Annotated in this window: 23 protein-coding genes and 1 pseudogene; 9 read left to right on the top strand and 15 right to left on the bottom strand. The window is 38.7% G+C overall.

The features are described from left to right. Positions 1-82: 82 nt before the first annotated feature. From yidC to rpmH, 4 genes are read right to left on the bottom strand one after another with little or no spacing between them, the layout of a single operon-like run. A complete protein-coding gene (gene yidC / locus C3B55_RS04525) occupies positions 83-1,765 on the bottom strand; it encodes a membrane protein insertase YidC (protein ID WP_129211843.1) in 1,683 nt (560 codons plus the stop codon). Then, the gene (gene yidD, locus C3B55_RS04520; RefSeq protein WP_129211841.1) at positions 1,765-2,013 is read right to left on the bottom strand and encodes a membrane protein insertion efficiency factor YidD; all 249 of its coding nucleotides are present in this window, start codon (positions 2,011-2,013) and stop codon (positions 1,765-1,767) included. The genes yidC and yidD overlap by 1 nt, the downstream gene beginning before the upstream one ends. Positions 2,014-2,058: 45 nt before the next feature. Next, a complete protein-coding gene (rnpA, locus tag C3B55_RS04515) occupies positions 2,059-2,412 on the bottom strand; it encodes a ribonuclease P protein component (protein WP_457912681.1) in 354 nt (117 codons plus the stop codon). Positions 2,413-2,429: 17 nt separating this feature from the next. After that, a complete protein-coding gene (gene rpmH / locus C3B55_RS04510) occupies positions 2,430-2,564 on the bottom strand; it encodes a 50S ribosomal protein L34 (RefSeq protein ID WP_129211839.1) in 135 nt (44 codons plus the stop codon). Between the two features lie 561 nt (positions 2,565-3,125). Here rpmH and dnaA point away from each other — a divergent pair. The 3 genes from dnaA (at position 3,126) to gyrB (ending at position 9,159) form a co-directional block, all read left to right on the top strand. Then, positions 3,126-4,643 (top strand): chromosomal replication initiator protein DnaA, encoded by a 1,518-nt coding sequence (gene dnaA / locus C3B55_RS04505; protein WP_129211837.1) that lies wholly within the window; start codon positions 3,126-3,128, stop codon positions 4,641-4,643. Between the two features lie 40 nt (positions 4,644-4,683). Next, on the top strand, positions 4,684-5,787 hold the full coding sequence (gene dnaN, locus C3B55_RS04500; RefSeq protein ID WP_129211835.1) for a DNA polymerase III subunit beta: 1,104 nt from the start codon (positions 4,684-4,686) through the stop codon (positions 5,785-5,787). A 954-nt stretch (positions 5,788-6,741) separates the two neighbouring features. Next, entirely contained in the window at positions 6,742-9,159 is a 2,418-nt protein-coding gene (gyrB, locus tag C3B55_RS04495; RefSeq protein WP_129211833.1) for a DNA topoisomerase (ATP-hydrolyzing) subunit B, read from the top strand. Between the two features lie 3,230 nt (positions 9,160-12,389). Here the strand turns inward: gyrB and gmhB are convergent. Genes gmhB through glyQ form a run of 3 tightly spaced genes read right to left on the bottom strand, consistent with a single transcriptional unit; the run spans position 12,390 to position 15,933 of the window. Next, positions 12,390-12,923: a D-glycero-beta-D-manno-heptose 1,7-bisphosphate 7-phosphatase gene (gene gmhB / locus C3B55_RS04490; protein WP_129211831.1), complete on the bottom strand. Its 534-nt coding sequence runs from the start codon at positions 12,921-12,923 to the stop codon at positions 12,390-12,392. 5 nt (positions 12,924-12,928) lie between these two features. Further along, the gene (glyS, locus tag C3B55_RS04485; protein ID WP_129211829.1) at positions 12,929-14,983 is read right to left on the bottom strand and encodes a glycine--tRNA ligase subunit beta; all 2,055 of its coding nucleotides are present in this window, start codon (positions 14,981-14,983) and stop codon (positions 12,929-12,931) included. After that, the gene (gene glyQ, locus C3B55_RS04480) at positions 14,980-15,933 is read right to left on the bottom strand and encodes a glycine--tRNA ligase subunit alpha (RefSeq protein WP_129211827.1); all 954 of its coding nucleotides are present in this window, start codon (positions 15,931-15,933) and stop codon (positions 14,980-14,982) included. The genes glyS and glyQ overlap by 4 nt, the downstream gene beginning before the upstream one ends. Positions 15,934-16,490: 557 nt before the next feature. Between glyQ and C3B55_RS04475 the strand changes: the two genes are divergently transcribed. Further along, positions 16,491-17,378 carry a lysophospholipid acyltransferase gene (locus C3B55_RS04475; RefSeq protein WP_129211825.1) on the top strand — a complete coding sequence of 296 codons (888 nt, stop codon included), beginning with the start codon at positions 16,491-16,493 and terminating at the stop codon, positions 17,376-17,378. Between the two features lie 1,221 nt (positions 17,379-18,599). Here the strand turns inward: C3B55_RS04475 and rsmB are convergent. The 3 genes from rsmB to def are packed head-to-tail and all read right to left on the bottom strand — an operon-like array spanning position 18,600 to position 21,442. Then, the gene (gene rsmB, locus C3B55_RS04470; protein ID WP_129211823.1) at positions 18,600-19,916 is read right to left on the bottom strand and encodes a 16S rRNA (cytosine(967)-C(5))-methyltransferase RsmB; all 1,317 of its coding nucleotides are present in this window, start codon (positions 19,914-19,916) and stop codon (positions 18,600-18,602) included. After that, on the bottom strand, positions 19,916-20,866 hold the full coding sequence (gene fmt / locus C3B55_RS04465; protein ID WP_129211821.1) for a methionyl-tRNA formyltransferase: 951 nt from the start codon (positions 20,864-20,866) through the stop codon (positions 19,916-19,918). Before fmt ends, rsmB begins: the two co-directional genes overlap by 1 nt. Positions 20,867-20,923: 57 nt before the next feature. Continuing rightward, positions 20,924-21,442 carry a peptide deformylase gene (gene def, locus C3B55_RS04460; protein WP_129211819.1) on the bottom strand — a complete coding sequence of 173 codons (519 nt, stop codon included), beginning with the start codon at positions 21,440-21,442 and terminating at the stop codon, positions 20,924-20,926. 1,638 nt (positions 21,443-23,080) lie between these two features. Between def and C3B55_RS04455 the strand changes: the two genes are divergently transcribed. From C3B55_RS04455 to aroE, 3 genes are all read left to right on the top strand, one after another. Continuing rightward, the gene (locus tag C3B55_RS04455; RefSeq protein WP_129211817.1) at positions 23,081-23,638 is read left to right on the top strand and encodes an L-threonylcarbamoyladenylate synthase; all 558 of its coding nucleotides are present in this window, start codon (positions 23,081-23,083) and stop codon (positions 23,636-23,638) included. Between the two features lie 1,056 nt (positions 23,639-24,694). Then, positions 24,695-25,627: an oxygen-dependent coproporphyrinogen oxidase gene (hemF, locus tag C3B55_RS04450; RefSeq protein ID WP_129211815.1), complete on the top strand. Its 933-nt coding sequence runs from the start codon at positions 24,695-24,697 to the stop codon at positions 25,625-25,627. Then, entirely contained in the window at positions 25,627-26,433 is an 807-nt protein-coding gene (aroE, locus tag C3B55_RS04445) for a shikimate dehydrogenase (RefSeq protein ID WP_129211813.1), read from the top strand. Before hemF ends, aroE begins: the two co-directional genes overlap by 1 nt. 4,160 nt (positions 26,434-30,593) lie before the next feature. Here aroE and trpA read toward each other — a convergent pair. Together trpA and trpB are read right to left on the bottom strand one after the other, a co-directional pair. Continuing rightward, positions 30,594-31,403 (bottom strand): tryptophan synthase subunit alpha, encoded by an 810-nt coding sequence (trpA, locus tag C3B55_RS04440; protein ID WP_129211811.1) that lies wholly within the window; start codon positions 31,401-31,403, stop codon positions 30,594-30,596. Next, a complete protein-coding gene (gene trpB, locus C3B55_RS04435) occupies positions 31,400-32,629 on the bottom strand; it encodes a tryptophan synthase subunit beta (RefSeq protein WP_129211809.1) in 1,230 nt (409 codons plus the stop codon). The genes trpA and trpB overlap by 4 nt, the downstream gene beginning before the upstream one ends. A gap of 2,155 nt (positions 32,630-34,784) precedes the next feature. On the opposite strand from trpB, the gene C3B55_RS04430 reads away from it, so the two are divergent. Next, positions 34,785-36,836, top strand: a complete 2,052-nt coding sequence (locus C3B55_RS04430) for a M3 family metallopeptidase (protein WP_129211807.1) — start codon at positions 34,785-34,787, stop codon at positions 36,834-36,836. A 2,836-nt stretch (positions 36,837-39,672) separates the two neighbouring features. After that, positions 39,673-40,403: pseudogene (locus C3B55_RS04425) on the top strand (carbonic anhydrase). 3,124 nt (positions 40,404-43,527) lie between these two features. On the opposite strand, the gene znuB reads toward C3B55_RS04425, so the two are convergent. From znuB to C3B55_RS04410, 3 genes are all read right to left on the bottom strand, one after another. Beyond that, positions 43,528-44,316, bottom strand: a complete 789-nt coding sequence (znuB, locus tag C3B55_RS04420) for a zinc ABC transporter permease subunit ZnuB (protein WP_129211805.1) — start codon at positions 44,314-44,316, stop codon at positions 43,528-43,530. Positions 44,317-44,346: 30 nt separating this feature from the next. Next, the gene (gene znuC, locus C3B55_RS04415; RefSeq protein WP_129211803.1) at positions 44,347-45,096 is read right to left on the bottom strand and encodes a zinc ABC transporter ATP-binding protein ZnuC; all 750 of its coding nucleotides are present in this window, start codon (positions 45,094-45,096) and stop codon (positions 44,347-44,349) included. A gap of 1,418 nt (positions 45,097-46,514) precedes the next feature. Further along, positions 46,515-47,468: a homoserine kinase gene (locus C3B55_RS04410; protein WP_129211800.1), complete on the bottom strand. Its 954-nt coding sequence runs from the start codon at positions 47,466-47,468 to the stop codon at positions 46,515-46,517. Between the last annotated feature and the right edge of the window lie 317 nt (positions 47,469-47,785).

The raw sequence follows: 47,785 nt of genomic DNA, 5'->3' as shown, positions 1-47,785 counted from the left end.
CAGTAGGTTCCAGAGCGAAAGTAATAGCAAGCTAACTAACCTGTTATAGGGGGGTGGTTAGCTTGCTATTATATAAATTAAATTAATCTGTAGCTTTTTTGGTAAACGCTTCGATTTTATGCGTGATGTACCACTGTTGAGAGATTGATAGAACGTTGTTGACTACCCAATACAATACTAAACCAGCCGGGAACCACAAGAAGAAAAAAGTAAAAATAATTGGCACAATTTTCATTACTTTAGCCTGAATTGGATCCGGTGGAGTAGGGTTTAAGCGCTGCTGAATAAACATTGTTGCCCCCATGATAATGGGCAGGATAAAAAATGGATCTTTGATTGACAGATCTGTTATCCATAGTATGAACGGTGCCTGGCGCATTTCTACGCTTTCTAAAAGTACCCAGTACAGTGACAGAAAAACTGGCATTTGTACTAAAATCGGCAAACATCCACCCAGCGGGTTAATTTTCTCTTTTTTGTACAGCTTTATCATAGCCTGCGACATTTTTTGCCGATCGTTACCATATTGTTCTTTAAGGGCAGCAAGTTTTGGTGCCGCGGCGCTCATTCGTGCCATTGACTTATAGCTGGCTGCTGACAGAGGAAAAAAAATCCCCTTAATTAGCATGGTTAGGAAAATGATTGAAAATCCCCAATTATTAACAATGCTATAGATATGTTGTAGTAACCAAAAAATAGGCTGGGCAAGAAACCATAGAATACCGTAATCCACTGTTAAGTCTAAACCTGGTGATAACTCTTTAAGAGTTGCTTGATTTTTTGGGCCAGCATAAAGAGTGGCGCTGGTTTCAATCTTGGCTCCTGGAGCGACAGTTAACGCTGGACCAGTAAAACCTATAATATAGTTACCTTGGCTGTCTTTACGGGCTTGAATTAGATTTATTTCACCTTGATTAGGGATCCATGTAGTGACAAAATAGTGTTGCAGCCATGCAACCCAGCCGCCTTGAACGGTTTCTTTTAGCGTACTTTTATCTATGTCTTTCATAGAAACTTTTTTGTATGGATCGCTACTTGTCCACATGGCAGCACCTAGATAAGTTGTAGCGCCAGTAGTAGTGTTCGAAGAAACATCAGCGCTATTGTCACGCTTAAGTTGAGCAAACAGATTGCCTATCCAAAGTTTATCGCTTTCGTTGTCAATCAGGTGTATGACCTTGAAGTAGTAGAGGCTGCGAGTAAATATAAAACGCTTGATATAGTTAATATTGTCTTGACTGAATTTCAGGTCGATGCTTAGTTGGTTCTGGCCATTAGCCAGTTGATACGTCTGTTGCGTAGCTGAATACACTGGACGTCCAGTAATATAAGCATCTGGACCGTTTGCGCCAGTCAAGCCGCTTTGTGCTAGATAAGTACGCTCAATACCATTGTCGAATAGTTGGAAAGGAATATTTGGATCATCTTGGCGACGTGGATACATCAGTAATTTTAGCTGCGTGATATCACCACCTTTTAGGTCAATGGTCAGGTCTAAAACATCTGTTTTCACGTGAATAAAGTCTGTATTGGTTACTACAGATGCTTCTAGAGGGATATTTATTTTGCTATGCACTGTCGGAACATCAGCATGCATAGGCACACCACTATCTAATAGTGTGTCATGAATAACTGGCGCGGTCTGCTTGGTAGCAATATTATGAGTCGGCATGGCTGGCTGGCCATACTCCTGGTTCCACTTAAAAACCATGACATAGGACACGATTGCTAAGGAGACGATCAGAATCGTGCGTTTAATATCCATTAATACGTGGTTATCAAAAAAGAACAAGAAATCAATATAGGTGGAACCGGGTCAAAACCACCTGGATTGTATGGATGACAACGACTTAAACGACAAAAGGTCAGCCAGCAACCACGTAAGAAGCCATGATTGTTTATGGCCTCTAAAGCATAGAAAGAGCAAGTTGGATAAAAGCGACAGTGGTTGACCATTATAGGACTAATTACATAACAGTAAAATTGGATTAGGATAAGGGCTAATTTATACATTTGTAACATCTATCTCTACGGTTTTTTTTGTATTGACTGCTAGTCTTATCTTTTGGTACGCGATAAACGCTTCCATAGTTGACCGAAGTGTTGGATTAATTTATAGTTTCCTATATCTCCCAAGCCTTTGCGCGCAACTATAACAATATCCCAACCAATCAATTTGTCTTGGTGGAGACGAAATGTCTCGCGTATCAGACGCTTGAGACGATTGCGCTTAACAGAAAGTTTGACGTTTTTCTTGCTAATGACTAATCCAAGACGTGGGTAATTTAGGTCGTTCTTACGTGCAAGGAGAAGTGTACTATTCCCTGGAATAGTATTAGTCGGAGAAGCAAAAACTGCCGTAAAATTCTGTGCGGTTAGCAGACGCTTTTCCCTACCAAAATTTTTAGTCACCAAATAGTACCGGATTCTTAAACTGCTAGACGTATACGACCTTTAGCTCGACGACGCGACAGTATAGCGCGACCGTTTTTAGTAGCCATGCGAGCACGAAAACCGTGGGTGCGAGCACGTTTGATATTGCTTGGTTGAAAAGTACGCTTCATAGTATGACTACCTAGTTTATCTGTAATGAATAAGCTTATAGCGATTATAATTTTAAAAGATTGGTAATCTTAGAGACAGCAACCATGGTAGGTCAATTTCTAAATAATATTTCTTTAAATTATATAATCCGTTTTTGCCAGGTTGTTTCTTTCATCAACAATGCTGTGGATATAAAAATCACGAAAAAAGTTATTTAACGATTTTTTGTAAAATGTATTAAATCTAAAATGCTTTATCTGGTTGATAATTATTTTAAACTACATTGCGCATGATGTACAGATAATAGCCAAATTTAGAGAAATGGTGTTTTATCTGTACTGTAATGCTGGGCATTCTATGTCCAATGGGTTGTTATTAACAGCCAAGTTAGTGCTGGACTTTAGATTTAACTTATTATAATAAATTTAGATGTATTGATACATAGACTAGTTGGTGAGTTTATTATCCTTCATACATTGATTTTGGCGATATAGTGAATAAACCTACATGTGGATAAGTTGACAGCTGACCGCTATAATGGTGGCTATTTTATCTTATAGGCTTGCAACTCAGGGGATATCGTGTCAGTGAAACTTTGGCAGCAGTGTGTAAAGCTTTTACGCGAAGAACTGCCTGCCCAGCAATTTAATACCTGGATCCGTCCGCTACAGGTCGAAATCGAAGGTGATGAGTTGCGTATATACGCACCAAATCGTTTTGTTCTCGATTGGGTCAATGAAAAATACCTGAGTCGCGTTCTTGAGTTACTCAATGAATGTGGCAATGGCATCGTGCCTGTGCTATCTTTACTGATAGGTAGTAAAAGTAGTGCTGTACCTCATGCTACGCCAAGTAGCACATTGGTTATTACTGCTTCACAAACCCAAGCAGTTCCTGTGAATAACTCGCTAGTGCTGGTTGCCCAAACAATAACAAAATCTTCGTTGCAGGAAAACGCCTTTATAGATCATGAAGAGCCATCCCGCGATGGTTTTGATCCAATGGCCGGAGCCAGTTCCCAGCAGGCACCGATTCTTACTGAACATCGTGCTGTGCAAGTTGGAGGCGCGCTCAAACATACCAGCTACCTAAATAGCACCTTTACTTTTGAAAATTTCGTCGAAGGTAAATCTAATCAGTTAGCCCGTGCAGCCGCCTGGCAAGTAGCTGATAACCCTCAGCATGGTTATAATCCCCTTTTTCTTTATGGCGGTGTTGGCTTAGGTAAAACTCATTTAATGCATGCTGTAGGTAACCATCTTTTAAATAAAAACCAAAACGCTAAGGTTGTTTACCTACATTCAGAGCGTTTTGTTGCTGATATGGTTAAGGCCTTGCAGCTAAATGCAATTAACGAGTTCAAACGCTTTTACCGTTCGTTGGGTGCTTTATTGATTGATGATATTCAATTTTTTGCTCGCAAGGAACGCTCCCAAGAAGAATTTTTCCATACTTTTAACGCTCTACTCGAAGGTGGTCAGCAAGTCATCTTGACCAGTGACAGATATCCTAAAGAAATCGAGGGTTTAGAAGAACGCTTAAAATCACGCTTTGGCTGGGGTTTGACTGTTGCAGTAGAGCCGCCAGAATTAGAAACGCGTGTTGCGATTTTGATGAAAAAAGCCGACCAAGCTAAAGTCTACGTGCCGCACGATGCGGCCTTCTTTATTGCTCAACGCATCCGCTCTAACGTGCGTGAGCTAGAAGGTGCGCTCAAGCGAGTTATTGCACACTCCCATTTCATGGGCTGTAATATTACTATCGAGTTGATTCGCGAATCCCTGAAGGATTTATTGGCATTGCAAGATAAGCTGGTGAGTGTGGATAACATCCAGCGCACTGTGGCTGAGTATTACAAGATTAAAATTTCCGATTTGTTGTCAAAGCGTCGGTCACGTTCCGTAGCTCGTCCACGCCAGGTGGCTATGGCTCTCTCGAAAGAGTTAACTAACCATAGTTTACCAGAAATTGGCGATGTATTTGGTGGTCGTGACCATACCACAGTTTTGCACGCGTGTCGCAAAATCAATGAACTTAAGGAATCAAATGCGGATATTCGCGAAGACTACAAGAACCTACTACGCACACTAACTACGTGATGATATTACGTGCAGTTTATTTAAGGTGATTGATTATCTAATGCATTTCACTATTCAACGTGAAGTTCTGCTAAAACCACTGCAGTTAGTTGCAGGCATCGTAGAGCGCCGACAGGCATTGCAAGTAATTTCTAATGTATTGCTGGTAATTAAAGACCAGCAATTGTACTTGACTGGTACTGATTTAGAGGTTGAGCTAGTTGGCCGAGTGCAACTGACAAGTCCAGCTGAGTCTGGTGAGATTACTGTGCCTGCGCGCAAGCTGATGGATATCTGCAAAAGTTTACATAATGATACATTAATCAACATTAAGCTTGATCAGCAGAAACTATTAGTTAGAGCCGGTCGCAGCCGCTTCACTTTGTCAACTTTGCCAGCTAATAACTTCCCGACTGTGGAAGATAGCCCAGGGTCACTGTATTGCAGTATAATGCAAAGTAAATTTCGTTGCTTGATAGAGCGCACCAGCTTTGCCATGGCTCAGCAGGATGTGCGTTACTATCTTAATGGTATGCTGTTAGAAGTATCAGATGGCATTATCCGTGCCGTGGCAACTGATGGTCATCGTCTCGCTATGTGCTCGATGAAGGTTGATGTAGGTCAGCCGGACTGTTATCAAGCTATCGTACCGCGTAAAGGCATCCTAGAACTATTGCGTTTGCTCACTGATCCGGATAGTAATATTAATATTGCTTTGAATCAACACCATATCCGTGCTATCGCCGGCGAGTTTACCTTTACATCTAAGCTGATTAATGGTAAGTTTCCAGATTATAAGTGTGTGCTTCCTAAAAATGGTGATAAACTAGTGATCGGTAATCGCCAGGCCTTGCGCGAAGCATTTAGCCGTACTGCGATTCTTTCGAACGAAAAGCATCGCGGCATACTTCTGCAGATCTCTAATAGTCAATTGAAAATTGAAGCAAAAAATCCAGAGCAAGAAGAGGCTGAAGAAGAAGTTGGCGTTGAGTACAATGGTGATTCACTGGAGATCGGCTTTAATGTAAGTTACCTGCTAGACGTGCTTAGTGTTATTACTACCAAGCAAGTCTGTATGGTGTTTTCAGATTCTAACAGCAGTGCTTTGATACAAGAACCAAATAATAATGACTCGTCTTACGTTGTTATGCCAATGAGGCTATAATAGTTCTCAGCAAAAAAAACTCGCAAAAATTAAAAATTTTTAGTTTTATCGCGATTGCTGTAGTACGCAGTTAACATACATTGACCTTCCCAACTATTACTTCTGGTATTCATATTATATATGATACTAACTGCCGCAGCAAAACTAACATATTAGAAGGCTGTTTGCTCACTGGGGCATCATAATGACTTTCAGAGTACTTGTTTGCTACCTGCAATTCAATACTTGTAATTGACTTGTATGGTGCGTAGCTAAATTAGCTAACGACTGGTATGTTAGCGTTATAATTAAATGTGATTACGATAAAAAGTGTTTAGTTCACATACATGATTATGGTAGCTTAAGTGCTGCGTAGAAAACAGAAGCCAAACCACTACGGCCTAAATAATTCAGATATTTTATCTATTAAGAGTAGATACTAAGGAACCACTGGTTATTCTTGAATTGCGGAGCATTTTATATAGAGCTGTAACGTACAGCGGCAGTGCTGTATTTGTGAGGCAGCACTGCGCAATGAAAACCTTAGATCACAAGCTATGTTTAATTGGTAATAAAATTAATGAATTGGCTATACTAACATCAAAGACTCACAATTAAGTTTTGAGTATACTGTGAGTGAGTTGTTAGATCCTAATCAGTTTGCGCCAAGCTATCGCTATAGTGTGTACAAAGATCATAAGTTGAGTACTGTATTTGCTGCGTCTTTATAGATCAATTAATAGATTAACCATATATATAGTATATTAATCTAGTAGATCATTTACCGTGTAAACTCTATAAATTAAACTGCCATGCTTTATGCTAATGATTATAAGATTTATGTTGCCAGGTGTTGATCACCAGATCAAACCATGACTTTTCAAGAAAAAACTAGAATACAAAAGTATTTGTAATCTTATTCGTAGGTAAAACAATGCGGTACTACCTAGATATATGAACGTTAGGAGTGGAAGCATGAGTGAAGAAGACACATACGACTCGACTAATATTAAAGTGCTGAAAGGTTTAGATGCCGTACGTAAGCGTCCTGGTATGTATATTGGTGACACCAATGATGGTAGCGGCTTACATCTTATGGTGTTTGAGGTAGTAGATAACTCTATTGACGAAGCTTTGGCTGGTTACTGTGACGACATTAAAATCAGTATCCATCCAGATGAGTCTATCACCGTGTGCGATAACGGCCGTGGTATTCCGGTAGATATGCATAAAGAAGAAGGTGTATCGGCAGCAGAGGTTATTATGACCGTTCTACATGCAGGCGGTAAGTTTGATGATAACTCTTATAAAATATCTGGTGGTTTGCATGGTGTTGGTGTATCGGTAGTAAATGCTTTATCTAAAAAGCTAATTTTAACAGTTCACCGTAGTGGCAAGATTTGGGAGCAGATTTATGTGCATGGTGTTCCACAAGAACCGATAAAAATCATTGGCGACAGTGAATGCACTGGTACGCAGATTTACTTTCAGCCTTCAGCTACAACCTTTAATAATATTTATTATAGCTGGGATATCTTAGCAAAGCGGATTCGTGAGCTATCTTTTCTTAACTCGGGTGTCAGTATTACCCTCAGGGATGAGCGTAATGGTCAGGAAGAATTATTTACGTACAAAGGTGGTTTACGCGCATTTATTGCATACCTGAACCTTAACAAAACTATAGTCAATCAGATATTTCACTTTAATATTCAGCGTAAAGACAGAATTGGTGTAGAAATTGCACTACAGTGGAACGATGGTTTTAATGAGAATCTGTTGTGTTTTACCAATAATATTCCACAGCGCGATGGTGGTACTCACGTAATGGGTTTCCGTTCTGCATTGACACGTAACCTTAATGCTTATATTGAAGTGGAAGGTTTAGCGAAAAAGCATAAAGTTGCTACTATCGGTGATGATGCTCGTGAAGGCTTAACTGCAATTATCTCAGTAAAAGTACCGGATCCAAAATTTAGCTCACAGACCAAAGATAAATTAGTATCTTCGGAAGTAAAGACTGCAGTAGAACAGGAAATGGGTAAATATTTCTCCAATTTTTTGTTAGAAAACCCAAATGAAGCTAAATTAATCGTCAATAAGACCATCGATGCTGCACGTGCTCGTGAAGCAGCTCGCAAAGCACGAGAGATGACTCGTCGTAAAAGTTCGTTAGATATTGCTGGCTTACCAGGAAAGCTAGCTGACTGTCAGGAAAAGGACCCTGCTCTCTCCGAGTTATACTTAGTTGAGGGTGATTCTGCTGGTGGTTCTGCTAAACAAGGTCGTAACCGTCGTACCCAGGCTATTTTGCCGTTGAAAGGCAAGATCCTCAACGTAGAGAAGGCACGCTTTGATAAGATGATTTCTTCTCAAGAAGTCGGTACTTTGATAACTGCTTTAGGCTGTGGTATTGGTCACGAAGATTACAATATAAAAAAGTTGCGTTATCACCACATTATCATTATGACTGATGCTGACGTTGATGGTTCACATATACGCACACTGTTACTAACCTTCTTTTTCCGTCAGTTACCAGATCTCATTGAACGTGGCTATATTTATATAGCTCAACCACCTTTATACAAGGTTAAAAAAGGTCAGCAAGAGCAGTATATTAAAGATGATGATGCTATGGAAGAATATATGATACAGTCGGCTTTGGAAGGTGCTAGCTTGTATTTGAATAATGAAGCCCAAGGTATTTCTGGCAAGTCACTAGAGCGTCTAGTAAGCGATTTCCGTATGGTGATGAAGACGCTTAAGCGTCTATCGCGTCTATACCCTCAGGAACTTACTGAACACTTTATTTATCTGCCGGCAATTAGTTTAGAGCAATTGGGTGATTATGCGGCGATGCATGATTGGATAATGCAGTATAAAGTACGTCTACATATGGCTGAGAAGTCTGGCTTGGTGTATAAAGCTGATTTATATGAAGATCTTAAACATAACTTATGGCTACCAGAGGTAAAACTGATCCTTCATGGCCTAAAGAAAAATATTATTTTTAACTACGACTTCTTCAGTAGTAATGACTATAAAGCAATTGCTATTCTTGGTACCCAATTAAGCGCTTTATTGAAAGATGGCGCCAGTATTCAGCGTGGCGAACGTAAAAAAGCGGTTAATGAGTTCAAAGAAGTTGTAGACTGGTTAATAGCTGAAAGCACTAAACGTCATACTATTCAGCGATATAAGGGTCTAGGCGAAATGAATCCAGATCAATTATGGCAAACTACTATGAACCCTGATCAACGTCGCATGCTGCATGTGACTATAGAAGACGCAATTTGCGCGGATCAGATATTTAATATCTTGATGGGTGATGCAGTTGAACCTCGTCGTGACTTTATTGAAAAAAATGTTTTAGCGGTATCTAATTTAGACTTTTAGTTAAATTAACTGGTTATAGCAAAAAATATAAACATATATTATGCGCATTTTGCTGCATACCGTATTAAGTATTTGACAATGTTTATTGTAACAGTTATTCTTTATAACTTGAGTTACTAGATTACAATACACTCCAAGTAGTAATTATACTCATAGATAATTAACAGATTATTAATCTTGATCGGTAGTTAATCTCTACTTTTAAGTAATTAATAAATATTGGGTATGTAATATAGCTATTTTTTTGCGCGCCATAATGTAAAGCAGCCTTTATCATGACTTTAGATTTGTTGTAATTAAACAGTTTGTTTATAAACAAAAGATTGTTTATTTTTTATACAAAGTATAACTCTCTAAATTTTGGCAAGTCAGCATCATTATAGCGAGCGGCAGTTCATATGCTCATGTATCCAGCATATTAAAAAATAACAACTATATGTGAAATTTATTAGTTAAGTGTTTAGATTCCAAAGATTATCTAAGCTACATGGCGTAATAATATATGCTACGTTAAAACAAATCTAGATACAGTAAGCTGTTTTGTAGTGTCGAGTATTATTCGCAGTGTCTATTTAAACAAGACATAATTAAATAGATTTTTATTTATATTGCAATATGTGTAGCATAGATTTTCTGACACTACCATAGTAATAAGCAAAAAAATTTTTTATTAATGAAATTTCTTTCATCTCATTATTATTTTGATCTAATTATGCCGCACAAGCTTTTACGATCTATTGTTCGTTACCTATATCTATGACCCATCAATGTGTCATGTCTCATCTTTGCAGATTGGCATGGAGTATCTGATAGAGAAACTTGAAAAGTTTTATATAAATGACACCATGTTGTCATTTATATAAAGATATTAACATTGATGAACGAAAGTGTCAGGATATAAATTGGCGTTTATTGGTTTATTGTTGCAAGGTAGTCTTAAAATTATATTAATTTTTAATCTGCAATTGCATGTAGTTTATGCATTAGTTAATTTGTTTAAATTTTTAAAAAAATTAGGTCAGGATTATAACACGTGATAGGAATATTAGGTATATGCGTTACACGCTTTCTTGTGCGCTGTAGTGATGACGAATAATCGATATGAGAAATGCTAACCTATATCAGGTAGATGTCAACTATTAAACTAGCTCTATTAAAAATAAAATAAAGATTAATGTTAGCTCGAACCAGTGAAGCTTTTATCAACTCATCTAGGGGGGTAATTAGTGAAGATAGTTAAAAGGCTAAGCGTTAAGCTATAGTGTATATCCGCAACTATTATGTGTATAACGTTGTCGTACCTAGATAGGGATTTGTTCGATTTAAATAAATACTAAATAGGAGAAAACTTTGTTGGTAAGTCTCAATGAGTATAACTAGGCTTTCAGTATTGTTTTATTTAGTGCGTTTATAGGCTTATGGATGCGCCAAGTTTAGCAAGAAAACTAAAAGATTATAAAATCTTTTATTGATCGTTAATGACTTAAGGTATGGGTCTATAATAGCTAAATATTAATGCTTTGTTATAAGGTTTGCAAAATGTTTGCTAAGATATGTCTAGCGCTTATTCTACATTTTAGTGCATGAGTGTTTTTTATAACACAAAGTTTTTAGTTATTACTTATTACCGCTTACGTGTAGTTTATTTATAGTTTTATACTAAACAGCTATCCTTATAGCTGCCAGATAAATTTTGGCAGATTTTAGTCGAATCACGTATTTTTAGTTACCATAAAAAATTAAAGACTGAAAGTTTCAGTGCTGACTTTTTTAGTCTTGTAAATTTGTACGCTGACTAGATAAATCATACAAGCACCATGTAATTTACTGTTATTATCCTTGAATAAGTCATGTGTACCTGGTAAGAGGTCGACACCTTGCAGCCTTGATATCTAATGCTAGCGTATTACGCAGTGCAGTCGATCAGGAGTTTTTTTGCATAGTCACTTTATTATTTGAGTGATGAGCTGTTACTGCATCATGTATAGGTGATAGTTTTATTATGACGTTCTTTTCTATCGCTTACACTGCAGTAAGCGTAAGATCTATGTAAAGTTTTTTAGTGATCTGTGCCACAAGAAGTCAGTACTGACAGTCTGTCAGATATATTGTAGATATTGAGAGCAACAACAATATTAGTTGTGCTTTTATTTTGTCAGTTTACCGCTATACTTTTCATACTACGCGTTATAGATTAGACCGTAGGTTTTTAGATGAATTATTTGTAGTTATTGTATAATCTAAATTACTGTAATAGCTGCCTATAGTACAGTTTAATTGTTTCCAATTTCTGCTAAAATCATATCGTTGCTAGGTAATAAATTTAAAGTTCTATTTAAGTTGTGGCGTGTGCCACCAAGCAAGAACGATATTTTGCATGTCACAATAAGGTATGGTTTAATCACGTATATTATGATGCTCAGTGGCTCATGGTTCTACACACTAAAGTGCTTGACCGGTAGCGACTTAATTATTAACCTAACAATAGCGTCTTACTGGTTAATGATAACTGAATTCAATAAGTTAATTATTTGTGTTGTCTATCGCTATGTAATTACGCGCGCCTTATCTTTATGGCTTCAATATTTTTTCTAAATTATAAAAGATTTAACTAGTTTTGTAAAGTACAGCTAACATAGCTAATGCATGAAAGCTATATTGTTGCTATTAGCCAATAGATAACGTAGCTGTTAAGCTTGATTTTCCATAAAAAGGCATACCAGCTCAGTAGTGTATCGCGCAATTTATTGTATTTTATTGTTTGCTAGTCTAGCTATTATGATTTAATTCTATGTTTCATTGCAGTAATTTAGCAAAGTAATGACTTAATACCTTCTATCTTCTGTGTGTATTGGTTTGCCGATTACTACGGTTATAGTTCCTGTACTTTTAGCGCAGTAATTTTATTGTGAAACACTTTCCAGTGTGGACTTTAATATATTGAAAAATATTCATTTAATTAAATAGAGTTCCATTTTAAAAAAATGGCGTTGCTCTGTAAGCATTTACCTACGTCTTTATATTCGTACAGAAATACATTAAATAGCGAAAGCGCACAGCCGCACTGTTAAAGATGTTGATATAGTATAATAAATACTTTTAGTTTTTTTACAAAAAAAATTAAGGCTCTTGTAATGCACTAAATGAACATAGCAATATTTATTGTTTGACACAACTATCCTATTATACAGTGCATTTTAAATAGTATTTAGACAGGAAGTCGATAGTGACTATTTATTGACAAGTTGTTCGGCAACGGCTGCTAAATCCTCAAAAATTAAAGTGCCTACTGGTATATTTTTTGCTTGAGTCTTTTTGCCTTTCCCAGTTGTCACTAAAACTGGCTGACAATCTACGGCTTGGGCAGCCTCGAGATCATCAAGGCTGTCTCCGACAAACCATAATCCAGCTAATGGTAGCTTGTAATATTCTGTAATTGTTTTCAACATTCCAGGCTTTGGTTTACGACAATTGCACCCTTGGTTTGGTTTGTGAGGGCAGTATACAATTAGTCCAATTTCACTTCCTAGTTTTGCTACTAATGCGCGTAAGTATGCATGAATAGCGTTCATGGTGGCAATGTTGTAATAGCCGCGAGCAATGCCGGACTGGTTCGTGGCTATCGCGACAGTCCAGCCGGCATTGTTTAACTGTGCAATAGCCTCAATTGAGCCTGGCAATGGTATCCATTCCTCCACTGATTTGATGTATAACTTTGAGTCATAATTAATCACTCCATCACGATCAATGATCAGCAGTTTCAATATGATTAGTTCAGTATGGAAATATCAGCAACATTGAGAAACAAGTCACGTAGACGTGCTAGCATAGCATAGCGGTTTTTCTGTACATGCACATCTTTAGTATTTATTATCACGGCTTCAAAGAAAGCATCCACCGGCTCACGTAAAGTAGCAAGATGCATAAGTGCTTTAGTATAGTTGCGTTCAGCAAGTAATGACTTCAGTGCGTTTTCTGCTTTAGCAATAGCTGAGTTCAGAGAAAACTCTTTGGCATCTGCAAACAGGCCTGGGTTAACCTCTGTAATGCAGAGGTTAATGTTTTTACGTAGCAGGTTAGATACGCGCTTATTTGCGGTGCTTAGAGCATCTGCTTCTGGCAGCTTACGGAATGCCTGTACGGCTTGCACACGTTGATCAAAGTCTAACATCGAACTCGGTTGTATGGCGCGCACTGAAAGGTAAACAGAAATGTCCACGCCATCTTCTTCATAGCTTGCTCTTAGGCGGTTTAATACAAATTCTAGCACTAGATTGACTAAATTAGTTTTATTAACTTTGCCACCGAACTGGTTAATAGCGAACACTATGGTCTGAGTTAGATCTAAGTCTAGCTTCTTATCGATCAGTACACGCAGTATGCATACAGCAGCGCGACGTAATGCATATGGGTCTTTGCTGCCAGTAGGTAGCATGCCAATACCAAAGATAGCTATTAGAGTATCCAGATTGTCTGCAATAGCTACGGCAGCACCAGTTAGGGTGCTAGGTAGCGTTGCACTTGGATTACGCGGCATATATTGTTCGTGTAGCGCAATAGCCACATCATACGGCTCTCCATCGTTGATTGCGTAATAGTAACCAGCAATGCCCTGCATTTCCGGAAATTCACCAACTATGTCAGTAGCTAGGTCACATTTGGACAGTAAACCAGCGCGAGCAGCCAAATTAGCATCACCGCCAATGCGTTGCGCAATGTAGGCGGCTAGTTTAGAAATACGTAGGGCTTTGTCATAGACACTGCCGAGCTTTTCCTGGAAAACCACGTTTTGTAGATGGAGATTAAAGCATTGCAGCTTCTGCTTCTTGTCTTGTTTAAAGAAAAACTCAGCGTCATTTAGACGCGCACGTACAACTTTCTCATTACCGGCAATGATCTGCTGCGGATCTTTACTTTTGATATTAGCAACTGCAATAAAGTGTGGTAGCAACTTACCATTCAAGTCCAGTAAGCAAAAATACTTTTGATTTTCCTGCAGAGTAATTATCAAGGCTTCTTGCGGCACATTGAGGAAATGCTCTTCAAATGAGCACATTAGTGGTACCGGCCATTCAACTAGTGCAGTTACCTCTTCAAGTAAACCTGGAGGTACAATAGCGATACCTTTCTTTAAGTGAGCTAGCTCTTCAATACGTTTTCTGATCAGCTCACGACGTTCATTGGCATCGGCTATTACATAAGCGGTGCGTAGGTCAGTAGCATAGTTTGCTGGCGAGGTGATGTGTACGTGTTCTGGATGATGAAAGCGGTGACCACGGGAGTGGCGGCTAGCCTCTTGGGCTAGGATTGTGCAGTCAATAACTTGACTGCCAAGTAGCATGACTAGCCACTTAGTTGGGCGTACAAACTCTTCCTTACGTGTACCCCATCGCATTCGCTTAGGGATTGGTAGTTCGTTAAGAGAATTTTTAACGATGGCCTGTAATAGCCTATAAGTTGGCTGACCAGCGATAATTTGGCTAAAGCGTAGCTTTGGGCCGCTCTGGTCAATCTTGCTCAATTCTACTCCACACTTTTTAGCGAAACCAAGAGCTGCTTGAGTGGGTTTACCTTGAGTATTAAAAGCTACCTGACGTGACGGGCCATCAAAGTTAATGCTGTAGTCCTGCTGCTGGGTTTCTAGTGCAGTCAGTAATACGGCTAGACGACGCGGTGAGGAGTAGACTTTTTTTGTAGCAAATTTTAAATTAGCGCTATACAGGCCTTTTTCGATACCAGTCATGAACGCATTAGATAGAGTATCTAGTGCCTTGGGCGGTAGCTCTTCAGTTCCTATCTCAACAAGAAAATCTTGAACACTCATTGTATAACCTCCAGCGCAGGTAATACTATGTCACGCAGATCTTGGGGTGCCATCGGGAATCCAAGTTTAGCGCGTGCTAGTAAATAGGCTTGCGCAATAGAATATGCTAAAGTGCGTATGCGTAGCATGTATTGCTGACGCGAAGTGACCGAGATGGCGTGACGGGCGTCTAGAAGGTTAAATATATGGGAAGCTTGCAACACCATTTCATAGCCAGGTAATGGTAGTGGTTGGTCGAGTTTAATCAAGCGCTTAGCTTCGCTTTCATAGAGGTCAAACAGTTCAAACAGTTTCTCGACATTAGCTATTTCGAAGTTATAAATAGATTGCTCTGTTTCGTTTTGATGAAACAGATCTCCGTAAGTCACTTTACCAAACGGTCCGTCAGCCCATACTAAGTCGTAAACAGAATTTACGTCTTGCAGGTACATGGCTAAACGTTCCAGACCATAAGTAAGCTCACCGACTACTGGGTAGCAGTCAATACCTCCTGCTTGCTGAAAGTAAGTAAATTGCGTTATTTCCATGCCATTTAGCCAGACTTCCCAGCCTAAGCCCCATGCGCCTAAAGTTGGCGATTCCCAGTTATCTTCGGCAAAACGGATATCGTGCACTAGCGGGTCTAGGCCAACATGTTTTAGCGAGTCCAGGTATAGCTCCTGGAAATTGTTAGGATTCGGCTTCATGACTACTTGAAGCTGGTAGTAGTGCTGCAGACGGTTCGGGTTTTTACCATAACGGCCGTCAGTCGGGCGACGGCTTGGTTGTATATAAACGACGTTCCAAGTTTCAGGGCCGATGGCTCGCAAAAATGTTGCTGTGTGGAAAGTACCGGCACCTACTTCCATATCATATGGTTGCATTACTATACAACCTTGATCAGCCCAATATTGTTGGAGCGCCAACAATAAGTATTGAAAGGTATATAAGGTTGGCGTAGGCTGGCTCACGGAATCTACCTATTTGCTTTGGCTATTATTTAAAGAGCTGAAGTATACCAACTTCAGCTCTGTTATCGCTGTTTTGAGTCTAATAAAGCCATGTTTTAGTTTCTAAAAATCCTTGTATATGGTTTACTACAAAAAAAGTAAAAAAATTAGCTGTACGATGTATTACTTGTGTGATGACTATTATATTATTAAATATGAATATTAGGGATTGTATTAGGCCATGATTTGTAATCACCTAAAAATTCAGCTGCTTAGTGCAATGCCATAGCTTAGCTGGCAGTATATTACTGGATTTAAGTTGCTCTAGTTTGTTTGTTGACGACGTACATTATATTAATAATTTTTATAAATTATAGCTAAATCCTAGCGACTCTTGTAGAACTTACCACCACAAGAGCAAAGCCTTTTAAAAACCAGTTTATCTTCGTTATTCATACGACTAAATACGTGTAACTGTATAGTCCTGAGGTTAGTTATAGTCCATAACAGTTATGCGTATTGAGTCAGTGCTGGTTAAAAAATATTATATATACACTATACACGATTAGGAGTTTACTGTGGAAAAGCTTAAAGGCGCCTTACTGGTAGGCGCCCTAAGGTTGTTTGCGCTATTACCATGGCGCGCGGTTCAAATTATTGGTATGATGATTGGCTGGATTATGTGGAAAACCCATAATCGCTCACGTGAGATCGTGCGAATTAACCTGTCTAAGTGTTTCCCAGGCATGAACTCAGATGCACGTGAGCTGTTAGTCGGTCAAAGCCTAATGGACGCAGGTAAATCCATGACCGAAAGTGCTTACGTTTGGAGCTGGCCAGCTCAGCGTTCCATTAACCTCATACACGAAGTCGAAGGACTTGAAGTACTGCATGCAGCATTAGCCTCTGGCAAAGGTGTTGTAGGTATTACTAGTCATCTAGGTAACTGGGAAGTGTTGAACTACTTTTATTGTAGTCAATGTAAACCAATTATTTTTTACCGTCAGCCTAAGCTTAAGGCTGTTGATAAGCTATTACAAAAACAACGCACACAATTGGGTAACCGCGTAGTAGCTTCCACAACCAAAGGTATTCTTAGCGTAATCAAGGAAGTGCGCAAAGGTGGTCAAGTAGGTATCACCGCTGACCCAGAACCAGCAGAATCCGCAGGGATTTTCGTACCGTTTTTCGCCACCCAGGCATTGACTAGTAAGTTTGTGCCGAGTATGCTCGCAGACTATAAGGCAGTTGGCGTTTTCCTGCACGCGTTGCGTCTGCCAAACGGTTCAGGCTATAGAATTATTCTAGAAGCAGCGCCAGAAGATATGTACAGCACTGATACTGCAACTTCTTGTGCGGCGATGAGTAAGGTTATGGAGCGCTATATCGATGCTTATCCGAACCAGTATATGTGGAGTATGAAGCGCTTCAAAAAACGTCCGCCAGGTGAAGAGCGTTGGTATTAATTCATACCTGAATCTAAATTTAGAATGCATCTCCCTGATGTTACACGTGTAAACTAAGCATACATACGATGTAAACTTATGAATTCTTCAGTTACACTAAGATGATGCAATCATCTGGTAAACTAGCTCCTACAATAAAGTATTGTATGTTTTTTGCTGAGCTATTTTCTCTTCATGTTTATGACTATTATGTATCACGCGGTGTTTTAATGCCTTGCATGTACACTTATTGAGTGGTATTATTATTATTTAGATATTGCTTAAACTTCAAATAAAATGGTCTGTGCTGCTAAAAATATTATGAGCTCAACTCTGCGCATTTATTATACCAATACTGTTTCGCATTAATATTTTCTCTAGTCCATTTGACCTTTATCTAAGCTAACCTAGAATGATTAAATTGTTATGGCTGCTAGTTATTTTTTTGTAGATTTAAGTATGCTAACGTATTCTGTTATGTCAAAAAGCCTAGCGATGTTTTAAAGAACCAACTTACTCTGCTTCTATGATACATTGTTATTCACTAAACATAATATTTTTATCACAATAGCTGCTATCAATTTAATTGTTAGAGATAATAATTCCCATTATAAAATAGATTATTACCACAAAGATTGGTGTCAAGTGGTAAACTTGTATTGTAAATGTTTCTATTAAGCACCATGCTTTGCCTTTAGTCGCTACATGTAACATTGGCTATTGAAGCCAATGTTAATTTTTTTAGAGCAGATAGTGTTTGTTGACAATGTCGTCATTGCGCATATTAGTTAATGGGGTAACGATTATAGGTGATCGCCAGTTGCTAGCTGATTACGATATTAAGGTCGTCTCTTTAGATTAAATATATATAAATATATTGAAATTATATTGTTATCAACAAGTCCCGTAAGATTTAGGTAAGCTATCTTACATCTTTAACAATTTTGGTTAACGCGCAGAATAAATTGTGGATAACTTAACGGTTAATTGTATTAGTATTGTTACTGTTGGACGCTGCTACAAGTATGTCTAGCATATATCTAGTGTAACTACTATCAAGAATGCTATGTACTATATCATAGTAAATCTATCTACATAATCAATGATACTTGTAAAAATATTTAGTATAAATGTCTATTGCTGTAATTTTATTAGTTTTGCTGGCTGCATGCCAGCAAAGCATGCAGCCAGCAAAGCCATATCAAAAGACCAAGATCTTTACCTTGGTTACCTTAACTTAAACTAATTTACGCGGCACACTATGCTAGACTTGACAAGTTTAGCATAGTAAAAGCCATCGTGTCCGCCTTTTTGCGTAAGTAATTGGCGACCGTATCGTTGCTTAATACCGGCGGTTGTAGCGAGGCCTAACTCATGAGCGTTTTGAGTACGAGAAAGGAAATCTTTAATAACTTCGGTATTCTCGGTTGGCAAAATAGAACAGGTGGTGTAGAGCAAAATACCGCCGACTTCTAAAATTGGCCACACAGCATCAAGTAGTTCGCCTTGTAGTATCGATAGGGTAGCAATATCATTGGGTTTACGGGTGAGTTTTATGTCCGGATGACGGCGGATGACACCGGTAGAGGAACATGGTGCATCGAGCAGGATGCGTTGGAACAATTTGCCATCCCACCAGGTGGTAGTATCACGGCCGTCAGCGGCGATTAGCTTGGCACTGAGACCTAAGCGTACTAGATTTTCACGTACGCGTACTAAGCGTTTAGCTTTTACGTCAATTGCAACCATACTAGCCAAGTTTTTTTCAACTTCTAGAATATGGCAGGTTTTGCCGCCAGGTGCGCAGCAAACATCAAGCACACGTTGGTGTGGCGCCAGGTCTAGTAGATTAGCGGCTAATTGTGCAGCTTCGTCCTGTACGCTAACCCAACCTTCAGTAAATCCAGGTAGTGTAGAGACGTCTGTAGCGGATTCTAGCACAATGCCGTCAATACTGTACACGCATGGCATAGCATTGATACAGGCATCAGTGAGTAATTTTAGGTAAGTGTCACGGTTATAATGAAAACGGTTGACCCGCAGTGTCATCGGTGGGTGTTCATTGTTTGCGGCGCAAATAGTTTCCCACTGTTCAGGCCAAAATTTTTTCAAGGATTTTTGCAACCAACGAGGATGAGCAGTACGCACTACTGGGTCGTGTTTCCGCTCGGCAAACAGAGCTACGCTCTCTCGTTGGGCACGGCGCAGCACAGCGTTGAGTAGTGCCTTAGCCCAAGGCTTGTGTAGCTTGTCAGCACAGTCGACCGTTTCACTAATAGCGGCATATGCTGGTACACGGGTATATATTAACTGATATAGGCCAACCAGAAGTAATGCCTCTATATCAGCATCTACTGCCTTAAATGGTTTCCTAAGAAGTATAGCTGATAAAACAGATAAACGCGGTTGCCAACGGGCAGCGCCAAACGCTAAGTTTTTGGTGAAGCTGCGATCATGGTCTTCAACTTTATTTAACTGGATTAATAGTGAACTGTTTAGTAAAGATTGACCGTTAAGTACGGTAGCGAGAGCTTTAGCGGCAGCCAGACGCGGGTTCATTAAGTGACGACCCCGAGAACTGTACCTAGGGAAATTTTCTCACGCCGACTATTGAATATGCAGTTAAAGCTCAGTGCCTTACCACCTGGTAATTGTAGACGGGTAAGGCATAGCGCCTGCTCACCGCAAGCGACTAATAGGCCATCTTTACTTGTGCCAATAATTTCACCGGGCGCACCTTTTCCATTCACTAAATTAGCGTCTAGCACTTTCAAGATTTTGCCATTAAGAATGCTATGGTAGAGAGGCCATGGGTTGAAGGCACGTATTAGACGCTCTAACTCTACGGCTGGACGGTTCCAGTTGATGCATGCTTCGTTTTTATGCAGTTTATGTGCATAGGTAACAAGGCTGTTGTCCTGCACTTCGTGTTTAACGGTGTTAGAAGCGAGACTCGTAATAGTCTGGATCATAGCTGGCGGACCCAATTTAGCCAGGCGATCATGCAAGCTGCCACCAGTGTCCTTATTAATAATCGGAGTAGTTACTTTAAGTAGTATTGGGCCGGTATCTAGACCCTCCTCCATGCGCATAACAGTCACACCGCTCTCACTATCGCCAGCCTCTACAGCGCGTTGAATTGGTGCTGCACCGCGCCAGCGTGGCAGCAGCGAAGCGTGGCTGTTGATACCTCCTAAGCGTGGTATATCTAGTACTGCCTGCGGCAGGATCAAGCCGTAAGCCACCACTACTAATAGGTCTGGCATTAATGCAGCTAATTCCAGTTGGGCATCAGCATTATGCAGGGTTACTGGTTGTAACACGGGGATGTTATGTTTAAGTGCAAGCTGTTTGACTGGACTTGACATCAATTTTTGCCCTCGACCAGCATGGCGATCAGGTTGAGTATATACCGCGATAACGTGATAAGGGCTAGCGAGTAGCGCCTTTAAGTGTTCGGCAGCGAATGTTGGAGTGCCGGCAAAAACAATGCGCAATGGTTCAGTCATTAGAAATCTCGGTTAAACAACAGTCAAAAGAAGAAAAAGGCGTATCGTAGCAAGCCTTTAAAAAATAGCAGTAAACTTGCTAGTAATGCTTTTTTGTAGCTTTTTCTTGATCATGGCGCGTTTAGGTGTAGACAGGTAATCCACAAATAGCTTACCGTTGAGATGATCACACTCGTGCTGGATGCATACTGCCAGCAGGCCATCAGCAATCAGTCCATATAACTTACCATTACGGTCTAGAGCTTGAACCTTAACGCGCACAGGGCGTTCAATATTTTCGTAGAATTCAGGCACAGATAAGCAACCTTCCTGGTATGTATTTCTCTTTTTAGAGAGCGGTTCAAACTCTGGGTTAATAAACACTAGTGGTTGGCTTTGATCTTCTGATAAATCCATGACTATAACGCGCTGATGCACGTTAACCTGAGTAGCGGCAAGGCCGATACCCATGGCCTTGTACATTGTTTCAAGCATATCATCGATTAACTGAATAACTTTATTATTTACCATAGTCACTGGTTTGGCGATCGTGCGCAAACGCGAGTCAGGAAATTTAAGGATATTTAAAATAGCCATAAACGTAATTACTGCATATATAAAGTAAAGGCAGATTAGCATTGGGATAAACCCAGCAACCAATATTAAATATTTTAAAGCCGTGAAGGCTATCGCATGTAGCAATAATATATGTAATAAAAGAAATTTATTACATATATTATTGCTACTTATCTTACTGCTAAAAGCGTTACTCGCTATAGCTACCTAGGGGGTGGCAGCTAGCGTATAAAATCAACTATACAATAGGCCATGTAGTGTCTTTTATCGTACAATTACATTTTTTGATATACTCTATAACTTAGACAATTTTATCTGCATTGTAACCATTCATCAAAAATAAAAAGATTACTGGGTATCAAAAGTACGCTGGTATATGTACACTCAAGGTAACCTGAATTCAATCCAGACAGATTAGCTATTTTCTTTTAAGTAAAATCTTAAACTGACCATCAGTCCCAGGAAGTGTAGCCTAGCAACTATCTGCTATACGATGAACTACATATTGACGCTGTCATCATGTAGTTCATCGTTTCATATTTGAGAACAGCTTAATTATAAGCTGCTGTTAATAATTTTATGTTCACTGACCGTCATAAATCAGTGAGATGCTGCATGTAAAGCGCAATAAATAGCATGTTAAATAAGTTAACGATAGAGTTACCTATAATTTTCTCATAATCAAGTATGACTAATTTTTTCGATCAGACTTGGAGTTCTATCTACCCTTGCAGATGCTGCAAGATCTAAGCCTAAGTGTTTTGTATGCCACTTGAAGAATGTAGTGCTGCTTAGAGGCTATTAGTAACTATGCGAGTGTTTGGCTTCTCTTGTAGTTTTGAGTATACAGTGTCAATTTCTGGGGTAACCATTAAGTATGTAAAAGTGCAGGTAAAGCATTAGCATAATCAGTATATTTAACTTAGCATGTTTTTTATACTGGATCAACTTAAGTATTGAGCGCTACCTGTCAAGAGAGGCAACGCCTCTTTGATATTATTTATTATCGACGGTTAAGAAAATTTTAACAAAATTGCAGTTGGCTATCATTTACAGCTAGCGTAGTTCTAGTCTTGGCTAGACGTTACGTCAACTTTTCGTATTAGAGCTAATGAGTGCTAGTTTGATTACAATTATTTTGTTGTGCTTCAGTATCACATGTGTTGCGCACTAATCAGTATTGGATATACTTGTGATAAACAATCAGCGTATTAACGCGCGTACGTCATTTTTGCGTAGCCATAACAGGCTGCTAACTTTAATACAGCGTGACCGGATTATTAGTGCTTTATTTAGTATCGGAAGGTTATATAACCAGTCATTTATTAAATATCGTTACACTTACAGTCAAGCAAGAAACGCTATATTTATACGATTTTTAGCTACATGCATTATCGCGGTGCCAATAAAATATAATCAGTTAATTAGTTATATAGCTTGACTCTTGTGAAATGTATCGACGATAATTATTGAGGTTTGCATTGTTAGCAAACGTGCTTTAATCATGTATCTGTCCAGGCCAGTCATCTATCTGCTGGTAGCTTACTGCACTCAGTTCCACACATCGGTATAGTTTTCGCGATTACTAGTTAGCCGCTAACCTTTTCAAGGTGCTTCTACAAAGAAAAAATTAGTTAAACTGTGCCTGGAGAGTAAGCAATGGCTAGTAAGTGGAGTGTACTGGAAGCTAAACGAGAAATTCGTGCAGGTGCGGTAATTGCTTATCCTACTGAAGCAGTCTGGGGTTTAGGTTGCGATCCTTGGAATAAAGAAACGGTGAACCGGCTTTTGGCGATAAAAAATCGCTCAGTGGATAAAGGCTTGATTTTAGTGGCTGACAATATTTGTCAATTCAATTTTCTCTTGGATGGCTTCCCGAATATCTGGGTTGAGCGTATGGTTAATACCTGGCCAGGGCCTAACACCTGGCTAGTGCCGCATCAGAATTTGCTGCCTGAATGGGTGACCGGTATGCACGATACAGTAGCTTTACGAGTAAGTCACCACCCGCTAGTACGGGATTTATGTGCGCTAGTAGGACCTATTATCTCTACTTCGGCTAATCCACATGGCCGTCCGGCAGCGCGTACACGAATTCGGGTGGAGCAATATTTCCGTGGCCAGGTGGACATGGTGTTGGGCGGTAGTCTTGGCGGGCTCGAGAACCCTAGTTTAATTCGTCATTTAGCGACAGGTGAGGTAGTACGTTATCCTTAATACTTAGACTTGACTGAATTATAGCCATTATAATACCCTTAGAGGTATCCTAACTGGCATGAATTGACCTCGTAACTAAATCCAACGACGATTTGGTTTGTGCATTTTAGAAGTAACCATTAATATGCACATGATCACCATTGATCTATAAAAAATATATTGTCTGCCGTTGCTTGAATGTTATTCTGGTTTCTAGCGTAAGTCAGCGCAGTCAACCGGTTAAATTTGTTAACCTAATCGCGCAGAGAAGATATGCTTTATAGTTTATTAATTTTAGTATACATCGTATAATATTTTCCTGCTGTAGTTGATAGTTTTAAGACTAGGTAACTTAGTTTGCATACCTTTTTATTAAATTTAACATACTATGTTGAGATTAATTATTATAGCCCTGCCTTACTAATATGCCAAGGTGCCTAAATACTCATTAGTATATAACAGGGTAGCCTACTTTGTTTTTGAGTTTGCATATCTTACGCGGTAAGGCATAATATAATTATGCCATAGAGTCTAGCAGACGTTAGCTTGTTCGAAGATGATGCTATCAGATGAATATATTGTAATTTTAGTGGTAAATAATAAGACAACTAGCTATACATATTCTTTTGACTGTTGCCGGAGGCCACGCAGTTTTTAGCTGCTAAATTATTTGACGTAGCTTTTACGACATTAACTAAGCCAGTGTTTTGTATACTTAAACTAAATGACAGGTCTGGTGATGTGTACATACTACAGCTTAAGATAGTATCAATAAAGTTAAGTTAAATTACTTTAGTACGCACGTAAACTTATTACAGTCTAGACTTATTAGCGTATAATCTAGTATATTTATAATGCTTATAGGTTAATATGTTCGCCAAACTAGAAACTTGTAGTTTCTATTTACTTCTTTTATAAAGAAATCGCGTATCTCTATTGCTATTAGCATGCTTTATTGTTGTTAATGGTAGCGTACTTTAAGTGCACGCACTATATAAGTGTAGTGAATATTTTTTATACTAAATTGCGCTAATGCTGTATAATCACACACAGTTTTGCCCTTATCAAGGTAATGTTATGATTACCCGTACTGAGGCTGTTAAAGCCTATTTGCTTGACCTACAAGACCGCATTTGTAACGCCATAGAAGCATTTGAAGAAGACACTCGCTTTATCGAAGACACATGGATTCAGCCTGCTGGCAGCAACGGCCACACCCGTGTAATCGAAAATGGTTTAGTAATCGAAAAAGGTGGCGTGAACTTTTCTCATGTGTTTGGTAACAAACTCCCGCATTCTGCCAGTGCACATCGCCATGAATTGGCTGGCCGGGATTTTGAATCTCTTGGCGTTTCGCTGGTAATGCACCCGCATAACCCGTATATACCTACATCGCATGCTAATGTACGCTTTTTCATTACTAAAAAAGAAAGTGAAGAGCCTGTTTGGTGGTTTGGTGGTGGTTTTGATCTCACTCCTTATTACGGCAATGAAGAAGACTGTATTCACTGGCACTTTGTGGCTCAACAGGCGTGTAAACCGTTTGGCCCAGATGTGTATTCGCGCTACAAAGCTTGGTGTGATAATTACTTTTATATTAAGCATCGTAACGAGCCGCGCGGTATTGGTGGTCTGTTCTTCGATGATTTGAATGAGTGGGACTTTGATACCTGCTTCGCGTTTATCCGTACTATTGGTGATGCATATATTGATGCTTACTTGCCAATCGTACAGCGCCGCAAGGCTATGGCTTACACTGAACAACAGCGCGAGTTCCAGAAATTTCGTCGAGGTCGCTACGTTGAGTTTAACCTGATTTATGATCGTGGTACCTTGTTTGGCTTGCAAGCTGGCGGGCGCACAGAGTCGATCCTAATATCTTTGCCATCGCAGGTGCGCTGGGGCTATGCCTGGAAGGCTGAGGCTGGTAGCGAAGAAGCGCGCCTGACAGATTATTTTTTGCAAAACCATGACTGGCTTGGCGTTCATGCATCCAAGGCGTCAGCCTGATGGATCGTTATGTCGTATTTGGCAACCCTATTAGTCATAGTAAGTCACCACTAATTCAACGTATGTTTGCTGAGCAGACTGGCAAGCAATTGCATTACAGTACTATGCTGGCGCCGTTAGAAAATTTTACTGGCTGCGTCAATGAGTTTTTTCGGCAAGGCCGTGGCGCTAATATCACCATGCCATTTAAGGAACATGCTTATCGTCTGGCTAACAGATTAACCAAACGTGCTCAGCGTACCGGCGCGGTGAATACTCTAAGCAAGTTAGTCGATGGTACATTGTTTGGTGATAATACTGATGGTGTTGGCTTAGTGCGCGATTTGACAGTGAATGCTGGTTTTAGTCTGCGTGGCAAACATATCTTGCTTCTGGGCGCCGGTGGCGCAGTACGCGGGGTATTAGAGCCGTTGCTAGCTAAGCAACCGACTTTATTGATCCTTGCCAACCGCACTGTGGAAAAGGCTAAGCTGCTTGTATCACTATTTAATGATATTAACTCTGTATATGCCTGTGGTTTTGACTCGTTGCTTGAGCCAGTAGACGTTATTATTAATGCTACATCTGTTAGCATGTCAGAAATAGTACCACCGATTTCTGGCAGTCTAGTCAAACCTGGCAAGACTATTTGCTATGATATGATGTATGGTAAACAATCAACAGCATTCTGTTGTTGGGCAAATAAGCAAGGCGCAGCTGTAGTCATGGATGGTTTAGGCATGCTAGTGGAGCAAGCAGCTGAATCGTTTTTTTTCTGGCATGGCGTGCGCCCAGATACTGCGTCAGTGCTGGCTGAGTTACGCTAGTAGCTAGCTTCGGCGTCAATCTCAACTTGAGTCTAAAAATAATGTAAAAGCATGCGCAGCAGTATACCTACATTTATCAGTAACCTAGTTAAATAGTGCCAGCTTGCTGCTATATTGACGAATTGAAAGAAATCGATATGTTAGAATATCGTCTGCCATACCTGCGTTCTCTCGCCCTTACAGGTTAAAGCAATTTGTAGTATCTACTAGATTGTGCTCAATAGTTAAGTAATGCGTCTATAAGTAAAGCACTTAAACGCTAAGACGAGAGAGGCATACTATTTTTATAGTTCACTATTATCGATCAGTTATAGAAGGTTATCGATTCCTGTAGCTGGGCTTATTGAATCATTAATCAATAAACTGCAAAAGCAATCACTACGCTAAATTCTAGCTTGAAGCCTAACACTAACAGTTAGTTAATACTGACTTAGAGAGCGATGGATATTATCATCTTAGAGTTATTATAATTATGATATTAGAATTAACCAAGATAGGCAGGCAATCAGCACTTGGATAATGACAGCGTATTAGTTATATTCTAGTTAAAGACAAATAGTCAGCGCGTAGATAATCAAGTATGGTAAGATTAAAAATCTACTGAGATGGACCCTGACACAGGTTTAATTTGTGAAGCCAGGCGAAAATAGAGAGCAGCAGGATGCTAGCTAAGTGTATCGCAGGTTCTAGTTTCAAAGATTAAGCTCAAGGTGTTAATATACGATTAATTTATTTATAGGCTAACTTTTATGGAAGTCAATTCTGGGCTTTATAGCCATGACCTCTACTGCTTACAACGTATTTTACCAGTTTATAGATCTTCATTTAATTTACAATATTTTTTAATATTGTCTGACTTGTTTTAATTTACGTCTTCGCCGCTTTCATACTGCTCACCACACTTGTTATTATTTATTACTTACGTTGAGATAGCGTTATAATCAAATATATAGCTTGCTCTTTCTAAGCAATATATTCGTACTGTATGTTTATTTAATAAGGATTTTAGTTTAGGAAAATTACGACTGATTTCTTCTATATTATTCATAACGCTTAGGTTATTACTGTTAGCTTGGCTATCCTTAATGGCTACTCATGGTAATTAGCGCAATATAATTGCATCAACCTTAACGCATTAGACATCCCATATCGTTTATAGAAAACCATTTATAACACTAGTGGCGGTGTTATATCGCTGCAGTATAGGTCAACTATTTTTTATCGCTTTATAGTAGTACTTGTATATGCACTAGCGCCACTCAGCACTAATATGTTTTGGCAGTACAATTAATTTTGCATGGCCGTTCTTCTTTTATGAGTCTTAATATTTTGATGACAATGCGTTTTGCTCTAAAAACTGTTAGTTTTAACATGGTTATGCATATATTTATTGAGTAATATCTATTAATAGTAATTAACGATTAAAGTTTTTAAGTCTACCCTGCATCATCACCTCACATACCATGCAGCAACGATATTAGATGTCTTGTACTTGCTAATGGATCTCTGGGATATTTTATTTAGATTAAAACCTCACGTAAAAACGTCTAGAATAGTAGCGACTGTTTCAGTCACTGCATAAAATTTTTTAGCTTATATTGGTTATTGTGCATATTGAATAATAAATAAGGATTTCCTACGCTGTAGATTAATTTGTAAGTATCACTAAATGTACTACCAACTTACTGATAGTACATTTCGTGATGTATTCATACAGTATTTAATCATATCCTCCATACTTTTGGCAGTATGGAGGATAGTAGGTGGTTATCTAGTTGCAGGCGTTAGCTTTAGATGGTTGCCATTGAGTTCAATGGCAGCAGGTAATAGATCTGCTGCTTGGCACGGCTTTGTTGGGCAGCCTATCTAAAACTGCTCTAACGCACAGATTAGTAGTGCTGGCCGGCAGCCATGTTAAGTGGTGCATTTTTACTAATAACTATATTTGTAAGCATATTCTCATGATTGCCAAAAAATGATAATGATGATATGATTGGTCAAAGCAGTTAATTTCTATAGCTTGCAGAAGCTAACCAACACTGTTGTTAGTGTTGCCTGTGTAAACTGAAGTATGCACATCGTGTGCGGTTAGTTATGCTTGATAAATCACAACTATGAAGTAAGCATTAGAAATGCAGGTTTAGGTTAGCTAGAGCGACTTTTCGCTGTTCTTATGGATTATAATAATAACGCAAGGTTTAGCTTGCAGCATAAGTGATATACTCCCGTACCAGATAACACACATATCTAGTCTATTTTAGTTTACCTATAAGTTATAGCGCGCTGGATAATATGTAACCGATCAAGTACTTTAAGTAATCATATAGTTAACTTTAGTGCACATCAATGTACCTTACCTAGCAAGTGTCTGCGGTATTCTCCAATATTATTTAGTAACAGGTCTTAATTCAGCGGTAATACGCCACAACACTTGCGCTAATTTATTAAAGTAAGTTAATATTGAAATATTATACCATGTGGCTGGTAACAGCATTACGTGCTGTAATTTCATTGTGTGTCATGTATAAGATTGCAGCATTAATGCAGCTATCTAATCGGTTATTATTAAGTTATATCTAAAATAAACACAGCTGATATATAAACTCTTAGCTGCTATATCCTGGATCTGCTGTATTCCCTTAAAATAGCCACGCGTTACTGCAGTTTTACCGTTGACAATCCATGTCCAACAATATTGGTTGATTGTCATACAAAGCATAGTTTAGTAAACGCTAAAGGTTTAGGGTAAACCAGCTTATCTATAATGATTCGATCGATAATGCTATTTTTTAGCCTAAACATTATATATGTGTATGCAGTCTACGTAATATGTATTTACATGTTGCGTCTGTCATATGAGTGAGCTAATCATGCTCACTAAATAAATGCACAACAAAGCAATCTATATACTTTAGAGTGTATGCAAGTGATAGTTATGCTATCAGTGCGATGTCGAGATATTAATCACTGCTAGATAGTCGACTTGCCCAAGGTTTTACCTTGGGCAAGTCGCGTCAGAATGTAGGTATTTACTTAAATTCTTACGGCTACGTTCTTACAGGTATATGCAGTATAACTATAATGCCTTTCTCTATGAGTACAGCATAGATATTGATGAGAGTTAGAACAACTATGTGCTTGATTTTAACTACGTCTATTATGCAAGCGTATTCAGCTACTATAAAGCTTCTTGAAATTTTTTACTAAAAAACCTAGGAATTTAGAGAAATGAGGTGAAAATAGCATGTTTTACTAAACGGTAATATTTTTCTAAAAGAACAGGCTGCAATATTTATTGCACCGCATTAGTAATTTATTTATCTAGTACTTAATAAACATCAGCATAATGCAACTCTATAAATTATAAATCTTATATTGGATAGGCCTATTTCTTTGCTCTGCAGAAAGTGTTTAATTTATAAAAATGCTTCTGTTGATTACTTTGATGATAGTAATGTGCGCAATTTGTCAACTATTAATTAGCTGGCTAAGCATTTACTTAAGGCAGCTTTACTTAACGTTCTTTGTAAATTATTAATTTTGCTATTGGATTCACCTGGTGAAATATCGTCCAATATACTAACTTAAATTTAATTTGTTACTTTTTCTTGCCGCTCTTATTGGCGTGCTGTGTTCAGATATTTTTTGACTAGATGGATCCGTATGAGCGTGTTAGCAGATTTTGTGTGTCAGTTAGTGATTATGAGCGTCAAAGGTGCAGCCATAACAGTGTTAGTAATTATGTTTTTAGCGGAAGCGTTCTTTAGTAAAAATATAATATTTATTATCTATTCATTAGCATTAGCCATAACACTAGCATGGTTAACAAGTTCAACTTGCTAGTTATTTAACTGTATAGAAACTATTTTGGCGATTGCTGCGCCGATCGTGATAACCTTTGTTGATTAAAGGTTATTTAGTTGTGTTAGTGATTATTTATATATTTGCATTATTAGTATTTAGACAGTTATAGGCGTATATCAGTGTATTGTGATTTATAATTAGGCATTTTAGCATTTTAATTTATCTATCCTTGATGCTATTTTTTGATAAAATAGATGTGAAGCCTGGTTTAGAATTCCTTGAAATGTATTAGTTTAAGTATCAAATAGATAATTTATTCCTCTGTACAAATAATGTAGATTAACGCTATACGTCGTCTACCTACGGGTGTTATGTATACTGTCCGATAGCGCTAAACATAAGCTTAGCACACCATCAATCGCTTGCTGATCATTTTTAGCAGTGGCGATGCGATCAATTAATGCTGAACCAACTACTACACCATCTGCTAGGCGTGCAATATCTGCTGCTTGCTTCGGTGTACGAATTCCAAAACCTACACTAATAGGCAGATTAGTATGCTGACGTAGGCGGGTTACTGCGCCCTCTATATGTTTTAGAGTGGCGGTACCGGTACCAGTTACACCAGCTACCGATATGTAGTACACAAAGCCAGAACTATCGTTTAGTACGGTCTTTAGTCGTGCGTCATTGGTGGTCGGTGTAGTTATGCGTATAAAGTCGATACCAGCTGCCTGAGCTGGATCGCACAGCTCGCCGTTATGTTCAGGTGGCATATCTACTATGATTAGGCCATCTACACCGACTGCCTTGGCGTTAGCAATGAATTGTGGCACGCCATATTTGTGGATTGGGTTAAAGTAACCCATCAATATTAATGGAGTGTTACTGTTGTCTTTGCGAAACTCTTTAACCATCTGCAAGGTTTTCGTTAGGTTCTGCTTAGCTTCTAGAGCGCGGATATTGGCTAGTTGGATGATCGGACCGTCAGCCATTGGGTCAGTGAAAGGCATACCTAGCTCGATTATATCGGCGCCAGCTGCTGGTAAACCTTTAAATATCGCTAGTGAGGTGTTATAACTAGGGTCACCAGCAGTCATGAACGTTATGAAGGCAGCTTGATTTTGCTTTTTTAACTGAGCGAAGCAGATTTGTAGTCGACTCATAAGTATTTCTCCTGCGGAGCGATTTCCATATGTTGCATGACAGTCTGCATGTCTTTATCACCTCGACCGGAGAGGTTAACTACCATAAGATGATCTTTCGGTAGGTTAGGTGCGCGTTTAAATGCTTCAGCTAAAGCATGGGCGCTTTCTAGTGCAGGAATAATCCCTTCCAGGTTGCAGCATTTGTGGAAGGCATTGAGAGCTTCGTTGTCAGTCACTGAGGTGTACTGCACTCGACCAAGGTTATGTAACCAAGCGTGTTCTGGGCCGATGCCTGGGTAGTCTAAACCGGCAGAAATAGAGTGTGTATTGATAATCAAGCCGTCGTCATCTTGCAATAGGAAAGTGCGGTTGCCGTGTAATATACCTGGTACACCACCGTTGAGGCTAGCAGCATGCTTGCCTGTTTCGATGCCGTAACCAGCTGCTTCAACGCCAATAATCTCGACACTGGCATCATCCAGGAACGGGTGGAATAAACCCATGGCGTTAGAGCCGCCCCCAATACACGCAATCAGACTATCTGGCAAACGGCCTTCTTGGTCTTGTAATTGGGTGCGTACTTCCTGGCCGATCACAGCCTGGAAGTCGCGTACCATCGTCGGATACGGATGTGGGCCGGCTACGGTACCTATCAGATAGTAGGTGTTGTTGACATTAGTTACCCAGTCACGCAGGGCTTCATTCATAGCGTCTTTGAGGGTGCTGGTGCCTGCGCTTACCTGAATTACTTCAGCGCCCAGCAGTTTCATGCGAAACACGTTGGCTTGTTGGCGCTCGATGTCAGTGGCGCCCATGTAAATTACACAATCAAAGGCAAATCTTGCCGCCACTGTAGCAGTTGCTACGCCATGCATGCCAGCGCCAGTCTCAGCGATGATGCGTTGTTTACCCATACGTCGCGCTAGCAGGATCTGTCCGATGCAGTTGTTAATTTTATGTGCACCGGTGTGGTTCAGCTCTTCACGCTTTAGATAAATTTTAGCGCCGCCACAAAACTCTGTCAGACGTTGGGCAAAGTAAAGTGGGCTTGGGCGTCCGACATAATCGCGCTGAAAGTAGGCAAGTTTTTCATTAAATTCTGGATCAATTTTAGCTGCTTCGTATTCGCTGGTTAGGTTGAGGATTAACGGCATCAGCGTTTCAGCGACGTAGCAGCCGCCAAATGCGCCAAATAAGCCTTTAGCATCTGGGCCATTGCGTAGACATATCTGAGACTGAGTCATAAAGCACTCCGGGAAAGAATATAAGAAAAAACAATGATGGTTACTCTACCTATAACAATCTGCTACGAAAACTAATAAAATTAGCTGTATCTGTCAGTACAATTCATAGATAAGCTGAAATTTTCTACCTGCTCAATGATTTGTGTTTGTTTGTAATCACTGTTGGATGAAATAGCACTAATGATTAAGCAACCAAGCAACTGCGCAATACTTGCAGCGCAGTTAAGCCGCAAATTCAACGCACTAGAAAAGCACTTAGTATTAGTCTACTCGTTAATAAAGATTGTGACTTTCAACGTTATAGGTTTAGATGTTTGATTGCGTTTTACCAACATAAAAGAGTTAAAACATGTAATTGATAGATGCATATATTTTGTTTTACTAAGACCGGTACCAACTTACTATTCATACTCTTTTGCTCTGGCAGTTTACTAGCGCGCCTACTCAGCTCGTGCCTGAATATTGTGGTTGGCCTAAAATGCAGAATTGCTGGTTTATGTCTGCACTTGTCGGTTAGTGATAGCTACTTTTGACCTCTAGGTATTTCGGCATGAATACACTATTTTCTACACTAAATAGCCATGGACGGTAAATATACTAGTAAACACATGCATCGGTTTAGTGATAAGACAAAGCTTTCTTAGTCGCGAGTGCCTATTGCTAATTTCTAGCGTTTGCGCGACTCTTTTGGCGTATTGTTTTTAAGATTATTAAAATATAAGATTGAGATAAAGCATTTTGATTTCCATGCCGTCCAGTGCTACCTTGTGTAAGTAAATGTGACTAATCTATCTCTTGTAAAGTAATTAAGTGACACGTATATATATCCACTATAGTGTTTTCAAAAAGTGTAGTCAATCTAAATTTAATAGTAAGATCGTTTGCTAGAAACATTATCAATATTTACTCTTATGCTTATTATAGATGTTAAGAAAAACATTACGCCTAATTATTGTACGTATAAAAGTCGAATCAGTTTACTCGTGAGCTACTAACATCGCAGATGCCAGTAAAAACATAATTACAGAGGTAAATAAGGGCATTCAGTAACTCGTAGTAGCGTGAGGTGTTTCAAACCTATAATTACTTGAAGGATAGTACATTATGCATTTTTTAAGTTTCACTTAAAGTTCAATGCTAAATTACTAGTATTTATTTTTATGAGTTAAACTTTATCTGCTGGACGATCGTCTTAACTTGTCTTGATAACCTTAAGGTTATCTATTTAACGTGTATCCTCACGTTTTTTTATTAGCGCAAGCAAAGCTATATATGATGACATTCCTGTTAGTTTAGATCTGTTAGGTATTATGGCTATTGTGCAGTAGCAGCTAATTACTGACAGATAAGATCAAAGTAAAGATAAAAAGCTTATAATTTTTACCACTAATTGAATGCAGTAAAGAGAAATACTGAGTTACTTTATTAATTTTGTCAGAATTTTATGAAAATAAATAAAGTTAGTGTACCTTTAATGAATTACAAGTAAATATCAGCTTTACAGAGCAGGTTAATTGAATTAGCACTACTAACAGTACAATGCATTCTTTTGTTTAGTGACTTGCCATGATCAAGCTAGGAAGCTATCGTGTACGTTTTAGGTAGCAACAACAGGTTATCTATAGTGTTTACTGGCTAATGCTATATTAGGTTTTTACGTACATTGGGGCCATGATATTAATAGTATGTTGATGTTTGTATTCGGTATAGTTAATTACCTGTTAGTTTAAAAACATGGGCTTGAGGTAAGCTATCAAGTGTTAGCAACGTTTGGGGCAGTTATTCATCTTTGTCATGGTAGCGTTTAAGTTTACGTACTCGTCTAGAGTGCAAGCTCTCCAAAGTATTAAACTACGTAGTGAGCACTAGCACTATCTGGTTGCAGAATATTACGTCACTAGATACTAAGGCGAATAGTTGATAACTCTAAATTATAGCTATGACCCACAATGGTTATGCCGATCGCTAATCACTACCGCCACGATATTGATAAAAGCTACGGCACCTGGAGGATTAGCGTGTAGTTCTAGTAGCTGCGAATAGTCAAGGTAATCTAACTTTTAATTTATTAATGGCTACAGTTGACATTGATTGCTATTAGCAATGGTCACATCTTTGTTTTTTTATATATGCTTATTAAGCTAAGGTGATAATCGTGAAAACGAACAATCCTCTCCTTCAGTCATACAAGTTACCGCCGTTCTCGGCAATCCGTGTAGAGCACGTCCAACCGGCCATTAAACAGATCCTTACTGATAACCGCGTTGCCATTAATAATATTTTGCAAAGCCAAGAAAAAAATCCTACATGGGCTGGGCTGGTATTAGCTATAGATGAACTAAATGATCGCCTGGCTGCCGCTTGGAACCCAGTGAAGCATCTCAACTCCGTGTGTAATAGTATCGAACTGCGTCAAGCCTATGAGGCTTGCTTGCCAGCATTGAGCGCCTATGATACTGAGATGAAACAAAACCGTAAGTTATTTCAGGCTTTTGAGGCTTTAGCCAAGAGTTCCCAGGCCGCCTATTTTGACGTAGCACAAAATACTATCTTAGAGCATTTGCTACTTGACTTTCGCTTGTCTGGTATCGATTTGCCGTCTAAGCAGCAAAGGCGTTACGCTGAAGTGCAGAGCAAGCTATCTGAGTTAAGCAGCAAGTTCTCTAACCAACTACTAGATGCTACCCAAGCATGGACTAAGCACATTAACGATGAACTAATTCTTACTGGCCTGACTGACTCTGCTAAGGCACAAATGTCTGCTACTGCTCAGGCTAACGGCTTTGACGGTTGGTTAATCACTCTAGAGTTCCCAAGCTATGACGCAGTGATGACCTACTCCTGCGACAGGGCTCTGCGTGAAGAGGTCTATGCAGCCCACTGCACTCTGGCGTCAGACCAAGGCCCGAATGCCGGCCAGAATGACAACGGTCCAGTGATAGAGCAGATCCTTGAATTGCGCCAAGAGCTAGCTAAACTTTTAGGCTACGCGTCATTCTCAGAATTGAGCCTAACTACTAAAATGGCTAATTCTAGTAGACAGGTTCTGAGTTTCTTGCGTGATTTAACTAAGCGCAGCAGGCCGTTTGCTATCCAGGAGCTACAACAACTCAAAGCTTATGCTGCCGAACAGGGTTGTATTGATTTACAAGACTGGGACAGCAGTTTTTACAGAGAAAAACTGCGTGAACTGCGTTACAATCTGTTCCAGGAAAACATACGTATTTACTTCCCAATCAATAAAGTATTGAACGGTCTTTTTTCTATCGTGCAGCGCCTTTACGGCATCGAGATTTTTGAGTGCAAAGATTTTGACACTTGGCACCACGATGTTCGCCTCTTTGAAATTAAAGAAAACAGTCAACATGTCGGTTACCTATTCTTTGACCTATACGCTAGGACCAATAAATGCGGCGGTGCTTGGATGGACAGTATACGCGACTATCGACGTACTGTAGATGGTTTACTGCAAAGCCCAGTTGTAAATCTAGTGTGCAATTTTACGCCGGCTGATAATGGCAAGCCAGCCATGCTAAATCACGATGAAGTGACTACACTATTTCATGAATTTGGTCATGGTCTACATCACTTATTGACTCGCGTTGAGCAAGCTGGCGTATCCGGTATTAACGGTGTGGCGTTGGATGCAGTAGAGTGGCCAAGTCAGTTCATGGAAAACTGGTGCTGGGAGCCTGAATGCCTGGTACTGATTTCTGGTCATTATGAAACAGGTGAGTCTCTGCCTCAGGATTTAATAGAAAAAATGCTTGCAGCAAAAAACTTCCAGTCTGGCCTAAGAATGATGCGCCAGCTAGAATTAGCGCTGTTTGATTTTGAACTGCACGCTACCTATGGTGATGGTCGTACAGTAGCACAGGTGCTTACAAGTGTGCGCGATGAGGTTTCGGTAATGCGCCCACCGACTTATAATCGCTTCCCTAATAGTTTCACGCATATCTTTGCCGGTAGTTATGCGGCTGGTTACTACAGCTACAAGTGGGCAGAAGTATTGTCTGCGGATGCCTTTTCTAAGTTTGAAGAAGATGGCATACTTAATGCTAACACTGGTCGTGCATTCCGCGAAGCTATTTTGGCTCGTGGTGGCTCCCAAGCACCGATGGTGCTATTTATTGATTTTTGTGGACGTGCACCGTCGATTGACGCACTCTTACGTCACAGTGGTTTAAGTGAGAACACAGTAGCATGAATAATAATCCTATTATCACTAAAAGCAGTTTTTATAAGTCATTGCGTGACTAAAACTTGCAGCAAACTAGATAAGTTGCAGAGATAGATTGAGGATGACGTGCTGTTTTAAGAATATGTAGTCTGCTTTTATATTGATATGCTATATAAATAGGTTTTATAAATTTTTTCAAGAGTGATGGTTGAATACGCAGGCGTTGCATCTGCTAGGCTTGAGGATGCAGCCAGTATAGTTTGGCTCAATATCAATTTAAAAACTGAGATTTATGTAAGTTTTGAGTCAAAGTTTACTGTATTTTCCTACTAAAACCATCAAAGTACAATGCAATATATACCACTGCCATAAAAAGCATTCAGTCAAAAGCTTATTTGTGGTGTGTAAGGCTAGTCTTGTGTTTAACCATGCATAAATATTTTTTGGTATATCAGCATCATCAATGTGGTTATTACGATAAATTAGCTGTGACTTATGTGATAATAAATATACGTAGCTGGACTATACAGTTGTTAGTCAAACTGGTTTTATGCTAATATCTAACATTAGTAGTATGTTGCGTTACAGCATAGGCCTCATCTGCTGTAGGTTAAATTAATTGCCCACAAACGCGCTCAGTCTATTCCCATAAATAGATGGGGGGGTAGCTGTAGTGTAGGCCTAAATCTAAACTTTGCCATTAACTTAAAAATAGATAGTATAGAGCAATTAAATCTTAAATATTTACTTTTAGCTTTAATAAAGAGCATGCCTGATTGGTCATCTAGATTCGTCTAGAATGGTTAATGGCGTGTAAGTCTGCTGTATCGTGATCTGCTGGTTGTTTTTATAAAATATTTTATGTGGATCAGCAATCAATCATTAATAATGATAGACTGCTTATGTGTTTTATCGCTTTTGTATATAAAAGCCAAAGTAAATTTTTTATTTTTCTTAGTAGCAGTTAATAAGTAACTGACTATATAGTATATTTTACTTAGATCTAATCTGGATCTAGATCTGGATGGTCTCCAGTATAACTGTTTATATAAAGTCTTAATTTGTATCTAGATTGTTATAGTTAACAATACCTAGCATGGTTATTGTTGGTTATTGGTTTTTTATTTTGGAAATCAATGTACCGGATGTTGCTTTTGCATACTTATATGCTCTGCAATTCAATTGCTTCATGATAGTAGTAGTTGGCTAAATTATACTTATTCAAGTACAAGTACCATCACGGATGGTCTGAGATCAGAATTAATATTTCTGTAACTTCATTGGCGCTAGTGATAATAGAGTGGCTCCTGATTAATTTAAATGATAATAGCTTCAACTACTGATCTATATGATTTCGTACAGCAGCATATCTTATGCTGACGATAATATGTAAATTCTATCAGATAATCTACCTATAAATAATAGCATTATTATAAATACTAACTATAAAATAAATACGTTGAATCAGTATTTATATTCACTAAATATACAACGTTTTTGCCCTAGGCAAACCTGTTCTTTTGTAAGGTTTAGATTGAAAATCCAAATAGTTTAGTGGCAAGACTAAACTGTTAGTTGACACAGGCAATCTGCAATAAGCACCTAAAACCTGAATTTTTTCTGATTAAGGCATATAAAGATAACTATGAAAGCAATTAGTGATAGAGCCTATGACTTTTTGCAACACTTACTAGATAAGTGTCTAAGAGAAACTTACTTGACTCAAAGTAAAAAGCATACCTACAGCAAAATATCACAGTAAAAGGCAGTTACGTAGCAGACCTGCATAAGAGCAATATACATTATTGCTGTGAACTACAATCTAGAGCAGGTAATGCAACATTATCAATATTGTATCAACTAAGCCAAATAGCACATTTTATCAATATAACTCATAATATACTATACTATATAAATAGTATGTAAGCGTTTTTATATTAACATCTTTGCCTCACGTGGCTTACGCACAGATTGCTAATTTGTACAACTGTTTATACTTAACTATTATTGCGGTTGAAAGTAAATAATGAAGATTATTAATTACTTTCAACCTAAGATACAAAATGCGCATCAAAGCAACTAAGAATAGTATATGTAATAAATTTCTAGATCTACCATGTGCTTAATTTATTAAGCAGAATTACGGTTATTACTATAATAGTATTGATTTCTATTTATGGCTTGGTTATATTTATTGAGATGTATTATCTCTGGCTAAAGCTCAAAACTCAACTAATTATTCAAACCAATGCTAGCGATGTGTTGGAATAATAACTATCATAGTCGAATTATATAGAACTTTTGAGTAATCAGTATTGTACTACTAAATCGTACCCATCAGTTTATCAAGCGTATGTTCAAGGCTATTTGACTTGGTTGTAAGTATTTATTTGCTGATATCATATGACCACGATTTATTAACTGATATAGCTTGGCTTACCATAAAAGAGAGTCTAGCTGTTTCGGAGTGAGTAGTTAATATGTACCTTGACGTACGTAATGATAAGTCGTTTATGGATTTATTGGCGTAGTGCTTCAACAAAGTTGATCAAAAATTGAAAACGTAATTGATTAGAAAGATTTAATCTCGATTATTAAGTATTCTGCCACCAGCTAAATAGAGGGCACTATTATAAACTGGAGATAGCAAGCTCTTTACGCTTAAGGAGCAATTATATATTTTACTACAATCTATGATCTATAGAAGTTTATTTAGTTTGAGTTAGTTAAGTGTTCGCTGTTACCCTATTTGTATTAATTACTAATGAGTTGATGCCTCTATTTTGCTAGCTACTCAATATTTCACTAGATAGGTTTTAGAACTGATTTAAAAAGCACTTTATATTAATCAAGAAGATAAATCATGATTAACAAGAATAGACAGCCATTGGCTACTTTTGCATCAGTGTCTCAAGTGGCTAAATCTGCTGATGCAGCTTTACAGCAAATCGTGAATGGTTTTTTGCATTTTCATCATTACGTCTTTCCTCAGCAACAAGAACTCTTTAAGAAACTCGCTACATCTCAGAGCCACTAGCTATGTTCATTACCTGTACCGATTTGCGTATCGTGCTCGAGCTAATTACTCACAGCTCTCCTGGGGATTTATTTGTGACACGTAACGTTGGTAATGTCGTGCCGCCATATGGTCAGATGAACGGCAGTGTCTCCACTGCTATTGAGTATGCAGTGCTTACCCTTGATGTACAGCACATCATTGTATGTGGGCACTCTAATTGCAGCGCTATGCGCATGGTGCTTTATCCTGACAGCTTGGAAAATATGTCAACGGTCAGAGCTTGGCTGCGTCATGCCGACGTTGCCAAATCTATAGTTAAGGATAATTTTGACTTTGCGAATGAAAGCGCAAGCATGCAGGCACTGACTGAAGAAAACGTTATAGCTCAGTTGCAGCACTTGCGTACCCATCCTTCTGTAGCCTTACGCATGGCTAGTGGATATTTATTTATCCATGGTTGGATTTACAACATCGAAACCAGCGACATTAGTGCTTATGACGTTGATTTGGCAACATTCAGACTGTTAAATGACATCGACACTATTCCTTGTGCTACGCCTAGAGTAAGCTTCTAAGTCGTTTTCCTGCATAGCATTGCTAGTAGCTGCTATGAAAAAATACATTCAGTAGTGCTTTGTCCGGTAAATAACTCTGTAATAGCCATACAATAGCTACTCCATTAAACAATATATTGCTTAATGGAGTAGCTAACTGCAGTAATTGAACCTCTTATTATTATACTCTGCTTATTGCATAAGCATAACTATATGGTATGGCATGCTGCAACATAAAGCACGCTCCTATGGTGACCACTGCCAGTATTATTCGTTTATTGTTTAGTTTCACTGGAAATTTGCAGTTAAGCACTATACTTGTCCAAGCTTTTTTTCAAAAAATCTTAGATTTTGTGTTTAGAAAAGCCAGGCATGTATAGTTAATAGTTAACTATAATGTATTATAAATACTGTAATGTTGTACCTATTTTTATTAAAACTAAATTAAGGTTAATTATGGATATTTAGTGTAGCGAATGCAAGGCAGAGGCAGCTAATCTAAACTCGCTTATCTTGAAACATTCAATGCTTGATGAGTTTGCTATATAGATAAAAAATCTGCCGCACTTTCTGTAATATTTGTTTTGTCAAACTGCAAACTAAAGTATAACTTTTCATGTTTGAGGTACCTCAAGCTCTAGCGGATTTTTTGTTAAACTAACAACAAAATATTTGTACTGTGTATAATGCTGTAAGTTTGACACCGTTATGGCAGCTTTTGGTTGGTAGTTACTAAAAATAGATATTACAATCGTTGTGAGCTATAAACAAAACGTTTGTGATACCTCTTAAAGATATACTAGTGCTAAAAAGCAAAAAAATAAATTATGGCTTTTACTTGATATATCCACAACAATTCTATTGTGCCTCTTTGTGCTCAGGAGGACGGTTATGAGTACTATGATTGACTATTTTATGCCAGATTAGGCTTATGGCCTCGCTAAAAGATTAATACGCAAAGTATTGATTATTTTATTACAAAGATATTTACAAGATGTTCTTGTTGCTCTTTTTACTGTGTTCCTTGTTAGGCTTACAGTTCATCTAGTTAACTTATTTCAACAAGAACATTACTAGACACTTTATAATTATGATGTTAGGCGCGGTAATGTTAGCATTGTTCAATTTTGCTAATCAGATAAACCAGTCGATGATTAACGTGCTAAGCATTGCCTTGCTGCGTATAAATAGTTTAAATTTCCAGTTACTGTTAGTTGTTAAAGCGGATTTTTGATTGTATTATAAAATTCTCGGTAAACTATATCTGTAGCTATTTTTTTGTAAGAAAAAATATTGAATTATTCATGATGTATTAATGGTGATTAACTTTGGCATGTATACAGCATGTATGCAACTTGTCAAGTTTAATATAATCTTGTTGATTAGCGCATTAATGTTTAATGCTTTATAGATTTTTTGTTTATCATGATTACATTCATATAGAATGTATGCTACACTACGTTTAGCCAATTGATAGGATTATATTAAATGCTATTTAATGTAGGAGGTATAGCCTATCTATATTGAATCTTGTGTAAAGCATAGAAAATTAATTAATAGTTAATTATATGTACTTTTTAACCTGTAAGGTAAGTTTTCTGAGCATTTGTTTTATACTTAATAAATTATTTGACAGTCATGTCATCATTTATTTTGAAACAAACATTATACACTGTATCAGTCACTACTTTAGATTAATTGATTTCTCAGGTGCTGTTTCTTAGTACCTTGCTCTAATGAGCCATAGATTGGCTCTCGCTACTTTAAAAAAATTTGACTAATGAGTACCAAGAAGCTTGCTGATTAGGCGAAAAGTAAACTTACTGGCACCAATACTCTGGAAGAGTGGTAGCACTTATACCAAATTGTAGGCCTTATAAGAATGCCATTCCAATGTAATTGATTAGGCTTTATGCGTTAATCATGCATTTATTCTAGATCTAAATATATATTTATAGTTTTAGCGCCTATAGTTATTTTTAAGTTTATGAAAATTATTCAACGTTAAATCAAATTTAGTTTTTTGTATCACCATAAGCATAATATATAGATATTTATACGTTTTTACCGTATATGTCCTGAGTAATCCTATCCATAGAGCAGGATTTGCCATAAAGTTTTTTGCTAACACAGGCAACTTTGACCTAGTTGGTAATGATAATATAGAAGTTATTTTATTCGGAAACTGATTCAGCTTACTCACTGCGTGTACTTTATAAAATCTAAAGTGCATAACAATATTTCTACTAATCATTCATCTTACGATAAGCTGTGAAATCTTGTTTTTCGCTAACTAAAATTAGCAGTATTATGATGACTGCAGTCAATTGTCAGCTATTGTGTTCGAAAAAGCCTAGATGCGATGTATAGGGTTTTAGCATGTCAAAACTTATTATTTGATTAATACCTAAAGTGGATCGGGCATCGTTAAATTTTGCTAGCATCTAAAATTCGTTACCAATTTTAGTTTGTAAGATACAGCACAAAAGCTTGTTAGTAAAATTTGACGAAACGTATAGTAATACCTTATAAAATATTGCTAAGTGAGTTATGAAAATTATATTAGGTAAGCATGCTATATGATGACATTAAAGTGCGTCAATCTACGACTATTACTGCTAATAGTATCGATAGTACAGCCATCTTGGTATTGAGCAAGCATTAAAACTGTCAAGGTGTGTATGCTAGGTTAGCATAGGTGGCATTAGTACCAGTGAAAAAACAGTTAGCAAAAATATAACGGAGGATGCGCTTATGGAGCGTATGTCATCAATTATGTTTGATGCTATATTTTGCTTGGTCAGTAAATAGCACAGCGAGGCGTTTTTATAGCGATTGCCTTGTGTTATATTTTATATAGAGGGCCTCTCAGACTAAGGCAATTCTAGTTTAATTTCTTGGCTGTTTGTGAGATTAAAATGCTTTCTTCAGCCTGACGCGTAATAAAGTACAACCAGTGCTTGAATGTTATTAATCATGTACTGATGAGCCATTGGATTATATCCAAAATTAATTAATTTTATTCGTTTAGCTGTCTAGCGAGATTAGCTGTAGCTTTAATAAGTGCTTAGAAAAAATACGGTCAGCAGTTATTAACTAAAGTGAAATAGATTAATTCTTGCAATTTATTATTATTGTGCAGGATTTATATTTTTTGGCGAGGCATGATAAAACTAAGCAAAAACATAGCGGCGGCTGTAACCACAATCGATGGGCCAGCTGGAGTATTTTTAAACCACGACAAGGCCAAGCCTCCACACACTGCGAGCATGCCTAGCAGGCTAGCGCCGATAGCCATCTGTTCGGGTGAGCTAGCGTGACGTTGCGTAGCGGCTGCGGGAATAATCAGTAGTGACGTAATCAATAATACGCCGACGATTTTCATAGCAAGAGCAATTACAACCGCAATCAACAGCATGATAGTGATGCGCAGTGTTGATACTGGCAAACCCTCGACTATAGCTAATTCTTCATGTACACTGATCGCCAGCAATGGCTTCCACATGGCTACTAGTATGGTCAGTACAGTGGCACTTCCGCCGATGATCCATGCAAGATCCATCTGACTAATCGTTAGCAAGTCTCCAAAAAGATAAGTTGCCAAGTCGATGCTCACTTCATGCATAAGGCTTAGTACTACTAGCCCTAAGGATAACGCGCTAGGCGCCAAGATACCTAGCAGTGTATCGGTAGGCAGTGATTGGCGTTGTTGCAGAGTAACCAGTGACATTGCCAGCAGTAGGCAACCTATAATCACTGAGATAGTCGGGTTTATATCCAGCAAGACACCTATTGCTAAGCCTAGTAGCGTAGCGTGCGATAAGGTATCACCAAAATAGGCCATGCGCCGCCAGGCCATGAATGAACCCAAAGGGCCGGCTACTAGTGCTAAAGCCAAGCCTGCTAGCATGGCATGAAGCTGAACATTAACCATGCTAGCAGCTATTTCCATAAATATTAATAGTTAAAGTGTAGTAGGGTCATCGATGATGGTACCATGTAAATCGTGGTCGTGGTCATGATGGTGGTGATAGATCGCCAAAGTCTGTGCATTTTTGCCAAAAAGCTCGATAAACGCCTGATCACCACTAACTTGCTTGGGGTGACCAGAGCAGCACACATGGTGGTTGAGGCATACTACCATGTCGGTTGTTTTCATTACTAGGTGTAAGTCGTGAGAGACCATAAGTACGCCGCATTCATAACGGTCGCGTAACTTAGTGATCAGGCTATACAGTGCTGCTTGACCAGCAACATCAATGCCCTGCATAGGTTCATCAAGCACTAGTAGTTCAGGTTTGCGCAATAAAGCACGCGCTAGAAAGATACGCTGCATTTCGCCGTCAGAGATGTTTTGTACTGGGCTGTTGATTACCTGCTCAGCGCCGACTTCCTTGAGTGCTGCTTGCGTACTAATGCGGTCTACACCAGGCATCAAGCACAAGAAACGTAGCACCGATAGTGGCAAGGTTGGATCGATGTGCAATTTTTGCGGCATGTAGCCGATTCGCAGCTTTTGTTTACGCCATACATTACCGTTGTCTGGCTTAATTAAGCCAAGCACAGTTCGTACCAGGGTAGTCTTGCCGGCGCCATTAGGACCAATCAGTGAGACGATCTGCCCTGGCTCTACACTAATGGTGATGTTATCCAGCACGTTTTGTCTGGCAAACATGACACTAATATCTTGTAGACGGATTAACGCATTACTCATTAAAACCCTTATTGGCAACCAGAACATGACCAGGCTGTATCGGTTGTTTATTTTTCAACTGTAAAGCAAACCTGAGTGGAGCTTTTAAGTATTGAGTCGCTCATGTTTTTGTGCAAACTCAATAATAGTGCAATATCTGTAGCAGATTAAAAATCTAGCTTTGGCATGCATGTTGTTAGATGATTACATCTAACCAGTACACTAAGCCAATAGACACGATGTGGTAGGCTATTTTCCAGCAAGAAAATTAGTACACGATACGCTCTAGTTAACGTGTTGATTGCACTACCCAGTTAACGTTAAGTTGATACATTAAAATGTCTTAGGTTCTAACAGCTTAAGACCTGTCGCATTATTTTCTAAAAAATATACGACATATAGCGTTCAGGCACAAGTTTTTTTGTGCGCTAATGATATAGATTTTCGGCAGTGCATATCAATACAGTAGGAGTACTCTTAGAGATGGCCATGAAGTAGTGTCTTAAGCATGGATAGCAATATACATTTGATAAAGACGTTAATATATAATACTTTATTGACACATTAAGCAAGCTATAGTAAACAAACTGGTTTATTTTATCATTAGTTTGTATATAGCCAGAGCTGTTTAGGCTAAAAATATAGTGCTGATCTGCGTAAAACCTGTAGTTGGTAATCACCGCTGTGCAAGACAACATAGCAAACTCAGAAATATTAGTACAGTTTGTAGATATGCTGTATTAAATCAGTCCAAACATAGTGGTTTCTTGCCCTGCGTACCTAAAAGACTTAGGTTGCCGACTTTAGCAGTAGAGGATTTGACTGGAATGACATTGCAGTCTTTAACCAAATATAGCAACTTTTATACCGATGAACATGATCACAGTTTAGATAGCATGAATGCGCACTTGTAATTGTCGATCGTCAATGCTTGTATTATTAGCGCGTATAACCTGCGATTTAAGTGCTGTTAACCAGGGTAAATGCAAAAGTAATCAGGGTACCGTTAAAGTGCTTGACGAATGCTTCAATGTTTTCGATGTGCACTTTAAAGTTTGATTAGTGAGTTTAGGTGACAAGCCCCACTTTACTCTATCAGACTTTTAACTGCCTTGAAAACGTGTATGGGCTCAAACTACTAATGTGTTTAGTTGGTCACCATTGCGGTTATGTTTAAGCTAAAATGCTACTAGCTTTTTTAACACTAAAGCTAGTAGGGCTTAATGCGTTAGATTATTAGGTCATATCTATAGCACAAGGTTGCAATCAAGTCTGAGAAAAGTTCATTAAATTATTTAGCTGAGCATTTATAGTTGCTTTACAAGATGACTTAAATACAAAATAGAAGATAGTTTGTTAGAGTATAAGGCAAGATTATTAGAAATCTTTATGATAGTTAAGTCACGTTACTGCATTGATTGTGCTAATTTTGTGATTCTTTAGATCACAAATGGCAGGTGTAAGCTTACCTGCTGACGTTGCGCTAGTCGATACTCAAATTCTATTGGGTCATGAATCAATACGTCCTGCCCGGCAAATGATTCAGCAGCTATCAGGCGTGATAGCCAAAATCGCACGCATGCTACACGTAACATCGTCGGCCACAGTTCGGCTTCCTTGGCGGTAAATGGTCGTAGGCTCGCATAAGCGTTTAGCAGAGCACTGGCACGTTGGCCATCAATCACGCCATCTGCATGAGAGCACCAGTCATTTAAGGCGATCGCCACGTCGTATAACATCGGGCCAGAGCAGGCGTTATAAAAGTCTATTAGCCCAGTTAGGTGCGTTCCTTCGAACATTGCATTGTCGCGGAACAGGTCAGCGTGAACATTAGCGCATGGTAAAGTGAGGATAGCAGTCTTGTGGTCTTTGATTTCGCTTAATGCAGCTTGCAGCAAGCGTTGTGGGGCGTTATTTAAGTGTAAAATTAGTTGTGCGCCCTTTGCAAGCATCCAGTCTAAACCGCGATCAGTTTTATGTTCTAAAACCTTTTTTCCTTGAGTAGCTAAGTGTAGGTGACCAAGCAGATCACCAACCTGAGCACAATGTTGAGCGTTAGCGTCTTTGATATGTTGGCCAGCTAGACGCGGTTGTAATAGTGCTGGTTTGCCTGCTAGTTCACGTAGTGCTATACCTTCGACAGTACGCAAGACGTAGGGCACTGGCAGGTTAGCATCATGGAGTACGCTGAGTAGTTCGATCAAGAATGGCATTTCGTTAACTTGACCGCGCTCAACTAAGGTCAATACGAATTCGCCATGTTCTAGACTAATAAAAAAATTAGTATTTTCGCTGCCAGAAATAATCCCCTGAAAATTAAGCAGGCGGCCTAGCCCGTAAGGGATGAGAAAGGCTTCCAGCTCGAGTCGAGATATGGGAGTGAATACAGACATGTTTAAACTGCCAGTACAGGCGCCGCAGTGCGTGGTGCCAATTTAAGTTAAAAAAATTTTTCCATTCGAAAATCTTCCATAAGCTGGATCAGCATATCCAGCTGATCATAGTCGATAAAATTCGCATTAGTTTCGTCTACGCACACTGAAGAAGATGGCAGGAAGCTTTTTTAGGAGTATCTTGATTATATAAAGGAAGTTATGTGAATGGTCTTTATAAATAGTTTTTTGTTTTCTTCTGTGCTATAGTAATAGCCTCCGGGTTATTTGAAGTGGGTGGGTAGTATTTATCGCTATAGCTTCTGCTAAAGTCAGTA

Source organism: Candidatus Pseudomonas adelgestsugas, from assembly GCF_004124255.1.
Lineage (GTDB): Bacteria > Pseudomonadota > Gammaproteobacteria > Pseudomonadales > Pseudomonadaceae > Aquipseudomonas > Aquipseudomonas adelgestsugas.
This window is presented reverse-complemented; position numbering and strand designations above follow the sequence as displayed.

Coding starts and splice junctions, on each gene's coding strand:
- yidC (WP_129211843.1), bottom strand. CDS start 1,765: ATGGATATTAAACGCACGATTCTGATCGTCTCCTTAGCAATCGTGTCC.
- yidD (WP_129211841.1), bottom strand. CDS start 2,013: ATGTATAAATTAGCCCTTATCCTAATCCAATTTTACTGTTATGTAATT.
- rpmH (WP_129211839.1), bottom strand. CDS start 2,564: ATGAAGCGTACTTTTCAACCAAGCAATATCAAACGTGCTCGCACCCAC.
- dnaN (WP_129211835.1), top strand. CDS start 4,684: ATGCATTTCACTATTCAACGTGAAGTTCTGCTAAAACCACTGCAGTTA.
- gyrB (WP_129211833.1), top strand. CDS start 6,742: ATGAGTGAAGAAGACACATACGACTCGACTAATATTAAAGTGCTGAAA.
- glyS (WP_129211829.1), bottom strand. CDS start 14,983: ATGAGTGTTCAAGATTTTCTTGTTGAGATAGGAACTGAAGAGCTACCG.
- rsmB (WP_129211823.1), bottom strand. CDS start 19,916: ATGAACCCGCGTCTGGCTGCCGCTAAAGCTCTCGCTACCGTACTTAAC.
- fmt (WP_129211821.1), bottom strand. CDS start 20,866: ATGACTGAACCATTGCGCATTGTTTTTGCCGGCACTCCAACATTCGCT.
- def (WP_129211819.1), bottom strand. CDS start 21,442: ATGGCTATTTTAAATATCCTTAAATTTCCTGACTCGCGTTTGCGCACG.
- C3B55_RS04455 (WP_129211817.1), top strand. CDS start 23,081: ATGGCTAGTAAGTGGAGTGTACTGGAAGCTAAACGAGAAATTCGTGCA.
- hemF (WP_129211815.1), top strand. CDS start 24,695: ATGATTACCCGTACTGAGGCTGTTAAAGCCTATTTGCTTGACCTACAA.
- aroE (WP_129211813.1), top strand. CDS start 25,627: ATGGATCGTTATGTCGTATTTGGCAACCCTATTAGTCATAGTAAGTCA.
- trpA (WP_129211811.1), bottom strand. CDS start 31,403: ATGAGTCGACTACAAATCTGCTTCGCTCAGTTAAAAAAGCAAAATCAA.
- trpB (WP_129211809.1), bottom strand. CDS start 32,629: ATGACTCAGTCTCAGATATGTCTACGCAATGGCCCAGATGCTAAAGGC.
- znuB (WP_129211805.1), bottom strand. CDS start 44,316: ATGGTTAATGTTCAGCTTCATGCCATGCTAGCAGGCTTGGCTTTAGCA.
- znuC (WP_129211803.1), bottom strand. CDS start 45,096: ATGAGTAATGCGTTAATCCGTCTACAAGATATTAGTGTCATGTTTGCC.
- C3B55_RS04410 (WP_129211800.1), bottom strand. CDS start 47,468: ATGTCTGTATTCACTCCCATATCTCGACTCGAGCTGGAAGCCTTTCTC.